Below are 57,290 nucleotides of genomic sequence, written 5' to 3'. Positions count from 1 at the left end.
TGACGTGCATGTTGTTGTCAAGTAGAACGGCTCCATCGGCGATCGTGGTAACCAGGGTTTCTAGCTTGGCCTTTTCAGCAGTCAGTTCTTCAATGTTTTGCTCTTCGTAGCTCTCCAGTCGCTCCGCCATCTCGTTGAAGCTGAGGATCAGTTCTCCTAACTCTCCACCCAATGGCAGGTCGATCCGTTGCCTGAAGTTGCCAGCGGCAATATTTTTCACCCCGACCAGCAGTTCTTTGATCGGCTGGGTAATCATCAAAGCGTTGGAAACGGCACCCAAGATCACCATCACCCAGATCGAAACAAAAACGGCAATCGTCACATCTCGTGTCAGGTGAGAAGAAGTGACAATCGTGGGGTTGGGGTTAATGCCGATCGCCAACACGCCCAAGTACTTGCCGTTGTGATTGAGCGGCACAAACACATCAGTGACTTCACCATCGGGAGTGAGGTGCTGTCTCACCATGGGGTAGTCAATGTTTCTGGCATAGTTGTCAGGCAGCTTCATCTGCCGCCGAATAGACAGAGAGTTTTGCACCTCTGACTCAGAGAAGGGAATGCCAAAAAAGATGTTGCCATCCTCATCGGCATAGAGCATGTAGCGCACACTTGAGGTGCTGCTGTAGAAGCGATGGGAAAATCGGGCTAGCTCGGTGCGGTTGTCGTCCCCGATTAGGGGGGACACATTGGCTGCTAGCAGCAGCCCCAGGTCACGCCCAAAGCGGGTATCGTTGAGTCGAGCATCTTGCTGGATCGAGTTGACTGCCCAGAAGGTGAGTCCACTCATAATCAGCGACACGACTAGGGTTGCCGCTGCCATGAGACGAGTCTGAAGCGTAAAATCAGACCACCAGCGGGCAATGATTTCTCTGATCTTGATGAGGAAGGCTAGCAAGGTACAACCATCGAAGCGAGGGGTCGGCAAGACATCTAGAGACTTACCATCATAATCTGTTTGTATTGTTTACGTTCTTTATTAGATTGTTACATGTTCTTAAAGGTAAGGATTGGCGGTGAGGACCCGGTGCCCAATGTCGCGGCGGGTGTACATTGCGTCGAATTCAATGCAGTCAACCGCTCGATAGGCTTTGGCGATCGCCTCTTCCAAGCTGTCCCCTACTGCGGTTACGCCTAAGACGCGTCCTCCATCCGCAACAAGCTGCTGCTGTTTGAGCTTAGTGCCCGCATGGAAAACTACTGCCCCAGACTCTTCTGCGGCTTCAATGCCTGTAACGGGGCTACCTTTTTTGTAGGCATCAGGGTAACCTTCTGCCGCAATCACGACACAGGCAGAAGCTCCAGGCTTCCAGGTCAGGGGTGGAAGCTGAGCAAGACGCTGTTGGGCGCAGGCTAGCATCAGGGTTTCCAGAGGAGTTTCGAGCAGCGGCAAAACAGCTTGTGTTTCAGGATCACCAAAGCGACAGTTAAATTCAATCACTTTGGGGTCGCCTGCTGGCGTAATGATCAGCCCAGCATAGAGAACACCTCGGTAGTCGATCCCACGATGGTTAAGGGTGGCGATCGCCGGTTCTAAAATTTCTCGCTGAATCCGGTTCATCAAAGCAGGTGTGACGATTGGGGTAGGGGCATAAGCTCCCATGCCGCCTGTATTTGCACCCGTATCACCTTCACCAATGCGTTTGTGATCTTGAGCGGGTAGTAAAGCCCGAATCGTTAAACCATCTGTGACGGCCAGGACAGACGCTTCCTGCCCCGTGAGAAATTCCTCAATCACGATGCGCTGACCCGCCTCACCAAACTGTCCGCCAAAGGCTGCCTCAATCGCTTCGACTGCCTCTTGGGTTGTTTCGGCAACGGTCACGCCTTTGCCTGCGGCCAGTCCATCAGCTTTCACGACAATCGGCACAGGTCGAGAAGCGATATAGGCGATCGCACTTCGCACATCTGTGAACACAGCCGACTCAGCCGTTGGAATGCCCGCTTCTCGCATAAGCTCTTTGGCCCAGGCTTTGCTTGACTCAATCTGTGCGCCTGCCTGCGTCGGGCCAAACACTGTTAGCCCTTGCTCTTTTAAGTAGTCCGTGATCCCAGCGGCGAGCGGCACCTCTGGCCCAACTACAATTAGACCAATGTTGTTGACCAGAGCAAAACGCGCGATGCCTTCAAATGCAGTAACTGACATTGCCAGATTACGGCAGCGTTCCATCCGAGCGGTGCCACCATTACCGGGAACACAAAAGATTTCCTGAACCCGTGCAGACTGCAAGAGCTTCCAGGCGAGGGCATGTTCACGCCCTCCATTGCCAACCACCAAAACCTTCACACTATCCCCTGTTGGTATCTAAGTAGTGTCAACGGAATGTCAACAGATTGTTGCTAACAAAACTGTATCGAATTGCATTAAGGTTAGCACCGCTTAACCCATCACTCTGAATACAGTTGAAAACCGCTATAGTAGCGTAGCGCACTTGTGTAAATTCCAAACATGAATGTTTAAACTAATGTGTGATGCGGCTGGATGGTGCGGTAGGTAAGCTATGGTGCGGTGGGTTTCTAACAGGCTTTTTTCGCTGCCAGCAGTTAAATTAAGTCGTTCTCTCAGGAGGGATATGGGGTTGCGTATTGCTCGGCGCAAATTTCAGATAGATTCTCTGAAACGGCTTCCTTACAAATATTTGAGTGCCCTACCGCTGGCGATCGCCCTTCTAGGAGCACTGGAATTCCGTTCTTTTGCTCCCCAAGCTGCGATCGCCCAAGAGGAAGAAAACCAGGAGCAGGAAGAACAAGAGGAAGAAGAACAAGAGGAAGAAGAACAAGAGGAAGAAGAACAAGAGGAAGAAGAACAAGAGGAAGAAGAACAAGAGGAAGAAGAACAAGAGGAAGAACAGTTTCCGCCCAATCCCCTAGAGATTGACGAATCTGATCCCCTGTTTCCCCAACTGATTATCGATCGCCCTCTCAGCCCTCAAGAGCGGCGAGTTTTGGCAACTGCCCTGGACGAATTGCGCGTGCAGGCTGAGCAAGAGCTTGCTGCCGGAAACCCAGCAGGAGCCTTTGAAATCTTGAATCGAGAACTGCGACTGCGGCGGGTCTTGGGAGCCGAGGAAGAAGTAGACTCTCTCAGTCGGGTTGGAGAAATTGCTTGGCGAGAAAACCAGACGACGGAAACTCGGCTAATTACCGAACGCTTGCAACAGATCGAACAAGAAGTACAGGCTGAAACACCACCCGATTTTGATTTGTTGCTCAGAATTGCCCAGGCTTACCAGACAATGCGGGCAATTGACCCAGCCGTAACGCTATATGACCAGATTTTGATCCGGGCTCGGCAGCAGGGCGATGCAGCCACCGAACAAGATACCCTAACAGCACTGGGAGAATTGCACCTTGCCTGGTTTGACTATACTTCGGCAGCAGTAGCTTACCAGGAGCTACTGACCCTTGCTCGCGCCAGAGGCGATCGCCCCCGAGAAGTGGAATATTTGCAGCAGTTGGCTTACATCTACCAGGAAAACAACCAGCCCGAGGAAGCGATCGCTGCCCAGCAAGAGCTAGTCAGTGTTTACCAAGGCCGTCAGGAATATGCGCTGATTCCGCCTTTGAAAATTGCGATCGCCGACAGCTTCCAGGCACTCAACCGCCCTGACCGAGCCGCAACCAACTATCAGGAAGCGTTTGCGGTGGCGCGTTCAGGACAGCAGTATGCCTATGCCAGCGAAGCATTGCAAAAATTAGCCGACCTCTACCGCTCACTCGATCGCCCCGATGATGCGCTGGTGGTTTACCAATTGCTGATTGACGTAGAGCAGCAGTCCTACAACAGTTACGGCATCATGCAGGCTTACGATGAGATTGGTCAGCTTCAACTCGAACGGGGCAATACCAATCAGGCGATCGCTGCCTTCCGACGCGGTTTGGAACTAGCACGACAGCTTAGCTACCGAGAAAGTTACTTTACCCAGCAGATTGAAGCCGCCAGCCAACCGCCTGCCCAAAGCAATCCTGAGCCCGCCCAGCCCAACTAGAGCAATTAATCAGGAAAAAGAGTAGGGACTACGACAGTTCACCCGTACATTTTCGGGAGTAATCCTAGGCAAATTTCTTGTAGAGACAAAATGAATTGCGTCTCTGCAAAGCTTGAAAGATTGCAATCAAAAAGCTGAAAATTACTAAAGTTAAAAACTAAGAGTTTAAACTCATCATTTTTAACTCTTAATTTTGTATTCTTAACTGTTCACCTTCTCTAGGAAACTCGGCAGTATGAGGAGTCAGCTCTAACGTTGAAGCTCCTGGTGTTGTCTGAGTCACACGAGGTGCGCTAACCCCCATCAGCAGATGTAACAAGAAAGTGATTGCTGCGGCTTGAATTAGTTTTGTACTCATGGCCTTCCCCTCCTCAACCTATTGGGGCTATTGTCAAATTTAGCCCTTGAAAGCGCATCCGCACCTCACCCTATTGTTTCCTCCACTAGGGTGAATAAACGGGCGATCTTTCCGTATTTTCAAACTTGACAGCTTTACCAAACTATACGTTCTGTACATGGGCGATCGCTGCTAAAACCGCCCAGTTTTACTAAATCGATATCTTCTTGTGAAATATGTTCGAAGCTACAAACCCTGAAGCTGCATTTCAGATTGTGTAAAGCCGAAATAACTAATTCTGCAGTTCACCAAATTCAAGACAACGGGTCAAGAAGCGAGCCGGAATTTCGGGGTGCGCTCCCCAATGCAGGTGAATGTAAGAAGCATGAAGCTGGTGCGATTGCCACCCTTCTAGATACATCAAGCTGTCGGAATCATACCCTCGAAGCTGATATAAAGGCAATGCTGATTTGGCACTTAAGGCTGAACGATGAAATTCGTGTCCCCAAGTTTCTGATCCTGCTGGCAGTAGGGGGCTGTCGTGCAGCGCGATCGCCCGCCGATAACCGAGAGTTAACCGCCCTGTCATGTTGGCTGTCGCTGACAAGATGCCCACCATTTTCCAAGACTGTCCTGCAAAATCAACAATTTGCTCACACAAATACATCAAGCCGCCACACTCGGCGTAGGTTGGCATTCCAGCTTGAATGGCTTGCCTGACACTTTGCTGAGCAGCTTGATTGTTTGCTAACTCTGCGGCAAATACTTCTGGGAAACCGCCCCCCAGGTAAAGCCCTTGCACCCCTGCTGGCAAACCGGGATCAGTCAGTGGACTCCAGAATATTAGCTCTGCACCCAGTTGCTCTAGCAGGTCAAAATTGTCGGCGTAGTAGAAGCTGAAAGCGCGATCGTAGGCGATCGCGATACGGGCCGGAGGCTGAGGATTGGAGGTTGGAAGCCCTTTTCTCTGAGGAGAAGAATTTAGGGTGAGGGTAATAGGGCTTTGGCTGGAAACTGTGGTGCTTTCCGGAGGTGGGGAATTGCTTTGAGCTTTAAGGAGGGGAAGGAGGCGCGACCAGTCGAAGCAGGTTTCTCCCAAGTTTGCTAAACGTTTGATTAGGCTATCCAGGACTGGCAGTTCGGCAGTAGGAACTAGTCCCAGGTGGCGATCGGGGATGGTGATATCATCGTGGCGACGAAAAACACCAAGAATAGGAAGGTTTAGCGGTTCTAGAGCGGCTTTGAGCAGTTCCAAGTGGCGATCGCTACCGACTCGATTCAACACAACGCCAGCAAATTGAAGCCGGGGATCAAAGGAGCAATATCCCAGGGCGATCGCTGCGGCAGAGCGCGACAAGCGGCTGCAATCGATTACCAACAGCACGGGTAAGTTGAGTAAACGGGCAATGTGAGCAGTACTGGCAGTGTCATCTACTCCCGTTGCACCGTCAAACAGTCCCATCACGCCTTCTACCAGCGCATAATCTACAGTCTGGGTATGGTGAGCAAAACACTGCTGCACATAAGCCTCGGAGGTTAAAACGGGATCTAAGTTCCGACACGCTCGCCCAGTCACGTAGCGGTGAAACATGGGATCAATGTAATCCGGTCCAACCTTAAAAGACTGCACGCTTAACTGTCGTTGCCGTAGAACTGCCAGCAAAGACAGCGTAATCGTTGTTTTACCGACTCCACTGCGTTCTCCAGCGATCGCTAAAGCCATAGATAATTCACTTTGCTAGAGATCAAGCTGTTATGAACTTGCCAAAAAATAACCAGCCCAACCAGGCGATGTAGTGAAGTGCAACAATCACCCAAAACTCAAACTGATAAGACTCCTTGCTACTTTTGTGGTGGAGTCTTCGCTGGGCTACAAATCCTCCCAACCATCCACCTGCTAGTTCACATAAATGTAACGTCTTCTCTGGTGTTCTCCAGCTTCTTCGCTTTGCCCGAGATTTATCGTCAGCGTATAAAGCGAAAGTTAACAGACTCATCATAGGGTAGAGAATGAGTGGAAGCGGATTAGCGGTTGCCCAAGCAAAGTGCAATGACCCGACGAGGGGCAAAATCGACAGCAGCAATGTCTCTAATACGGGAAATGGAGAGAGAGATACATCGCTAGATAAAGCCTTATTTCTCGAAGCGGTCAAAGTTGGCTTACGTCTTGCTCCTAAGATAAAAGCTTTGTGAGCGCGAAATTTACCATCTTCAGCTACAGCATAGTAGTAAATCGTGTCACCTACTTTCGGGCGGCGAGTGGAGTCTTTTATTTCGGAAATGTGCAAGAAAATTTCTTGACTTCCATCAGCCGGTTGAATGAAACCAAAACCTTTAGCATCTTTCCAGGTTATCAGTTGCCCTTTAACAAGAACAGGTTCCATACAACAGCCTCATTTCATGACTATTTCAGAGTCTTCCCAGCTCAAGATCCAGATGACAACAAATTCCAATTATTGTTATAAGTCCTGACCTCAGATATAGAGCCTTTCACCCACCTGGTAGACCCAAAGATACCTCCAGTTTGAGATTCTAAAGCTTATCTATATGAATTTTTCAACGTGAATCAGGTGAAGTATGTTTGGAAATCAAATTAAAACAGCGGCTCTGTTGGGACTGCTGAGCGGACTAATTGTTTTAGTTGCTTATTATTTGGTTGGTGATGAGCAAGGACTGTTTTGGGGGTTGGCGATCGCTGCTTTCACCAGCCTGAGCTCTTGGTATTTTTCTGACCAGGCAGCCCTAGCTTCCTACCAAGCTCAGCCGACGACCCGTGAGCAAGCGCCTGATTTGTACGACATGATTGCTAAGTTGAGCGATCGCGCAGAGATTCCCATGCCAAAGGTGTTTCTGGTGCCAACGGAGTCGCCCAACGCCTTTGCTACAGGACGCGATCCCAATCATGCTGCTGTTGCTGTCACGCAAGGAATTCTTAACTTACTGTCTCCTGAGGAGCTAGAGGGCGTTTTGGCGCACGAGCTAACTCATATTCGCAACCGCGATACCCTCACCCAAGCCGTTGCAGGGACATTGGGAGGTGCGGTCACGTTTGTCGGGCGTATTCTCACCCTCGGCGCATTGTATGGACCCGTGACGCGAGATACCCGTCGAGGCGCAAACCCAATTGGGCTGCTATTCCTGATTGTGCTGGCTCCTCTCTCTGCTGCTCTGATTCAGATGGCTATTTCGCGCACCCGTGAATTTGCCGCAGATTTAGGTTCAGCTCAAATTACCCAAAATCCTACGGCTTTGGCCAGTGCGTTAGAAAAGTTGGAGCAAGTCGGACACCAAATCCCGATGCACGGCAACCCAGCCATGTCGCCTTTGCTGATCGTCAATCCTCTGTCAGCAGAGGGGCTGCAGACGCTATTTCGGACTCATCCTCCCACCGAGGAACGGATTCGCCGTCTGATCGAAATGGCACAGCAAACCCAATCTGCAGGGACACCTGCTACGGTGTAGGAATATTAGTCGCAGGGCTGGCAGGTGGGACAGTAATAATATCGCCGCCCACCTGAAAATTCTTTAACGATCGCTGTTCCACAGATGTAGCAGGGCTCGTCGGCTCGGTTAAACACGTAATGGCGGTATTCGTTGCGCTTTTGCCCCTGAGCTTTGAGTTGGGCGACAAGCTTAAGTCCATTCGTAATCCCGCCTGTTTGATAAGACTGACGGCTGACGGAGAGGACAGCTTCTGCCAGGGCATCAATCTGTTCAGAAGAACAGTCGGTAGGACGGCGAGTAGGATGGATTTTAGCGACAAACAGTACCTCACTGCGAAGGTAGTTGCCCAAGCCACAGAAAAAGCCCTGATCGAGCAATAGAGAAATAAAGCTGCGACGGTAGAAGCGTTTGTCGTGGAGGCGGGCGATCGCCTGCTCAACGGTAGTCGCTTCATCCAGGACATCGAGTCCCAATTTGCTCAGAAACGGATGAATCAGGATCTCAGGCTCGGTCAAAACTTCGATATCAGAAGCACTGTAAAGCAGGGCTGACTTCTTCTCGTTGTGGATGGCAAGCCGAAGTTGGCGGTTTGTCGCGGGATAGGCATGGGCGGCTCTGATTACCCATTTGCCATAAAGCTGATTGTGGCTGTAGATGCTCAGTTGGTTGTCAAAGCCAATTAGCATAGCTTTGCCTTTGGCAGTCACCGATATAACCTTTCGTTCCACTAGCTTTGATTCGTAAGGCTTGAGCCGCTCAAAGGCAAAGAAGATCTCGGTAACGGGGCGATCGCCAATTGCTTTTGCAATCTGGTCAGCCGCCTGCTTGATTTCTGGCCCTTCCGGCATCTACAGCACGCCTTTAGAACTGGGAATGGTATGCGCTCGGCGGGGATCAACCTCGACTGCCATTCGCACCGCCCGTGCAAACGCCTTAAAGGTTGCCTCAATGATGTGATGAGAATTAATCCCATCCAATTGGCGAATGTGTAGCGTCATTTGAGAATGGTTGACGATCGCTACAAAAAATTCGCGCACCAGTTGCGTATCGTAAGTGCCAACTCGCTCTGTAGGGATTTCTAACCCGTAGCTGAGGTGGGGCCGTCCAGAGAAATCTAGCGTAACCTGAACTAGCGCTTCATCAAGGGGAGCGAGGAAATGCCCGAAGCGGACAATGCCTTTGCGATCGCCCAACGCCTTTGCTAAAGCTTGCCCCAGCGTGATTCCCACGTCTTCGTTGGTGTGGTGGTCGTCAATTTCCAGGTCGCCTGTTGCCTGCACATCCAGATCAATCAAACCGTGTGAGGAAATCTGGTGCAGCATGTGATCCAGAAATGGGATTCCCGTTGCTGCCGAGCAGTTTCCCTGTCCATCCAGGTTCAGGCTTACGTGTACGTCCGTCTCACCCGTTTTTCGGCTAACGGAGGCTGTCCGAGCAGGTAACTCTAAATTAAAGGAAGGACGCTTTTTTGAGGAAGTCGCTGCGGGGTCGCGGGTTTGCATGAACCTGAATCCAAATTGCTGGTGAAAAAACTATTTCTATTATCTCTTCAAGATCTTAGGAAATTTCTGGCAGGAAATTTAAACCCTTGGTAGGGGCAGGTTTCGCCAAAGTGTTTGCATCGAAACAACAGAACTGTTGCTAAACCTGCCCCTACAGACATTTTGTTTGCTGGAAATTTCCTTACATCCCCATGATGGCGTAGCCCGAATCGACGTAGAGAACCTGCCCTGTAATGCCGCTAGAGAGGTCACTTGCAAGGAAAGCAGCCGTATTGCCGACTTCGGTTTGGGTGACAGTGCGGCGTAGGGGGGCAATTTCTTCAACGTGGTGAATCATGTCTAGAATTCCACCAACGGCTGAAGAAGCCAGGGTGCGGATTGGGCCAGCAGAGATGGCATTCACGCGAATGTTTTGGGGTCCGAGTTCTGCGGCGAGATAGCGGACATTCATTTCCAGAGCTGCTTTAGCGATTCCCATAACGTTGTAGTTAGGAATGACGCGAACACCGCCCAGATAGGTCAACGTGATGATGCTGCCGCCTTCGGTCATGAGGGGGCTAGCGGCGCGGCTAAGCTGCACCAGTGAGTAGGCGCTAACGTCCATCGCCAGGTTGAATCCATCGCGGCTGGTTTTGCTGAAGCCGCCGGTCAGGTCATCTTTGTTGGCAAAGGCGAGGCAGTGAATCAGAATGTCGAGCTTGCCCCATTTCTCCCCAACGGTTTTAAAGATCGACTCGATCTGCTCATCGTTTTGCACGTCGCAAGGCAAGAACAAGCTGGGTTGGAGCGGCTCTACCAGTTCTGCCACTTTCTTTTCGTACCGTCCCTTTTCGTCGGGCAGGAAGGTCACGCCCAAGTTGGCTCCAGCTTGATGAAGCTGTTGGGCGATTCCCCAGGCGATCGAGCGGTTGTTGGCGATGCCTGTGACGAGAGCGTTTTTGCCAGTCAAGTTCAGCATGAGAATCTGTGAAAAATCTTTATTTAGGCGCAACTAGGAGAATACTGGAAAACTAGGATCTAAGGATAGAGGATTCGTTTTGGTGTGGTCGTTTCACTTTAGGGCGATCGCCTTGTATCGTAGATAACATAAGCCTTTCGAGTCCCTTCATCAAAGCTCAAACCTGGCTTAATTTTGAACAAGTTCAGCGCTACCGACGCAAAGTTATGTGGATTTACTGAGGAACTTTCGATACAGGTTGGCAGATTTTGTATCGTCGTGTACAAAAAACAGTCTCGCAGTTAAGTTTTAGTGTTCTAAAGTCAGAGATCTCTCACAGGAAGCAGGGGATCTATGCATGACCTGATTCAGTCTATACGACAGTGGGTAGGGCGAGGGTATGGTAGTGACGCAAGATAGACCACCGCTAGCGAATGTATTTCGGCAGCTGAGTGGCGGGGCTTTTCCGCCTGTGGTGGAGTCGTTTGATCGAAGTAAGACTATTTTCTTTCCAGGTGATCCCGCTGAGCGCGTCTATTTTTTGCTCAAAGGAGCCGTGAAGCTGTCCAGAGTCTACGAGGCTGGAGAGGAAATTACGGTTGCTCTGCTGCGAGAAAACAGCGTGTTTGGCGTATTGTCTCTAATCACGGGACATCGCTCTGATCGGTTTTACCACGCCGTTGCTTTTACACCTGTTGATTTGCTCTCGGTTCCAATTGAGCAGGTTGAGAAGGCGCTGAAAGATAACCCTGAGCTGTCGATGCTGATGCTCCAGGGACTTTCATCTCGGATTCTGCAAACCGAGATGATGATCGAAACGCTGGCACACCGAGATATGGGTTCTCGGCTGGTGAGTTTCCTGCTGATTCTTTGCCGCGACTTTGGCATGCCCAGCCCGGATGGGATCACGATTGACCTGAAGTTGTCGCATCAGGCGATCGCCGAGGCAATTGGTTCTACCCGCGTGACAGTAACTCGTCTGCTAGGTGACCTGCGGCAAGATAAGATGATATCTATCCACAAAAAGAAAATTACCGTTCATAATCCTGTTGCCCTTAGCCAGCAATTTACTTAAGTCAACGCATCGACTCGTTCACCTCGTTCAGAATGCAGTAGGCTGTATCTGGACTGTTTCTAACCAGCGATGACCGCTCAGTTAGTCCTGATTGCAGCAATTTTAGTACTGGGGGGGGTGATCGCCACGGTGGGCGATCGCCTTGGGATGCGGGTGGGTAAAGCTCGGCTGACCCTGTTTAACCTGCGCCCCCGACAGACTGCAACGATTGTTACCGTTCTCACAGGTAGCGTTATTTCTGCTTCTACTTTTGCGCTCCTGTTTGCCTTAAGTGAGCAGCTTCGTCGCGGTATTTTCGACTATGAAGAAATTCAAGAGAACTTAACTACTGCCCGCCAAGACCTGGAAGAGGTGAGCGAGGAAAAGCAGCAAATTGAGACTCAACGAGATCAGGCGATTGAGCAACAAATGGCTGCCCGGAGGCGACTGCGACAGATTAACCGGGATTTGGAAGCGGCGGTCGCCCGTCAAGCCGGAACTGCTGCCCAACTTAACCAGGCTCAAAACCAACTCAACCAAACTCAGCGCCAACTGGGTCAGATCCGTTCTAGTTTTGAGCAGGCCCGTGCTCAACTGGGTCGGGTCACACAGCAGGCAAATAGCCTCCGGTCAGAAATTCGGGAGCTTCAGGTTGGGCGGCAGCAGTTAATTCGACAGCGGGAAGAAGAATTAGCGCTGCGGGATCAGGCGATCGCCGAACGAGAAGAACTGCTGCGTCAACTCGAAGCTCAAAGAACATTCCTCGTTCGAGAGGTGCAATCTCTTGAGCGAGAGTTTCAAGGCTTACGCCAGGGCAACGTTGCTCTCCTGCGGAATCAAGCTCTTGTGTCTCGTGCCTTTCGCATTGTTGATCCGGCTGTCGCGCCTCAGGTAATTTATCAACTATTGCTAGAGGCTAATCGAGTCGCAGTCCAAGAAATCTTACCTGATGCAGATAACTTAGATCAGCAAGTCATCGATATTACAAATGCTGAGGTTGAGCGTTTAGTCAGTCAAATTCGGGATGGACAGGAATACGTTGTGCGGATTCTTTCGGCAGGCAACTATGTCGTGGGAGAACCGTGTGTTGTAGCTGGAGAATCCTGCATTCAAGTGTTCGCGGCTGCCACCCCCAATCAGGTTGTATTTTTAGATGGAGAAATTGTAGCGTCCGTTTCTGTCAATCCATCCGCTGCCACGGACGAAGAACTGCTTGACCGAATTAGGCTATTGGCAGCGGCCTCCCAGTTTCGGGCCAGGCAGGCAGGCATATTGCTAGACATACCGCAAATTGCAGATGGTCGAACTCAAACTTTGATCAACTTTTTGCGCCAGGTAAAGCAATACAATCAGCCTGTTGAAATCCAGGCGATCGCCTCAGACATCACCTATACTGCGGGTCCAGTTAGGTTAGAGCTAGTTGCAGTTCGAGACGGCCAGGTTTTATTTGGGACAGAGCAATCCTCACCCTTATTCGTTCCACAACAACCCGATTCGCAGTCGCCTAGACCGGAACAGCCTGCCCCTAACCCAAGCAATTCAGACCGGAACAATTCAGATCGGAATAATTAGGAACAGTTCAATTGAATGAATTCTCGCAGGTTTTATTCTTCAAACCGCATGGTATCCCCGTTCTTTGACTCCAGTCAGCCAGCTATTTTGGGTTTTGATCCCGGTCGCCAAAAGTGTGGTGTAGCAGTCATGGGGCTAGACCGCAGCCTCTTCTATTGTGAGGTGATCCCCGCAGAGGAGGCGATCGCCACCATTCAGTCGTTACGCAAACAGTTTCCGATTTCGATGCTAGTGATGGGCGATCAAACCAGCTCTAAAGAGTGGAAGCAAAAGCTCAGTAGCAGTCTGTCAGAACCACTGCGAATCGTCATGGTAGATGAGCGATTTAGCACCCTGGAAGCTCGCGATCGCTACTGGCAGATGTATCCACCAAAAGGTTTGTCTCGCCTTCTACCACAAGGTATTCGTACCCTCCCCCGCCCAATCGACGACATTGTAGCGATTCTCTTAATCGAGCGTTATTTGGGCAGGTTGACGGCTTAGGCGGTTAAATCTCTGCCCGAATCGTAAACGAATAATCTCCACCTGGCTCAAGCTGGTAGTCACATTTTTCTAGGAAGCGACCTAGTGGTTCTTGAATCAGCGCTCTACCTAGAGAAGGCTCAACGGATAGCTCTCCTCGGTTAAAGCGCCACTGAAACTGCCACTGATAATCACTCGCTGTCACCTCACCTTCAATTCTGCCCTGTTGCCAAGACTGGTGAGTGATGCGGACATAGGCAGTCGTTTCAGGTAGACGCTTGGAACTCACAGTTACTTCTATTTCCTACTTGAGCTATTTCCTATTGAATGGAGGATGTTCCTACCGGTTGCGCTTCAGGTTCAAGTACCCATAGCACCAGTCCTTTTGGAATTCTAGTAAGCACAACCGTATTGCCTCTGTCAGTCATGCGTTGAGCTCCTCGCCGAGCCGCTTCCACGGTTGGGAAGAATTTGACAAACACATAAAACTGGTCTTCAAAAATAATGGCGCTGGTTGGTCGTGGCGTGTCAGGCAACAGTACATGACACTTATCAACTACTTTTTGAAACAAGATTGGAGTGGGTTCTGGTGAGCTGGCATGTTGGGATTCTAAACCAAAGTCGTTGAACATAAAGTGCTTTTTCGGCTAATCAAAAACCGGAGAAATTTAGCTCTAGACTTTCCTAGAATCTTTGAGTCACAGCATTTCCAGCCTGAGTATTGACACAGGCTTAGAGTGAATCTAGCGAAGGTCTTAGGATTAAGCTAACAGCCTTAAGGCAGAAATGAGTAAAGTCTTTGGCTTTTAGCAAGTTATGCAAGGCTATTGTCAGCAGCAACAGAGCGACTGTTATAGAGGCTCATCGCTTTGGAAATTCCCTGTTTTAGGCTTAACTCGACAGATGATAAGACCATCTGCAGCACCTCTGACATAATCTGCTCTTCTGCTTTAGAAAATTGCCCTAACACATGAGAAACGGTGTCTTTGTCAGAGGAAGCAAAGTTTTTGGGGCTATCGATGCCAATGCGGAGGCGAGGAAAGTTTTGCGTACCCAAGTGAGCGATCGCTGACTTCATACCCTTTTGCCCACCTGCTGAGCCAGAGAGCCGCAGCCGAATTTTGCCCACTGCTAGATCCATATCATCGTAGATGACCAGCACCGATTCTGGCGGCAGCTTAAACCAATCGGTTGCTGCCCGAATTGACTGCCCTGAAAGATTCATGTAGGTTAGCGGCTTCAGCAATCGAATTTTTTCGCCGTGTGGGCCTCGTCCTTCGCCAAAAACTGCCTGAAACTTACGATTTTCAGACATGCTGATGCCCCACGATCGCGCCAGCAGGTCGATCGCCTCAAAGCCAATGTTGTGCCGAGTTTTATCATATTTTGCTCCCGGATTGCCCAACCCCACAATTAACTGTGGAATCACTAACTCAGGAGCCGCAGAAGTGTCTGTCATTTGAAGTGTCTGTCACTGCTGGCGATCGCCTACTACCCTCCTACCCAATTCCTAATCTCAATCTCTAACTCTGAGTAACCTTCTCATCTGCACTTGCTTCAGCCTCAACCGCTTCAGCTACTTCAACTGCCTCAGCTACTTCAGCCTTAGTTTCAGCTTCAGTTGCGGTGGGTGCTAACGCCTTGCGCGAAGACGGAGTTTCTAGCTTAGCTTCCATCGGCTGACTTACTGTCTTTTCTAGCCGCTCCGCTTCCTTCTTAAACTCGTTTTCAAATTCCTTAGACGCTTCCTGGAAGCCTCGAATCGCTTTGCCTAGACTACGACCGATCTCTGGTAGCTTTTTGGGACCAAAAACCAGCAAGGCAACGACCATAATCAGCGCCATTTCTGGTAGACCAATTCCAAAAACATTCATGCTGCTTCCTCCTAAAACTGCGGGTGGGCGATCGCCCCTCTAACGACAGACTCAACTTTTTAGTATAGGGCGAACAAAAAACCCCGGACGAGCCGGGGCAGGTATTCATCCAATATCCACAACCAAAGGAAAACTTGTAAACTATCTGCTGCGATCTAGCTACAGCAAGCTATTTACCTAGCGTACTCCAGTCTACGTCCAGACCTTCGAGCAGCAAGGAAGAATTGTAAATTTGCAGAATGATCAACAAAAACACGAAAAATAAACCCATAAAGACAGCCATCAGCGGTGTCGTTCCCCAACCGGGAGCAACCTTACCGTATTCAGAGTTTAGAGGCTTGAGGAGATTTCCCAACCGAGTCTGTTGTGCCATGAGTGACCTGCGATAAATCTCAATATTTTAACGATCCGTAATATTATAAGAGAATACTACTCATAATTGATCGCTTATGGAACCCGCAACAGTTTTTAGCATTTCTATTGGTGTTTTCTTGCTAGCCGTTACAGGCTTCTCTATTTATACCTCGTTTGGCCCCCCTTCCAAAGAACTTGGCGATCCATTTGAAGATCACGAAGATTAGAAAGCGCTTAAGTAAGACAAGCGTTTGTAATTAAACGCAAACTTTGCCGTGGTCAAACCTACTGACGGCGTTCAGGTGCAGCTTTCCATCACAGCTGCCCTGTCCTTAGAATCGGCAAAATGGACACGTCAAGTTAGCAAAAGGTTTTCAAACCTTTAATTCTCTTACCCAACGATGCCAGTAGGCTGCGGTTTTAGAAGTCTGTTTCAAAATAGTATCCGGAGACAGAGGGGCTGGCCAGAATGCTAAGGAATAGGAGTCTACTGACTCTTCTTCCTGTAACAAGGTATCAGCTCGCCCGCCACCAGTCATGTTGTGAGCGCAGTAACGCACACGATAGGTTCTTGGCGGTAATGGAATGTTGCATACGCACTCGCCATTCCAGTCAAACAAGCGAACCTCTTCTCTTTCTACGGTGAAGGGAACCTCCACTATTTCTTCCCAGAAGTGATCAATGGGTGGAGGAGAATCAAATATATCGAGAGTGAAGTTAACCCTACCTGTGTGCAGCCCGGTTAGGAGAAAGAGCGATCCTGGTGAAGCAGCACCGCACAGTCCGTTGTTTTGCCCGACAAATGAAGCTTCTAGTCCGCTAAAAATTCTATCTCCGGTCTCAACGTAAGCTTGACCGTAATGGACGTACAATCGTCCTTCAAAAACTCTTGCCATAGATTTCAACAAAGTTGGTGTCACAATTTTAGCCGTGCCACAATTTCAGCAAGATGGGGAGCAAACTGTTGAGCGGCTTCATTGCTGGAGAAAGACCCCGCAGGAGAGCGACTAATTACCCCTGTGACAATTCCATAAAGCGTCGTGCCATCTGTCGCAACATATCCATAGGCGTGATCGATCAAGGCTCCGTTGGCATGGGTGGTGGTGTAGCCGTAGCGCAGTCCAGGTAGGCTACCAACTGTTACTTCCTCCGGTGTTTCAGCTACAAAGCTGGTGGTGCTGTCGTTTAGTGTGCGATCGCGCTCAATTGAATTGTATTGGGACTCAATCCACGCTCTGAGTGCAGCTATGGGTTCCCCTTGAGAGTCAGCGAGCATTGCTTCAAACTCTGAGTTGGGAATGGGTTGGCTAAATAGGATTACTGTGCCGAGGATTTCGCCATTTTCATAAACGCATAGTAAGGTCGGATTTTCACAAGGAGTGACCTGCCAGCCTTCTGGAGCAGAAGTGTCTCCCAAAACGGCAGACCAACTCGAGGTATCGGATGGAGTAGTCACTGTTTCGGGAAGCTGAGATTGGGCGATCGCATCCGTAGGCGTTGTAGAAGGAGCTACCTCTAGTGGCAAAGGCTGAGGTTCCATTTGCAATTCGGTATAGGCAGCAATGCCCAACGCAACGAAGGAAATCGTTGCTAAGGGCAGGAAGAAAGCAAGAATTTTCATCTGGAAAGCTACTTTCCTAATATTCCTAAACAGCACAGAAAGTCTTAGACAAGCGAGCAAATTAAGTGGACTGTCCCTAGAGGTTCTTCATCCAGTCAAAGAGCAATTCCGTCTCCGTTACCAGAAACACTTTAAGAAGAATGAATGACATGCAACCTAGTCGTTTTCGCGTCATTCATACCTTAAAAGGTGATTCGAGTACAAAATTTATCTTCTACTGTAGAGAGAACATTATCCTTAGTAGTTGCAGAAACTGATACGTTACACCGGGATTAATCTACCGCTCTCTTTTAGTAGGCAAAAAGCTTAAAACGTTTGTATAGCCGGCATCGAAGCCATTCAGTTTGCAGAGTGGTTTAATGAAGTGAACAAGAGATCGAAGTAAGGCAAGTCACGATGACCGTTGAGGAAGCACTGGCTATTTTAGATACAGCCTTACAGCAAGAGCGCCTAAACGACGTTCAAGAAATCGTCTTTCGCTGCTGTTGGGAAGGGCAGACCTATGCTGAAATTGCCGATTCAGCGGGGTATGACCCTGGTTATATCAAAGATGTCGGCTCCAAACTATGGCAGCTTCTATCAGAATCTCTGGGCGAAAAAGTCAGCAAGGGCAACCTCCAATCCGTCCTCCGAAGAAACCTCCACCGCCTTCCACCTACCCCAGAACCTACTGATCTCTCTGCCTCTTTATCCTCGACTTCTGCTCCTTCTAGCCCCCAAACCCTAGCCCCTAACCCCCACCCCCTAGCCCGCAGTTCCCAGTTCCTAACCCCTCACTGTGACTGGGGAGAAGCAATCGACGTTTCTACCTTTTATGGTCGAGCAGAAGAGCTAGATACGTTAAAGCAGTGGATTTTGGGCACTCAAACTAGCCAACCTTGTCGCCTAATCGCCATGTTGGGAATGGGCGGCATTGGCAAAACGTCTCTATCAGTGAAGCTGGCACAAGAGATCGTTGAGGGTGCAGGAGTTACAGAGATATCCCCTCATAACCCGTTCGAGTTTGTAATTTGGCGATCGCTCCGAAACGCTCCCTCAATAGAAGATATCCTCGCCGACCTAATCCGTATTCTCTCGAACGATCAGGAAACTGAGGCTAATTTATCCAAAGAACTCAGCGCTAGAATTACTCGGCTGATTCACTATTTCCGCACTCACCGTTGCTTGCTGGTATTGGATAATGCCGAAACAATTTTGCGTGGTGGTGACTATGCCGGATATTACCGCGAAGGCTATGAGGGCTATGGAGACTTGCTGCGGCGAGTGGGAGAAGTGACTCACCAGAGCTGTCTGGTGATCACCAGTCGAGAAAAGCCGAGGGAATTTGTCTCTCTGGAAGGCGATACATTACCCGTGCGATCGCTGAATCTGATTGGCTTACGGGGAACTGACGGACAGGAAATTCTTAAAGCAAAAGGTGAGTTTGTTGGTTCTGAAGCTGAATTAGAAGCACTCACTAATCGCTACGCTGGGAATCCACTGGCGCTAAAGATTGTCGCTACCACGATTCAAGACCTATTTGATGGCAGCATTGCCGAATTTTTGGCACAAGGTACTGCTGTCTTTGATGACATTCGCACCCTGCTAGACCAGCAATTTAGCCGCCTGTCAGACTTAGAGCGGGAAATGATGTATTGGCTGGCGATCGACCGGGAACCTGTTGCTTTCGCCGATTTGCAGGAAGATCTGCTGGTACCTGTCACCAAAACACAGTTAATCGAGGCGATTGGCTCACTGCGGCGGCGATCGCTAATTGAAAAAGCAACCTCTACACCGGGCGATCGCCAGTCCAACAGCTACACGCAACAGCCCGTTGTCATGGAGTATGTGACTGAAAATCTAGTTGAGCAAATTTGCCAGGAAATTCTCACTGAAAAGCTCTCACTGTTTATCACTCACGCGCTGCTCAAAGCTTCAACTAAAGACTACATTCGAGAAAGCCAGATTCGGATTGTTCTAGAGCCGATTATCAATCAACTCACGTCTCGACTGCGGACGAAGCCAGACGTTGAGCAGAAGCTAAATCGAGTTTTGGAAAAGCTGCAAGAATTGGCTGACCAGAGCGGCTATGGTGGCGGCAACTTGATTAACTTATATCGGCAGCTTAAGACCGATTTGACGGACTACGATTTTGCTCAAGTCAAAGTGTGGCACGCCTATTTAGCCGATATGAGCCTGCACCGGGTTGATTTTACCGACGCGGATCTGGCGAAATCCGTATTTGCTCAAACGTTGGGCAGCATTCTGTCAGTTGCCTTTAGCCCCGATGGAACTCTCCTGGCTACCAGCGATGAAGATGGCGAAATTCGGGTTTGGCAGGTGGCAGACGGCAGACAGCTTTATACCTGTCGGGAGCACACCGAGTGGGTCTGGTCGATTACCTTTAGCCCTGATGGAGAGGCGATCGCCAGCAGCAGCAAAGACAAAACCGTGCGGCTGTGGGATTCTGCTACGGGACAGTGTTTTCAGGACTTGCAGGGGCACACAGGTTGGGTCTGGTCCTCCGCTTTCAGTCCTGATGGTCAAACCCTGATCAGCGGCAGTGAAGATCAGACGGTAAAACTGTGGGACGTTAACACAGGCGACTGTCTCAACACCTTTGAGGGACACTTGGGCGGGGTCTGGTCAGTTGCTTTTAGCCCGGATGCCAAACACTTTGCTAGCGGCGGCGTAGATCAAACCGTGCGGCTGTGGGATGTAAAAACAGGGAAATGTCTCCTCTTAGACGGACATACAAACCGCATCCGATCCGTTGTGTTTAGCCCCGATGGTCAGCTTTTGGTCACGGCTGGTGATGACCAGTCGGTGCGGTTTTGGCAGGTTAGCACGGGAGAATGTTTGTACGTTGCGCCCCACGACAGCCGCATCTGGTCGGTGGCATTTAGTCCTGATGGAGAACTGGTGGCGATCGCCAGTGACGACCAAACCATCAAGCTTTGGGAAGCTCACACCCGCCAATTTCTCAGAACCTTTCAAGGACATAGCAGTCGGGTCTGGTCAGTGGCATTTAGTCCTGATAGCCAGACACTTGCTAGTGGCAGCGATGACCAGACCATTCGCCTTTGGGAAGTTCACAGCGGGCAGTGCCTTCGCAGCTTTCAGGGACACAACAACTGGATCTGGTCAGTCGCCTGTAGCCCCGACGGAAATTCCCTTGCCAGCGGCGGCGAGGATCGGGCAGTGCGATTGTGGGATTTGCAAACTGAGAAATGCTTTAAGGAATTGCGGGGACACACTGGACGCATCTGGTCGGTCGCCTTCAGTCCGAATGGGCAGCTTATCGCCAGCGGTAGTGATGACCAAACCATTAAACTGTGGCAGGTGAGAACTGGACGCTGTCGTGCTACGCTGCGTGGACATACCCGCCAAGTGCGCCTGATTGCCTTTAGCCCCGATGGTCAGCTTTTAGCCAGTGCTAGCGGCGATCGCACCGTCAAACTCTGGGAAACTAGTACCGGACAATGCCTTAAAACATTGCGAGGACACACAAGTTGGCTCTTTTCTGTTGCTTTTAGCCCTGATGGTAAGCGTCTAGCAACCGGCAGCGATGACCAAACCGTTCGCCTTTGGGATGTAAATACAGGCGAATGTCTAACCGTGCTGGAGGGACACACCAAGATTGTTCTGTCGGTTGCCTTTAGCCCGAACGGCAACACCGTCGCCAGCAGCAGCGACGACCAAACGATTCGACTGTGGGATGTCAGCACGGGGGAATGCACCCGCACCATTTCTCAGGAAGCGGGTTGGGTGCAAGTTGTCGCCTTTAGCCTTAATTCTGAACCGCTGATTCTCGCTAGCAGTGGTAACGACCAGATGATTAAGCTGTGGGATATTACTCAGACTGAGTGCCTGAATCAGTTGCAGGGGCATAGGAAAGCTGTGAATGCGATCGCCTTCAGTCCCGATGGACAGTATCTTGTCTCCGGCAGCGAAGACGAAACGATCAAACTTTGGCAAGTCAAGACCGGAGACTGTCTTAAAACTCTCAGGGCAGAACGTCCCTACGAAGGCATGAACATCACAGGCACAACTGGACTTACTGCCGCCCAAAGAGCGACTTTAAGAGCATTAGGGGCAGTAGAGTTTTGATTGCTGGTGAGTTGTGTGTAGTGCTAGCTACGAAAGTTAAGACAGGAGGGAGGTTATGTCCATTCTCGATAACCTAACGGCTGAAGGTCGGGCAAGACGAGTTGAGCAAACTGACCCGCCGCGATCGCCCCGCGAAACCCTGCCTACCATGTATGATTTGCCCAGCGAAGATCCAGAGGAGCCTGGTTTGCCCGACGAGTTTCACGACCTGCAACCGCAACTGCTCAGCCGCACTCTACGCCTCAGCCGCTACAGCCGCGAAAACTGCTTCACCGCCTCTGACCTTAACCTCTATTACGATGTCGCCCACCCCCTGTGGCAAAAACGCCCAGATTGGTTTCTGGTGGTCGGTGTGTCTCGTCTATACGAGGGCAAAGACTTGCGCCGCAGCTATGTAGTGTGGCAAGAAGGCAAGTTTCCCTCTGTAATTGTTGAGTTTTTGTCTCCTGGCACCGAGGCAGACGATTTAGGTCGGTTTCATAGTGCTGTTACACCTGCAACCTCACCTGAATTGAACGGAGAGTCCTCCCAAGACATGAAACCTCCCGGCAAGCTAGAGGTATACGAGCAGTATTTACGAGTGCCGCACTACATCGTCTACAGTCGCTACACCAGACAATTGCGTTACTTCAAGCTGGCAGGGGGACAATATCAGGAGCAACCCGTTGGTGAAAGGGCTCCGTTCATCTGGCTAGATGACCTGGAGCTTGGCTTAGGAATTTGGCAAGGTGAGTTTGAGGGTGTGCCAGATTCCTGGTTGCGCTGGTGCGATCGGGAAGGCAACTGGCTACGAACTGACACCGAGCAGGAACAGTTTGAAAAAGAACAAGAACGGCTTGAAAAAGAGCAGGAACGTGCTGCCAGAGAGCAGGAAAGACTTGAAAAAGAACAGGAACGCGCCGCTAAGGAACAAGCTCAGTCTCAATTACTCCAGACTGTCCGCAACCTGCTAGCCACCGGAATGGAACTTGAGCAAGTTATTGCGATCGCAGGATTAACAGAGGAGCAAGTGCGGGCGCTTGATACAACTGATCCTTAAACTCTCAGAGCTTGGTGCAACAGGTCTTGGTGCATTAAGGCTCTGTCTCGAAGGGAGTGGATCTGGTCAGCAGAGAGTGGGTCGCCGTTGGCGTACAGTTCCAGCCAGGTTTGACAGATTTGATTTGGGTCACTGGGAATTTGGTCAAGTGTGCAGCCAGGAAGGTCTAAGTCCTGCATGAGCTGGCTGACTTTAGGGTCATAGCTAATCGCAAAACAGCGACACTCAGCGGCGGCTGCCATGATTAGCCCATGAAAGCGCATGGCGATCGCCATTTCCACTCCCTCAAACACGCCTCGCAACTGCTGCGGATCTTCGAGCGTCAAAATGTGGCAGGGGCCAGGAAGCTGAGGTTGAATTGCCTGGGCGATCGCCAAATCTTGCTCAGGCTGAAACGGAATCAGCAGCAAACAGGTTTGAGTCGCCTTTTGAAAATCAGCCAGAGCACGGGTCAACACTTGGAATCGGGACGGAGTCAACTCTGGATGAGGACGCAACACTACTGCAACTCTAGGAGCAGGCAAATTCCATAAACCCGGAACGGACTTAGGCTCCAGTGCCCAAACCGGATCAGGCGCTAGCGTACAGGGAATCTTCCAGTCCATCAGCAACTTAGCAGAAGCGCGATCGCGCACACTCACTGCCGCACAACCCGTAAAAGCCTTTTCTGCCAAGCAGCGTGTTGAAGCACGATTTAAAGGGCCAATTCCCTGAGCCCAGGCGATCGTCTTAAGTCCCATCCGTCGTGCCAAACCCATCAGTCCCGCATAGTAAACCGGACTGAGGGCACTGGTTGCATCCTGCATCAAACTTCCGCCGCCCCAGATGAAAACATCTGATCGCCTTAAAACTTGAAAGATTGAGGAAGACATGCGATCGCCCGCTGCTACTCCATAGCGTCGTGCCGTTTCAGCCGGATTGCCCGACAGCACAAACGGCTCTATGTGGGCAGGTAGCATTTGCAGCAAAGCCGCTAAAAGTGCCTCATCTCCCCCGTTGCCCTTGCCATAGTAACCGCACAAAACCGCCCGCATTCGCCGTTCCAACCATCCCGAACAACATACCCTTTACAATACCTGATTGAAAGGGTTGATTTTTCGTACTCTGAGCTGACGAACAATCAACTTCCTAAAACAGCCTCTCAACCCTAATATGCACGCTCTCTCTATCCCCACCTGGATTATTCACATCTCAAGTGTGATTGAATGGATCGCCGCAATCTGGCTGATCTGGACGTATGCAGAAGTCACGCAAAATCAGGCGTGGCGGGCTTTGTCATTTGGAATGCTGCCTGCGTTAGTCAGCGCCATGTGTGCCTGCACCTGGCACTTGTTTGACAATGCGCCTGAGCTAGAATGGCTAGTCACTTTGCAAGCCGCCATGACCGTTGTGGGCAACATCACACTCTGCCTTGCTGCCTGGTGGATTTGGCGATTAGCGCTCCGCACAACTCCGCAGGAACCGCCTCTTCAAACAAAAGACAAATAACCTCTAAAGCGACCCCTAGCCCATAACCCCTAATCCCCCACATCCCTCTCATGCCTTCCAAAGAAACCCTCTTCGCCCTCTCCCTCTTTCCTTACCTTGGCTTCCTCTGGTTTTTGACCCGTTCCGGTCAAACGCCTCGCCTTGCCCTAATTGGGTTTTATATGACGCTTGTGTTTGTTGCAGTGACTATTCCTATTGGCATCTATGCTCAAGTTGCCTATGGGGAATCTCTAGCAAATGTGGATTTTTTGCATGGTGGGGCAGAAGTTTTCCTGACACTCTCAAATGTGTTGGTTCTGCTAGGATTTCGGCAAGCAATTCAGCAAAAACAGCAGACTATCGAGAATCAATCCAAAAAAGATTCCGAGAATCAAGCAGAAACAGGTGTTGCTGATTTGGGATGAGTGTAATTTCAGTTTTTAGGAGCTAGCTCTGTGAAATTGGGTCAGTGGCTTGGCTTTCTGTGTTTGGCGATCGCCCTGGTGATTCTCTGGCAAATCCGTCAAATACTACTGCTGGTGTTTACGGCGGTTGTGCTGGCAACTGCACTTAACAGCCTGGTACAGCGATTTCAAAGAGCCGGAATGCGCCGCAGTGCCGCAGTGCCACTGACATTAGGGTTGTTGTTGTTAGTCAACATCCTGTTTATTGTTCTCATTGTGCCGCCCTTCCTCAACCAGTTTTTGCGATTAGTAGAGTTGCTGCCTAGAGCCTTTGCCGAAGTGTTGGAATGGGTAGAATACCTGGTTAATCAGCAACCCACCTGGCTGCCAGAATTGGAGCTACCCACGCCCTCTAACCTGACCCGAGAACTGCAACCGCTATTCAGGAATCTGCTCGAAAACTTCTTTGCATTCTTCTCAAATTCCCTCACGGCAGTACTGCAATTTTTGCTGGTGATCGTTCTGACGATCATGTTTTTGGCAGACCCCACCTCCTATCGTCAGGCTTTCTTGCAGCTTTTTCCATCATTTTATCGACGACGAGCAGACGAAATATTGGTGAAATGCGAAGTTTCGCTAGGCAACTGGTTGGCTGGAATCTTAATCAACTCCCTGTTTATTGCCACACTCAGCGGTGTCGGACTTTGGATACTGCAAATTCAACTGGTGCTGGCTCATGCTCTGCTAGCAGGATTGTTAAACTTCATTCCCAATATTGGCCCAACGCTGAGCGTGGTTTTTCCGCTGACAATCGCTCTGCTCGATGCACCCTGGAAGGCTGTTGCTGTACTCATTCTTTACCTGGTGATTCAGCAAATTGAGAGCTACTGGCTCACTCCTACTGTAATGGCGCAACAAATCTCACTTCTGCCTGCTGGTACCCTGGTTGCTCAAATTTTCTTTGCTAACTTCTTTGGCTTTTTGGGGCTGTTACTAGCTTTACCGCTAACGGTTGTGGCCAAAACCTGGATTGAGGAAGTATTAATTAAAGACGTTTTAGACAAATGGGATAAGAAACCCCAGTGGATATCAGTGGGAGTGACAGAAGGGTTAGCGACCTTGCCGCTTGTAGACCCCGTTGAGAGAGATTTCCCCTTTACAGATTCTTCTGCAAAAGATGCTGCTCCAGGAAATGCTGCCTCTGCGGAAGCCGTTGCATCCCAAGATGGACAGGCGATCGCCCCCAACAATCCTGAAAACGCTCCACCCGAACCTCCCATCTAGTGAGCTTATTGAAGTGCCTGACGCTGTAACTCCAACAGTTCCTGAATGCCTTTTTCGGCTAAGTCCATCATCTGGTTAAGCTGAACGCGAGTAAAGCTACCTTCTTCTGCGGTTCCCTGTAACTCGATCAGGCTCAGATCTTGATTTAAAACAACATTAAAATCAACAGTTGCGGCGACATCTTCGGGGTAGTTGAGGTCTAGGAGAGGAGCCTCTTCAATTAGACCAATGGAAACAGCGGCAATCTGATGATGCAGGGGCGATCGCTCCAATTCTCCCCGTTCTATCAATTTTTGCAACGCATCACTCACCGCTACATAGCCACCCGTAATTGCAGTTGTGCGCGTCCCGGCATCCGCCTGTAACACATCAGCATCCACAATCAGCGTGCGTTCACCCAATGCCTTCATATCAATCGCCGATCGCAGACTGCGCCCGATCAAGCGCTGAATTTCCTGCGTTCGCCCCGACAGTTTCATAAACTCTCGCTCCTGGCGCTGCGGCGTGGCTCCCGGCAGCATTCGATATTCTGCGGTAAGCCATCCCTGCCCCGTTCCTTGTAGGAATTTGGGCACCCCAGGTTGAACCGTTACCGTACACAGCACTTGAGTATCACCACAGTGCGTTAAAACTGAACCAGCCGCAAAGCGAGTAAACTGTCGCTCAAACCGAACTGGACGCAGTTGGTCAGGTTGCCGACCATCAGGACGCTGCCAAACCATTCTGATTGCCTCATATGTGCCTCTTCTCCTCAGAAGGATACAGCGTTTTGGGGATTGGGGTTGAGAGTTAGGCGAAGAGATAGGGTCGTGTAGGGGCATAGCATTCGGGCAATAATGCTTGCTCTATTCCAAAGATTGTCTGCCGAATGCTACGCCCTTAGGGAGTTTTGCTTCTCAAACAACATTCTAATCACATTCAGCAAGTAGCTCTTGATCAGTTGACGACTGTACATCTGTAGTGTTTGATAAAGGGAAAAATCAGGGAGATGACGCTACATTTTGTTTTTTCTATCTGGATTTATTCAGGCAAAAGCCGTATGCTTCTGAGTAACGTATCCTTGTACTAATCCAGTACCAACCAACGCTTTACGACCCGTCAAAACCCGATTCGCTAGAGTGATTTCCTATGGTTTCCCAACTCGAAACCCAAGCTACTGGTTCTAATCGCCATTCCTACACCATTGGGGGATTGATTCAAGTTTTTACATCTCCCTACCGCAGTTTCTTCACAAACGTGATGGCGCAAGCATTAGGCATTGCCGGTCAGGGAAGAACTGTCTTGGTAGTGCAGTTTCTCAAAGGCGGCATTGGACAGGGGCATGAGCATCCGGTAAAGCTGGGGCAAAACCTAGACTGGCTGCGCTGTGATTTGCCTCGCTGCATTGACACCGCTGAGATTGAAGACACTGAAATGCTAGCTTTGCTTGACCTTTGGCGCCACACCCAGAGTGTTGTTGCAGAGGGCAAATACTCGCTGGTGGTGCTGGATGAATTAAGTTTGGCGATCAATTTTGGGCTGATCCCAGAAACGGAAGTTTTAGCGTTTTTGGAAAATCGTCCGTGTCATGTAGACGTAATTTTGACCGGACCAGAAGTGTCTGAATCCATCCGAAATGTAGCTGACCAGATTACCGAGTTAAGGCGAAGCGATCGCCCCTAAACACAATTCAAAGTTGCTCCTAATTATTCTCTATTCCTAAAAAATCATGATTAAGAATGACACCTGGATTGCTCAAATGGCAGCTCAGGGCATGATTGCCCCATTCGAGCCAAGTCTAATTCGAGGCATCAGTTTAGAATCAACGGCAATGCGTCCGGTGATTAGCTATGGGCTTTCTTCCTACGGTTATGACATCCGCTTGTCCCCGACAGAGTTTCGCATTTTCCGCCACATTCCCGGTACGGTTGTCGATCCCAAGCATTTCAATCCCGATAATTTAGAACCCGCTCGACTGCACACTGACTCCAGTGGCGAATTTTTTATTCTACCTGCCCATTCTTACGGGTTAGGAGTGGCGCTAGAACGGCTGCAAATTCCTGACAACATTACGGTCGTTTGCATTGGCAAGAGTACCTATGCGCGCTGTGGCATCATTGCGAACCTAACTCCTGCAGAGGCGGCATGGCGCGGACATTTGACGTTAGAGTTTTCTAACTCCTCTAGTGCAGACTGTCGGATCTATGCGAATGAGGGAATTGTGCAACTCCTATTTTTGGAGGGAGAACCCTGTGAGGTCAGCTACGAGACGCGCCGAGGTAAGTATCAGGATCAGTCGGAAATGGTGACGCTGGCAAGAGTTTAACGACGAAAGTTGAACCAGCTTTCTAACAGGTTTTGTTGGAAGGGGTGGCGATCGCCCCACTTCCTTTCCCATTCCATCGCGGTCTGCTGCACGATCTCTGACCAGGTTGGAGAAATTGTCGGCAGGGTTGCTAGCGCTTTAATGTGCAGGTTTTGGCGAATGGCGAGGGCGATCGCCCCGACAATTTCACTTACGTTTGCGCCAATCAGATGTGCGCCTAAAATTCTGCCATTGCGATGCACAATCAGTTTGCAGAAGCCTGTTGTTGCACCACAAATCTGAGCCTTTGCTAACGTTTTGAAAGTCTGTCGCAGCACGATCACATTCTTATCAAACTGGTCCCCAAACTGTTGAATCACTTGCGCTTCGGTTAGTCCCACTCGTGCCAGTTCGGGGTCAGTGAAGATTGCCCAGGGAATGGTTCGGTAGTCTGTTTTGGTGGAAGGAAAGAAGAGTGCATTTTTGAGGGCGATCGCCGCTTCATACTGTTCTAAATGTGGAAAGGGGTAGCCACCCAACGCTTCACCACAGGCGTAAATGCGGGAATTCGATGTTTGCAGTCTGTTGTTAACTGGAATTCCTTTTGCCGTAAACTTCACCCCAGCAGCTTCTAGATTAAGTGAATCGAGTTGGGGTTGTTGGGTCGCAACTATGATTTCGTCGGCTTCGAGGGCGCGATCGCCTGCCTGCACCCATTTCTTATCATCCAGTTGCTTTACCTGAGTCACCTGAGTTTGACTGAGAATTTGCACGCCTTCTGACTCCAGGTGAACTTGCATCAGGTGGGCAACCTCAGTGTCTTCGTGGGGCAATAAGGTTTTGACGATCAGTGTCACCTGATAGCCAAACCGCACCAGGGTTTGAGCCAACTCCAGTCCGCTGGGTGTGCCACCCAGAATCACAATATGTGCAGGCGATGGCGGAGGGGTAAGCCAAAAAGTCTCTAGAGTACAGGGTTGGGCGGTAGCTAGTCCATCAATTTTGGGGATTGTAGGACGAGAGGCTGTTGCAATCAGATAGGTGCGCGATCGCAGCGATCGCCCATTTACCCCAAACGCTAAGTGTGGACGACGGATAAACTCCCCCGTACCTACAATCACATCTACGCCAGAAGCCGCCAGAATGGGAAGCGATCGCTCTCCTTCGTCCTGCACCTCTGTCACCCACTGCGCCCACTGAAGTGAGGCTGACCACTGCACGGGTGCGTCGAAATTTCCTCCAGGTAGTCCCCACTGTTCAACGTGACGCATCTGCTGAGCAACTCGCCCAACATGGACTAGGGTTTGATGGCGCAGGATTTGATTTCCTAAGAATTCAGGTTCTACTAGGGCGACACGAGCTTTGAGGCGACTTGCAGTTAGGGCAGCATAACGCGCAGCCGCAGTTCCGCCGATGATAACCAGGTTGTAATCGGGAGGCATAGACAAGAGGAAACTGGGGCTAGGGTCTCACAGGTAGGTTGGGTTGAGGGTACGAAACCCAAAGATATAAGTCAACAATAGAAGGTTGTGTTGGGTTCCGCTTTGCTTCACCCAACCTACTTCAGCGCTTTTAACAGTTGTTGGTTTTCGGGTAGCGTGCGGACAGCGACGCGGAAGTAGCGATCGCCCAACTCGGGGAAACTCATACAGTCTCGAATCAGGATGCGGCTTTGCTCTAGCAGTTGTTGCTGAAGCTGCATGACGGAATGGTCGGATTGCACCAGTAAATAATTTGCTGCACCTACAAGCGGAGACAAACCAGTCAGGTCTGAGAGCCCTTGAAAGAGCTGCGATCGCGCTTCTGCCAACCAGTCCCAGGTTTGCTGCTGAAAGGTAGTATCTTGCAAAACGGCAACTGCGGCGGCCGCCGCTAGGGTGTTAACCGACCAGGGATCGCGCCACTGTTGCCAGCGCTGGAGGCGATCGGGGTGGGCGATCGCATAACCAATTCGCAGCCCTGGCAAGCTGTAAAACTTAGTGAGCGATCGCAAAATGACCAGGTTAGGATAATCTGACACCCATTCGATCAGGCTTTGCTGCTGGTCAGGTGGCAGAAAATCCATGAATGCTTCGTCCACAACCACCAGCGCAAACTGTTCTAAATAGGGCAAAATCTCTTTGCTTGAAAATAGCCGACCTGTTGGATTGTGTGGATTGTTTAACAGCAGACCCATTTGGGCTGGCTGAGAGGGCAAATCTAACAAAATTTGAGGTAAAACTTGAGGCTGAAATGACGAAACGACCTTTGCAGAAGCTTCTACGGAAACTTCTACAAAGGTCGTTGCTGATGAGGTATCCAGGTTTAGTGGACAGCGAACAATTTTCGTATTAAAGGCTTTAAGCGATCGGAGGTAATCTCCAAACGCTGGAGTGAGGAGGTAGGTTGCATCCAGTTCTGCTAGCTCGCGGCTTGCCCAGGTGAGCAACTCCGCAGAGCCATTTCCCGGCAAAATCCAATCAGGCGACAGGCGATGAAACTGACTCAACGCCTGTCGCAACTCTTGATAATTGGGGTCGGGATAGTTTCGCAGATCGCCTAAATGATTATGTATGGCGGCGATCGCTGAGTGAGGAGGTCCCAGCGGATTAATACTTGCAGAAAAATCGAGAATCATAGAGGGGGAACAACCTGCCAGCGATGCTGCCCAAGTTAAATTTCCCCCATGTCGAGGTCGCACTGAAGATACCTGCACGGATATTTTTGCACGGACATGGTTGCGAGAAGCCCTCGCAGGAACGGTTCTATTTTGGGGGAGCGACCTTCTCTTTAAACAGCTTGCCAGCAGAAAAAGCAGGCACTTTCGTCGCTGGAATTTCCATCGCCTCGCCTGTTTTGGGATTGCGACCCTCACGGGCTTTGCGTTCACGTGGTTCAAATGAACCAAAACCAACCAGCGTTACCTTTTCACCCTTAGAAACCGCTTCCATGATGGAATCGATGGCAGCAGTCAAAACGGCATCGGCTTGTTTTTTGGTTACATTGGCTTTTTCAGCCACGGAATCAACTAATTCGCCCTTGTTCATGGGAATCTCCTTGGAGCTATGAGCTGAGTAGATAAGGTATTCCAGAACTCAAATTGAGATCTAGAGTAGAAAATCGAGTGGAAAGTTGAGGCAAAACCGCTGAAACTCCCGCAGACTCGAATTTTCAATGCTTTATTCTAAGGTCAAGTTGAGCGATATGGAACGGTAAAACCTTTAATTTATATAGATTTGGGCACTTTTTAAGCAATTTCATCCAAAAAATTAGAGACTTAAGGGTAATTAATAAGCTTGAATGAGTCAATTTACTCATTGCAATGGTCATGAGTTGTTCATTTTGGATTAGCAATTCTCCACAATTGAAAAATAACAAACCTCAATAATAAGCACCCTCAACTCATAAAATTCACACCCTGGATAGTAGTTTAGTTTGATAATCTGCACTAACAGTTAAAGGGTTACTTGACATTTAACCTAATGACAGATTTCGGCAAACTGCTCACCCCAAAAATTGATGGCATCATAGAAGACTGGATCAAAGCGGTTTATCAGGATGAGCAGATTGAAACAACCCGTGAGCTAACTCACAAGGCAGTGCGAGATAGTCTTCCTAGAGTGCTGGAAGCAATGGCAACGATGCTATCTCAGTCTGAGGTGAGTGATGTACAAACGCTGGTTGATGCAAGTCTAGAACACGGGGTAGTGAGGGCAGCGCAAGGATTTGAACCGTCAGAAATCGCGCGCGAATATCGACTTTTGCGATCGATTCTATTCTCAACGCTAGAAACAGATTTGTTGCAAGGTTCACCTAAAGAAATGCTGCGGGCAGTACGACTGATTGACATGGTGATTGATGAAGCGATCGCCCGCTGCTTTGATAGCTACACGCAAGGACGACTGCAAGAATTAGAGCAGTTGCAAAATGAGCTTCGGTTAACCAATCAGGAACTGACGCGACTGGTTCGAGCTAGCAAAACGAACTTGTCTCATCTTGCCCACGAGCTAAAAACTCCTCTGACTTCAATCATCGGCTACTCTGATTTGTTTCTGCGTCAACATCGCCAGAACCCTGGATTGCGAGATGCGGTTCCTAATCTAGAAAGTATTGAGCGTGTCCTTACGGGAGGACGGCAGCTTTTGCGTCTGATTAATGATGCGTTAGAAATTTCGCGCTACGAAGCTGGACAAATGCAGCTTCAGGTGACTGAGATTGCGGTGCAGCCTTTAATTCGGTCGGTGGTGGAAATGGTTGAAACCCTGGCTAATGCCAAAAACTTACAGCTACAGGTGGACTGCGATCGCGCTCCCACCCAAGTAGTAACCGATCCACTAAGGCTTCAGCAAATTACCACTAATTTATTGAGTAACGCCATTCGCTACACCGACGCGAAGGGATCGGTGCAGTTAACTTGTGAGATGGTTTCAGACCAGATGTGGGCGATCGCCATTACAGACAGCGGCATTGGGATTAGCCCCGAAGACCAAAAGCGAATTTTCGAGCCCTATTTTCAGGGCAGCTTGGGCGATCGGGAAAAGGTTCCAGATAGTACTGGGTTAGGACTGGCGATCGTTTCCCGATTGGTCAAACTGTTGTCCGGTCAACTTGAAGTTGTCTCTCAGCCAGATGTTGGCTCTACCTTTACAGTTAAATTTCCTTTAGAGTTGCCTTTTAAGAATTGAGGCGATCGCCTATATAAAAAGGGTGATCGCCTCAAAAACGGGATGGACGAAGGGCAATTATCTTTGCCCGTTACAGGAGTTTAGTGAGATTAGATGGGTAAAGCAAAGGGGTGCTTACCCTACTGCTAGCGCACCTTTCTCTTAAATTTGGGTGCTTTGGGGTGAACCACTACCCATGGGCAACACAACACTCTTCGCAAAAGTGATTTTGTCCTCCAGGCTGAGCGGCTTCAGTTGCTCTAGGAAGCTTTGTGGCTGTTCAGGCAGATTGTAGTCAGAAGGCACTTGAATGACGGAACCTTCGTCCATGCCTTGTGCCAGTGCGTACCAGAAAAACAGCTTGGTGCTGGAATCTAGAGCCCCATACTGGCGGCTAAGATCAGTGTCTTTGCGAGAAGCAATGTCCCGCTGAATTTGAAGCTGTTCTTCCTTAGAAGCTTCCTTAACTTGGTTAAACCAGCTTCCGGCAATCGCAGCACCCGTTGAGTTGTCATTGGGCTCTGGCGAAATCTGGTTGCCAATGTCTTTGTAAAGATACCAGAGAAGGGCAAGCTGCTCGTCTACATTAAAACCTTGGAATGCTTGCACAGCTTCCTTCTGGTTGTTCTGGATGTTGGTAAATGTCATAAAAGAGTTACTCAAATTCGTCAAATTCGTCATCGGTGTTTTCACCTGAACAACAACGTAACGAGATTTTAAGAATGGAAAACTCTCCTATGGGCATAGATGGCGAAGCGACCAAAGTTTGAGATCGGCTTAGCTTTGTAGCGGTTTTGTAAGCCTTAACGCAAAGAAAATGAAATTTAAATCTGCTGCTATATAGTGATGTACACTACCGAATTTAAGAGCAGAACGGATTTTGACTGGGTTTAATTTCTCATTTAATTCTCATTCTTAAGAAAGACGCTTTGATTATAGTCTTGGCATTGAATAGGGAAACTATTTTGCTGGCATTGCTCTAACTAGGTAGCCGTTTGCCCTGTAACTGCCAGTAATCAGCGATCGCCCCTGGACTAAAGTCAGATTCCAAATTCTTCAGCCTTGCCGCTATAATCCTGAGAATACAAGCTGAGAAGCGTTCACATAAATTAACAAACTTTGTTACATTTCTTTTATACAAAAGGACGATTAACAAGCGATGGACTCATCACATCAGACTCGGCTCATCAATTTTCTGCGTGAAGACCTGGCAGTTCCTGCTGATGCGATCGCTGTGGGTCTGCGTCACCACGACCAGGGCGTGAGTTTCTTGCCAATGGTTTTGTGGCAGTACGGATTAATCACTCTGGAACAGCTAGATAAGATCTTTGACTGGATGGAGACGGCTTAATTCTTAAGCGGTGTACTCTAAGGAAATTGTCAATCACCTCACCTCGTATATTGCTTCTGAGGGCAACCCTTTGGTCACAGTCCTGTAAGAATGCGTTGGAACTCGTCCTAGGAAGAACCTTCGTGGCGATCGCAGCAAAGCTTACATACGCAGAATTGAAGAGTGGAACTTGCGAAGGTGGGTTTCGTTCGGGTAGTGGTTTTTATCGCCACTCACCTAATCGTGCGTGCGGTGCATTCTGACAAAATGTATCTTCCGGCTTAGAACCTGGATAGCCGGAAATCCGCCCATACGCGTCTAGCCTGCTGCCTAGGCATTCATCTTAGAATGATTGAGTTATGTGAAGTTAGGTGTGATGCAAGTGTTAGAAAACTTGCGATCGCCTTCTTTCCATCCAAGCTCTTTAAGAAAAGAGCATAAAAAGGAGCAACTAGATTTATATGCCCATTAAAAAAGACCAATCTCAGCCTCCTCGTTCTCGCCAAATTGGCAACATTCTCCTGCTGCTGTCAGGGGTATTTTTGCTGGTCAACATCTTTTTCCCTAGCTTGTTTGGCCCGCGCGTTCCCCAAGTACCCTACAGCCTATTCATTCATCAGGTGCAGGATCAGGAAGTTGCTCGCGCTTCGGTGGGGCAAAATGAGATTCGCTATCAGCTGAAAACAGATGCTGATCAGCCCGGACAGGTGTTGTCTACCACACCCATTTTTGACCTAGAGTTGCCTAAGCTGTTAGAGGCAAAAGGCGTTGAATTTGCCGCTACGCCACCCCCTCGAAACAGTTGGTTTACCAGCATTTTAGGTTGGGTAATTCCGCCGCTGATTTTTGTAGGAATCTGGCAATTCTTTCTCAACCGAGGCGGCGGTGGCCCGCAGGGTGCACTCTCGATTGGTAAGAGTAAAGCAAAAGTATATGTAGAAGGTGAGTCTGACAAGATCACGTTTGCGGATGTGGCAGGCGTTGAGGAAGCAAAAACCGAACTGGTTGAAATCGTTGACTTCCTTAAAACACCCAAGCGCTACACCCAAATCGGAGCCCGCATTCCCAAAGGCGTGCTACTCGTTGGACCTCCTGGTACAGGTAAGACGCTGTTAGCCAAAGCGGTTGCCGGAGAGGCAGGCGTTCCTTTCTTCAGTATCTCTGGTTCTGAGTTCGTGGAACTGTTTGTTGGAGTAGGTTCTTCACGGGTGCGTGACCTGTTTGAGCAGGCGAAAAAGCAAGCTCCTTGCATCGTGTTTATTGATGAGTTGGATGCGATTGGTAAGTCTCGTAACTCAGGTGGTTTTTATGGCGGCAATGATGAGCGAGAGCAAACGCTCAACCAGTTGTTGACCGAGATGGATGGCTTTGCGGCAGGCGATGCAACGGTGATCGTGCTAGCAGCTACCAACCGCCCCGAAACGCTTGACCCAGCGCTGCTCCGTCCCGGACGGTTTGACCGCCAAGTATTAGTTGATCGCCCCGACCTATCAGGACGGCAAGAAATTCTCAACATCCATTCTCAAAAAGTGAAATTGGGACCGGATATTGATTTGAAAGCGATCGCCACTCGTACTCCCGGTTTTGCTGGAGCCGACCTAGCCAACCTGGTAAACGAAGCGGCTCTATTAGCAGCCCGTCGCGGCAGTGAAACCGTTGCTCAAGAAGACTTTGCTGAAGCGATCGAGCGAGTTGTTGCGGGTCTAGAGAAGAAGAGCCGCGTGCTCAACGAAAAAGAGAAGAAGATCGTGGCTTATCACGAAGTGGGTCACGCCCTCGTCGGCGCACTCATGCCCGGAAGCGGTCGGGTTGAAAAGATCTCGATTGTGCCACGCGGCATGGCTGCTCTGGGTTATACCCTGCAACTGCCGACCGAAGACCGCTTCTTAATGGATGAGGCAGAGTTGCGTGGACAAATTGCCACCATGCTGGGCGGACGCTCGGCGGAAGAAACTATCTTTGGCAGCATCACCACAGGTGCATCGAATGACCTGCAACGCGCTACCGACCTGGCAGAGCGGATGGTGATGACCTACGGCATGAGTAAGGTGTTAGGGCCACTTGCCTATGAGCGTCAGCAGGGAATGTTTTTGGATAACGGTGCGCCGAATCCTCGTCGCGCAATGAGTGAGCAAACCGCCGAAGCGATTGACCGTGAGGTGAAGGAAATTGTGGAGAATGCTCACCAGCACGCACTCGATGTTTTGAATCAGAATCGGGAACTGTTGGAGGCGATCACCTCCAAGCTGCTCGACACTGAAGTGATTGAGGGTACGGAGCTACATGAATTGTTAGCTCAAGTGAAGTCACCGACTCCAATTCAAGAAGCGATTCACGTGTAGAAATAAGCGATGTCTTGGTAGGGGCGAACGGCCGTTCGCCCTTACGGAAGATTAAAATCTTATCCAAAATCCTCTGATTTAATCTCGGTTAGATGATTGGATATGAACCTTAGAAAGGGGTGCATCGCGCCCCTTTTTTATTGCTCTATGAGATAAGGCAGAAATAAAGCCCGTTCTTCTGGCTGAAGCCTTCTAGGTCGCATGGTTTGGCGATCGACAAATAATCCTTTTTGCTGTCCTTCAGCCGCTAATGTTTGGTGTTGATTAAAGAAGTAAATCTGCATCACCGCAGAAGCATTTCGCAGTTCAGAAAGCCACAGCTCAACGTGGACGCGATCGCCTAATAGCAATGGTGACTTATAGGTAATATTTGTCTGCACCAACACTGGTGCAAATCCTTGCTGAAAGATGGTGTGAAGGGGCATTCCGATCGCTTCTAGCAGCTTTGTTCGCCCAATTTCCATCCACTGGGTGTAAACCGTGTTGTTCACATGACCTAAAAAATCAATGTGAAAGGAGTACACGTCTAGCTCAAAGGTAATTTTCTGCATTGAACGAAGCGCTGTATTGGGTAGTACAGAATGAATTTGGGCAGACTGAAGTTCGTAAACCTAGCCAGGGGAATCTATCTATGGCAACAAATTAGATTAGCGCAACGTTAACTCAAGCCGACCGGGATGCCGCATTAGCAGCGATTACCACTTTAAAGGAGAAGCTGCCGTTTTTGGTTGATTTGACAGCGGAGGAGCGTAAAGCTCTCTCCAAGATGGGCGATAAGAGCCGAGCGTTTGTCAGCAAGGCATTGGAGGTCGCAACCCAGAATCCAGACTTTTTGCCCAGGTCATTTAACCTGGAGGAGATGCGAAAAGATGTGCAGCTGTTTGAGGCGATGTATGCGATTGTGATGGCAGTAACGCAGCTTCAGGAATTGCTGGATGATACGTATACAACGGTGGGCAGTGAAGCCTATTCAGCCGCATTGCAGGTGTATAACTACGCCAAAGCCAGTGGGCAGGGGGCAGGGCTAGAGACAGTAGTGGATGAAATGGGACAACGCTTTGCCCGCAAAGCAAAAAAGACCAAGCCGCAATCTACAAGCGTGTGATAAAAAGTTTGAGTGTCGCGTAGGAGCGGGCTTACGGATATCTTTGTAGAGTTGGCGATCGCCCCTCTAAACCCGCCCGTACAGTCTGAAAGTTATCCAATTCAACTCTGACCCGAAACGTTCCTATTTGCGGTAGGAACGTTTTTGTTTTAAGAGCCATTCATCTCGTTTGAAGTGAGACGATTCTCGTTTGAAACAGGAACATTCTCATTTGAAACAGCAATCATCCTGTTTCAAATGAGAATGGTTCAACTTAAAGTCGGAACGTTCCTGTTTCAAATAAGACTGTTCCTGCTTGAAGTGAAAATGATCGCACTTAAAACAGAACTGATGCGGTTGGAAGGGGGATCTATTGCAATCCGTCTTGGTTGAGAGGGCTGTAAAATCAACTTAAACAGCACCGTAGGTTGGGTGAAGCAGAGCGCAACCCGACGCTTGATTAGGGCTTGTTGAGTTACGCGTTCGCTTCACCCAACCTACTAACCTGCAAAGGCAAATGCTGGAGTCTTTCGCACAAATACCAGAGATTAGCGGAAAAAGTTACTTTGCCAGAGTAGAAAAGAGATAGCAACCCGCCCATTTGCATATTTTTTGCCAAAAATCCAAGTTTTTGCAGAAGCAGCTTGATGCTAGAGATCAACAAAATCCTGCCTCACCCCAGACCTTAATCCCTCTATGCCTGCCCCATGAAGGATTTCTTTGTTAGCTATAACCGTCACGATCGCGCCTGGGCAGAATGGATTGCCTGGATGCTAGAAGAAGCCGGATACACGACGGTGATTCAGGCATGGGATTTTCGCGCAGGCGGAAACTTTGTGCTGGATATGCAAAAGGCAGCATCAGAAGCGCAACGCACGATTGCCGTCTTATCAGAAACCTATTTAGCATCTGAATTTACCCAGCCAGAATGGGCAGCGGCGTTTGCCCAAGACCCAACCGGGAAGGAGCGCAAACTGATTCCGGTGCGGGTAAAGGAGTGTCAGCTTTCAGGATTATTACGCCCCATTGTCTATATCGATCTGGTGGATGTGGCTGAGGCAGAGGCGCAGGATGTGTTGCTGCGATCGCTATCTCAAGACCGCGCCAAACCCGATCAAAAGCCGCGTTTTCCAAGGAGTGCGGCATCAGGGGGCAATTCCTTCGGAACTGCTTCGCACCGCCCAAAACCCGTGTTTCCGCCCAACATTCCGTCTAATCTGCCACTGACAAGCGCCATCTTTGTCGGTCGGGATGACGAGCTAGAGCGGCTGCACACTCAACTGCAAACGAAAGCGTTAACCGTCATTTCTGCTGTCTCCGGTATGGGTGGGATTGGCAAGACCGAACTCGCCGCCCAATATGCCCTGCAACAGCGAGACATGGGCACCTATCCGGGCGGAATTTGCTGGCTGAGGGCACGGGAAGACCTGAGTACTCAAATCGTGCTGTTTACGCGATCGCAGCTAGGGCTAACGATTTCAGAAGATCTGGAATTAGCGGAACAGGTGTCTCTGTGCTGGCGCAACTGGCAGCCCGGAGAGACGCTAGTTGTGTTTGATGATGTGCAGCAGTATCAGGATATTGCCTCCGTGTTGCCGCCTCAGCGATCGCAGTTTCGAGTTTTGCTGACGACGCGGTTAACGCTGCAATCACCCGTGCAAAATTTTGAGATTAAGGTGCTGTCAGAGGAGAAGGCGATCGAATTGTTGCGGGCGTTTGCCACACAAGGCAGAGCAGGCAACGATCCTCGGTTTTCTGAAGCGAACGCAGACCTAGAGAAGCAGCTTTGTCAGTGGTTGGGCTGTTTGCCGTTGGGCTTAGAGCTAGTTGGGCGATATCTGGCGCGAAAACCCGATACGTCACTGGAAACCCTGTGGCAACGCTTGCAGGATAAACGGCTGGAGGCGAAGGCACTCAAAGATGCCGCCCCAGAAATGACCGCACCGCTAGGTGTAACCGCTGCCTTTGAGTTGAGTTGGGAGGTTTTAGACGAGCCAGCCCGCCGGTTAGCCGCATTGCTCAGTCTGTTTGCCCTGGCAGAAATTCCCTGGACATTAGTGGAAGCGTGTTACCCAGAGGAAGATGTGGAGGATATAGAAGATTTGCGAGATGAGTCGCTGCTCAACCTGCATTTGCTGGAACGAATCGGAGAAGGCACCTATCAACTGCACCAACTGCTGCGCGAGTTTTTTGCGGCAAAGCGAGAGCAACGGGCAGAAATGGTAGAGATGAAGCAATGGTTTCGCTTAGTAGTGTTGGAGGCAGTAAAAAGAAGTACTGAAACGCCAGAGCGATCGCTCCTTGCCGAAACTACGATGTTACTTCCTCATCTCCAAGCTGTCGTCCAGCTTAGCGAAACGTCAGAGCAAGCCATTGATGTCGCAATTGATCTCGCATGGCTGGCAAACCTCTACTATTCGCAGGGACGTTATGAGGAGGCAGAACCACTCTATCTGCGGGCACTGGAAATCTCAAAGGAACAGTTAGGAGAAAACCACCCTGATGTGTCCAACAGGCTCAACAATTTGGCAAGTCTCTACCATTCGCAGGGACGTTATGAGGAAGCAAAACCGCTCTTGCTGCGGGCACTGGAAATCTCAAAAGAACAGTTGGGAGAAAACCATCCTGACATCGCAATCTGGCTCAACAATCTGGCAGGACTCCACCGCTCACAAGGACGTTATGAGGAAGCAGAACCGCTCTTGCTGCGGGCACTGGAAATCTCAAAAGAACAGTTGGGAGAAAACCATCCTGACATCGCAATCTGGCTCAACAATCTGGCAGAACTTTACCGCTCGCAGGGACGTTACGGAGAGGCAGAACTGCTCTATCAGCAGGCATTGGCGATCTCAGAAGAGCAGTTGGGAAGAAACCACCTTCAATTTGCTGCTAGCCTCCACAACCTAGCAAATCTCTATTGTTTGCAGGGACGTTATAAGGAAGCAGAACCGCTCTTGCTGCGGGCACTGGAAATCTCAAAAGAACAGTTGGGGGAAAACCATCCCGATATTGCAACCAAGCTCCACAATTTGGCAAGTCTCTACCGTTCGCAGGAACGTTATGGGGAGGCAGAACCGCTCTTGCTGCGGGCACTAGAAATCTCAGAAGAGCGGTTGGGAGAAAACCATCCCGATATTGCAACCAGTGTCAACAACCTGGCATTACTCTACGACTCGCAAGGACGTTATGAGGAGACAGAACCGCTCTATCTGCGGGCGCTGGCAATCTCAAAGGAACAGTTGGGAGAAAACCATCCCGATATCGCAACATGGCTCCACAATCTGGCAGGGCTCTATGAATTGCAGAGACTTTATGAGAAAGCGGAACCGCTCTATCAGCAGGCGCTGACGATCTCAGAGGAGCAGTTGGGAGAAAACCATCCTCAGTTTGCTGCTAGCCTCAACAATCTGGCAAACCTCTACCGTTCACAGGGACGCTATGAGGAAGCAGAACCCCTACACTTAAGATGCTTGGCGATTCAGAGACAAGCTTTGGGAGAAAACCATCCTCAATTCGCTGGTAGCCTCAACAATCTGGCAAACCTCTACCGTTGGCAGGGACGCTGTGGGGAGGCAGAACCGCTCTTTCTGCGCGCACTCGCAGTTTTATTCAATCACTTAGGAACCGACCATCCCAACAGTCAACAGGTCTGGCAAAATTTCCAGGCTTTCCTATGGCAGGTAATTCGGGCAGAGCAAACTGCACAACTCTCCGACCATCCGGTGACACAAGACCTGCTGCGGCAGATGCAGATGGAGAATGATAATGCCTGAAATTAGCCGCTTCTTCGGCATCATCATTGCTATGTACTACAACGACCATCCACCGCCCCATTTTCATGTACGGTATGGTCGACAAAAAGCCATCATTGAGATCCAATTCCTCTCAATTCTGGAAGGGAAACTTTCCCCAAGAGTACTGGGACTCGTGATCGAGTGGGCATCCTCCCATCAAATCGAATTGCTGCAAAACTGGGAATTAGCCAGACAACAAGAACCGTTAGAATCGATTCAACCGTTGGAGTAAGGTCATGCTCAAAGACATCGTAGCAGTCAAGCCGCTAGCCGATTATCAACTCTGGCTACGCTTTGAGGACGGTGCTGAGGGGGTGGTCAATATCAGCCAGTTGATTCAGTTCTCCGGCATCTTTGCTCCCCTACAAGATTTGGCAACTTTTGCTCAAGTTCAAATTCATCCGGAACTAGGTACGATCGTTTGGCAAAACGGCGCTGACCTTGATCCAGATGTGTTGTATGCCATTGTCACCAAAAGCCCAATTTCAACTTACTCCAGAGCAACTACATAACAGCATTTCGGGTAAGAGGTGTTAAGAGCTTATCCAAACTTCAGGGCACAGGAAAGTTTGCCAGATCTAACGTTGCCGCAACCTTCCTGAACGCAAGATATTAACCGCTAACCAAAGCCCCAGAAAACTTGCAGCGCCAAACAGAACATTACTAATCCAGGACAAGCTACTGCCCTCAGCAGAAATAGTTGCAGCCCCCATAATCAGTGAGCCAACCAGAATGCTGAATGACAAGCGGTTAGCGGAGTCATCCATTGTTAATCGCAGACCGTCCAAATCCTTTAACGTTAGATTCCACTTCAACGTTTCGGATGTCACGCGATCGAGCAACTGTTCTACCTGACGGGGCGATTGAAGTGAGAGACTTTTTATGTCAAGTGCAGTTCTCAATAAGGTTTGCAGCGGTTCGTCGCCAATTAGCTGCCTGCGAAATAGGTCTGTCATCAGTGGCTTGATCTGGTCAAGCAAGTTGATTTCGGGGTCAAATGTTCGTGCCACACCTTCCAGGTTTGCTAGTGCTTTTGCATATAGTCCCAAGTTGCTGGGCAGCTTGATTTTGTTGACGCGAGCAACCTGGAGGACTTCGTAAAAGACCTGGCTAAAGTTGAGTTCTGCAATGTTGCGGTTGTAGTACTTTCGCAGCAGGCGATCGTAGTCATTTTCTAGCCGAGCCAGGTTTACGCCCCGGCTTGATTCTGCCAGTTGTAGCGTCAGTTGAACGCATCGCTGAGAATCCAGGTCAACGATCGCCAACAGCATTTCAGTCAAAATTCGCTGCGTGTTGGGGTCGAGTCGTCCAATCATGCCGCAGTCGAGCAGGGCAACCCGACCGTCATCGAGATAAAACAGATTGCCCGGATGCGGATCGGCGTGAAAGAAGCCGTCAATGTAAATCTGCTGGAAAAAGGCGCGAAATAAGATCGTTGTGGTGGTACGACGATTGGAGACGGTGTTTCCGTTTTGGGGCTCATCTGGCACTTTAGCGGTGAGCAGCGGAACGCCATCTAGCCATTTCATCACCAGCAGATTTTCAGTGGTCAAATCCCAGTAAATCTCAGGAATAACCAGTTGTGTGGGGTCAAACCAACTGCTCTTGGCCATGTTGCGGCGCAACTGATCCGTGTAGCTTGCTTCTTTGAAGAAATCTAGCTCGTCACGCAGGGCAGTCGTAAATTCTTCTGCCAGAGCTTTGATGTCATAGTCTTGTCCCAGTGAAGAACGGGAAGCCAGATCTGCCAAACTTCTGATCAAGGCAATGTCTTGATCAATGATCAGGTCAATGCCAGGACGCTGAACTTTGATGGCAGCTTCACGTCCATCTGCTAGCGTAACCCGGTGCACCTGAGCAATAGAGCCTGCGGCGACCGCCTGCTGGTCAATCTTCGCAAAAGTGACTTCTAAAGGCTCTCGTAGCTCTCGCCTCAGCACGACCTCAATCTCTGACCAGGGAACGGGTGGAACGTCACTTTGCAGCGTGGATAGAGCGTTGATATAGTCGGCAGGTAAGACATCAGGACGAGTACTCAACAACTGCCCCAGCTTGACGAAAACTGGCCCCAAGTCAATCAAAATATTGCGGAGAACAGCGGGAGTCGGTAAGTTTGGCGCATCGGCTTTACTACCGGTGAGCAGCCGTCGCGCATAGTCCCAACCGTTGCGGAAGACAACTTCAAGAATTTCTCGTTGTCGAGAGCTTGTTTGAGTCAAGCCTGAAAACATTCTGCCTCCTGCCCTGCGATTGGCTGGCTGATAATGAGATGCCTACATTCGCATGATAGTAAATGCAACTGGCAATCAGGGGTTGTTAAAACCAACACCCCTTGATTTTGTAGCGGTTTGAGGCGATCGCTGCCAACACTCTAGAGGGAGAGATTAGAGGGTTAAGGGTTACTGGTCAATGGTTAATAGGTATTGGGGATGAGTTTTTAAGCGTGAAGGGTAGCGCGGCTGAGCCGCACTACCCTTCACGCACGAGGTCTAGTGACTAATCAAAATCAAAGCAAATCGCTCAGTTTTGGATTTTCCTTCAGCGCTTTGAGGACTTGTTTAATCTCCTGGGTGCGGTGCTTGTCCACAATTAGGGTTGCTTTGCCATCACGGACGATTACCACATCCTTGAGTCCAATAGTGACAACCACTTCATCGTCATCGGCAGAGTAAACCAGTGAGTCTTCTGTATCGAGTCCAATGTGTTGAGCTAGCTCGACATTGAGTTTGTCTCCCTTAAACAAGCGTTCGATCGCATTCCAGTCGCCCAGGTCATCCCAGCCAAAGGCTACGGGCAGGACACACGCCTTACGGGTTTTTTCCATCATGGCGTAGTCAATGCTTTTCTTCGGTAAGTCGGGGTAGATGGAGGGGCCGTGTTTTTCTAGCGGTTCAATGATTTCAGGGGCGTGGGTGTGCAGTTCTGCCAGGGCTACCCCTGCCCGGAAGATAAACATGCCGCTGTTCCAGCTAAAGTGTCCGCTCGTGATAAAGGACTCCGCCGTAGCGCGATCGGGTTTTTCGGTAAAGCGATCGACTTTATAGGCCGGAAAACCACCAAAAGAGCCAATAGTTTCTCCCTGTTCGATATAGCCGTAGCCCGTAGAAGGGTAGGTAGGGGTGATGCCCAGGGTGGCGATCGCCTCCTGACTGCTAGCTAACTCGGTTGCAGCCCGGAGGGTTTGTTGAAACGCTGCTACATCTGCAATCCAGGGGTCAGCAGGGAAGAAGCCAACAACCGTTTCTTCACCATAGCGACGAGCAACTTCTAAGGTTGCCCAGGCTACTGCCGGAGCCGTATCGCGTCCCTCAACCTCGACTAGCAGATTTTCTGCTGGCAAATCAGGAAGCTGTTGTTGAACACCTTCAGCTAGATGACCCGAGGTAATCACCCAAAGGTGGTCCCAACCCTCTGCCAAATTGAGCAGGCGGGCTGCGGTTGCCTGAAGCAAACTCTGTCCGCTGCCATCTAAACTCAAAAACTGCTTGGGACGGTGCAGCCGACTCAGGGGCCAAAAGCGCTCTCCCTTACCACCAGCCAAAATCACAGGTATCATAGCCTTCTCGCTTTGTTTTAGTTTGCCTTGAGGTTTCTTAGATAGTCTGCACGGGTCTACATTGCTAGTCCGTAAAATCTACCCAGAAAATCTACTGAAATAGTTTTTTACGCCGTAAATGCTATGTGCAAAACATTAATCAGTTGATGGCATCGCTTACACTGAAATGTCAAGATTCCTAGATTTTGCCCGACTTTTCTTAAGATTGTTTTGGTTTATGATTTCGCAAAACTAGGTTCGCAAATGCTCGTTGGGCTTGCCATTAGGCAAATTGACCGCGTAGAATTCGCCAAGTGCCTCATGGGTGCGGGTTAGGAATTACATCTGCAGGTAGGGGGGTGGCGATCGCGCTCCAACCTACCATAAAGACGGATACATTACGAATTCCTTAAGGTCGGTAGTATACGCATAGCTACAGTACAAATGAGGTCAAGGTGAGAGACGGAGTGGACGGTTTACAAAATCAGTCTGATCAGTATAAAACGCAACAATCCAGTCCTGTTCAAGTGTCTGAAGAGCCTAGCGACTCTAGCCACATACCTAGCGCTTCAACAGCCACAGCTACAGCTTCCGTTGCTGCTATCACACCTGCTCAGTTGTCCGATCAAGCTCGCCTGGTTAGAGTGCCGGAGCGATCGCCATCTAAGCCCAACCCATTGCGCTGGTTAGGTTGGGGTGCTGCTCTAGTAACGACTGGAGTAGTCTCTGGAGTACTAGGTGTCGCTCTGTCCTGGCTTACTCCCTTGCCTCCTACGCTCGCTTCTGATACAGACCCACAGCTTTCGCTCAGCGATCTGTGGAGCAAAGGGTTTCGCTACAACATTACTCGCCCGGTCAACATTCTGGTCATGGGCATCGACCGAGTACCTGATGTTCCTCCTGATTCACCTGAGGTGCTCAACGGTCGCAGCGATACGATGCTGCTGGTGCAAGTTGATCCCGAAGACAACTCGATTAACGTTCTTTCCATTCCCAGAGATACTCAAGTTGAAATTCCGGGCGTTGGGTTAACTAAAATCAACCACGCCAACATGTTGGGCGGCGATAGTCTGGCAGCCCGTGTCGTCAGCCGTAACCTCAATGGGGTGCCGATTGATCGCTACGTCCGGGTTAGCACCGAAGCCTTTCGAGAATTAGTAGACCTGCTGGGCGGCGTAGAGGTGTTTGTGCCTCAACGGATGTCTTACACAGACGAAACCCAGAAGCTTTACATTGACCTGGAGCAAGGCTGGCAAAACTTGAATGGCGATCAGGCAGAGCAATTTGCTCGCTTTCGGGCAGATGGCAACGGAGATATTGGTCGGGTACAGCGGCAACAGCAGTTAATTCGGGCACTGCGCGATCGCATTACTAGTCCAGCCGTGATTCCTAAGCTGCCAGAAGCGATTCAGCTCGTCCAAAAGTATGTCGACACCAACCTTTCCCTAGAAGAAATGCTGGCTTTGGCAAACTTTGGCGTCAGCCTGGAGCAAGACAGTTTCAGAATGGTCATGTTGCCGGGTCGCTTCAGCACCGCTGATGAATTCGTTGCTAGCTATTGGATTACCGATTCTGATGCGGTCGATCAGGTCATGCAGGAATATTTTCAGGTTCCTTCAATCACCAGTTCTGAAGAGCGTCGCGCCCTCAACCACCTGTATATTGCCGTCCAAAATGCCTCAGGAGAGCCTCAGTTAGGTAATCAGGTTGCAAGCTACCTGCAAGAGCAGGGTTTTGACAATGTCTACGTGATTCAAGATTGGCCCGATCGCCAGATGCAAACAGACATTATTGTGCAGCGAGGCGATATGCAGGGTGCAGCCTTGCTAGAAAATGTACTAGGACTAGGTCGGGTCGTCTCTGCCTCAACAGGAGACTTACAATCAGACCTAACCATTCGTGTAGGAGAAGATTGGGCTGATCGAATTGATGGGTAAGGAGGTTAGAAGGATGAAGGCGATTTTGACTCGCTGCGTTGGTTTAATTCTAGTTCTGGGTCTGGCTTGTTTGTGGATTTTGCTCAGCGCAACGCCAGCGCTAGCAGCTATCGACACAGTCAACTACAACAACGCTAACCTGCAGAATCAGGATTTCTCAGGCACAGACCTGGTTGGCAAAGCCTTCGTCGCTGCCGAAATGCGGGGCATCAACTTTGAGAATGCAGACTTAACCAACGCAATTCTCACCAAAGCCGTGATGCTGAATGCGAACCTGCGAGGCGCAAACCTAACTGGAGCCTTAGTTGATCGGGTGTTTCTAGTAGGTGCAGACCTGACGAATGCCATTTTGCAAGAAGCAACGCTCTCTCGCACCAGCTTTGAGGACGTAACCGTTACCGGAGTCGACTTCACCGACGCAATTCTCGATCGCTATGAAATCAGTCAACTGTGCGATCGCGCCTCCGGTACCAATCCCACAACTGGTGTCTCAACCCGAGATAGCTTAGGCTGCCGATAAAAAATTGCTAACGGACACGCAAGTGATCTAAACGGTCACTCCAATCCATCTACCGCAAATTCCCAGACTCCAAGAGACACCACCGATGCGAAGCGCGCCTTGCACCCCATCTCCAATCCCTTCGGAGGGGTTTTGGGGGAAGCGGGCGTCCCCCAATGGGGGGTTTTGGGAACCCCCCAAGGCTCGCCTCCCAGAATCAGAAGCCACAAAACCAATCCCTGACTTCAGAGATCCTTGATAGACTATAAAAGTTCTAACGTAACTCAATCTTATGCAAAAGCGTTCTGCCTTTGACACCAGCCACCTGATGCGCCGCGCTGAAGATCTGATTGGCGCTGCCTCAAACCGCTATCGGATCACCGTTCAGGTTGCCAGTCGAGCACAGCGCCGCCGCTTTGAAGAATTCGATAGCCTGGACGATCCCAAAATGAAGCCCGTGATTCGCGCCATCATCGAAATGTCAGACGAGCTAACTCAGCCCGAAATCATTGGTGAGTAGGTCACTTTGAGATCAGACCTAGATTAAGCGATCGCAACTGTACTAGCCAAATTGCAAAAAACCGTATCTTCCGGTACTGCTATTCCTGAATCAGAGTGGAGACATTCAGTCATGGAATAGCAGATCAATGAAACGCATCCAGGGAATTCGTTCTGTTGAGCCAAAAAACAGTTCGGATGTGGGATTAATTTACGGTTTTTTGGGAGTGCTGGGATTTAGCCTGACACTCCCCGCTACCCGCGTTGCAGTGCTGGATCTAGACCCCATTTGGGTTGGCTTAGGGCGAGGTTTTGTCGCTGCAATTTTAGCAGCGATCGCCCTCCACTTCACCCGTCAAAAATTTCCCACTCCTCACCAGTGGCGCAGCTTGGTTATTGTTGCTCTGGGAGTCGTTTTAGGGTTTCCGCTATTGTCTGCCTGGGCAATGCAACGCTTACCCGCAGCTCACGGTGCAGTCGTATTGGGGCTGTTGCCCCTGGTAACAGCGATCGCCGGAGTGATTCGAGCGGGCGATCGCCCCAGCCGCCAATTCTGGATTGCTAGCAGCATTGGCAGCCTCACCGTGATCGGATTTGGTATCTTCTCAGGAGCAGGGCACCTCCAGCCTGCAGATTTAGCCCTGTTCATGGCAGTTGTTGCTGCTGCCTTTGGCTATGCAGAAGGAGGAAAATTAGCCAAAACGCTGGGCGGTTGGCAGGTGATCAGTTGGGCACTCGTGCTAGCGGCTCCGGTGGAAATCTTACCAATGATCGTGAGTACTTCACAACATGGGCTGACCGCTTCTCCTGTAGCATGGTTAGGCTTTGCCTACGTCAGCGTCGTGAGTCAATTTGTTGCCTTCTTTGCCTGGTATCACGGCTTAGCCAAAGGTGGAGTCGCCAGAGTCGGACAAATCCAACTGCTCCAGCCCTTTTTGACCCTGGTAGCATCCTTTTTCTTGTTAGGTGAAACCATTACACCCGTTACTATTGGTGCTGCCTGTTTGGTAGTCGCCAGCGTTGCGATTGGGAGGCGATCGCCCATCAAACGGGTCACTTGTGAACAAATTACGTCACAATGAGTGGAACCTTGCCCGAATGTAGCCTCAATCATGACTTCTCCTGACCTGCGACAGTATGCCCCTGCGACTCAACGCAACCGAGAGCCAATTCTAAATGTGTTGCAGCAAGTCTTACCCCCCCAGGGCACAGTCCTAGAAATCTCTAGCGGTACGGGAGAACACGCTATATTCTTTGCTCCTCATCTGCATCCTCGCAAGTGGCTACCCTCTGACCCTAATCCTTCAGCACGAGCCAGCATTGCTGCATGGCGACAACATTGCCCCACTGATAATGTGTATCCACCGATCGCCCTTGATGCGCGTGATCCGGTTTGGAGTGTGGAGCAGGATGAATTGCTAGAACCTTTACAGGGGTTTGAGAAGGGTGAGATTGGGGCGATCGCCAACATTAATATGATTCACATCGCTCCTTGGTCAGCCTGCTTGGGCTTAATGGCAGGAGCAGCGCGAATCCTGCCTCCAGATGGTGTCTTGTATCTCTACGGCCCTTACAAACAAAACGGTAAACATACAGCCCCCAGTAATGAAGCATTTGATCAAAGCCTTCGTGCCCAAAACCCAGAATGGGGTGTGCGAGATCTGGACGAAGTGATAACCGTTGCCCAAACCCAAAACCTCTCACTGCTCAAAGTCGTCCCCATGCCTGCCAACAACCTATCCGTTATCTTTAAACGTGATGAGTAGTGTTTAACCGACCTTAAATTTCGGCACTCACGATGAAAACACAAGCCGATCCAATCAGTTTTGAAGCGTTTCTGGAGTGGTATCCAGAAGACGGTAAGCGGTATGAGTTAATTGAGGGAGTAGTCGTAGAAGTGTTACCAACAGGTAAGCACGAACTCATTGCAGGATTTCTTGCTGAGGAACTCACGTTAGAAATCCGCCGACAAAATTTGCCTTACACCATTCCTAGAAGTTGCCTACTAAAGCCCGATCGCCCCGATTCTGGATATCAACCTGATGTTGTGGTTTTGGATAAAACAGCCCTGGTTGATGAACCACTCTGGCAAAAAACATCCACCATCCAATTTGGGAAAACAGTTCCATTAGTGATTGAAGTTGTGAGTACAAACTGGCGAGATGACTATAGACACAAACTGGTGGAATATGAAGTGATGGGCATTGCGGAATACTAGATTGTAGATTTCCGCGCTCTAGGAGCCATTCGCCATATTGGTAAGCCTAAACAACCGACTGTTACTGTATGTCAACTGATTGAAGGTGAATACCAGATTTCAATCGTTGCAGGACAACGATTGAAATCTGGTGCTTTTCCTAACCTAGAGTTGTCAACTGATGCAATCTTTCAAGCAGCAGAATTGTAGCTGTGAAGCTTAAGATTAGCGATCGCTTGAGAAAGCGGTAGGTTGTCGTACGTCAGGCAAGAACCTATTGATGTTTAAATCATGCTGTACGAAAAGGTGTCTCTGGCTTGGGTATCTTAAAATCCATAACATCCGCAGGATTTCACCTTCTTCTAGATAAAAATGTCACAGCCTACCTCCATCAGACAACAGAACGGAATTTTTGAAGATCGGGCATTTACTCGACCGGCGGAGGGGGAGGTGCTGTCTTGCTCGATTTTAGTGGTGGGTGGCTCGACAGCAGCATATTCGGCAGCACTGGTTGCAGCGCGTGCTGATTTGCAGGTGTATTTGGTGCAACCGACGAAGATAGTCGGCGGACAATTTACCACTCAGGCATTGCCTGCGTCGGATGATGGTGACTTGTTGCGGCATCGGGCAACAGCGACCAGTGTAGACGGCGAACGGTTTGCAATTTCTAAGCTGCAGCGGCGGTTTCGGGTAAAACAGCGATCGCTTCAACCCGTCAAAGGCAAGAGCGTTGCCAATCCGGGAGGGGGTTGGGTGAGTCCGCTGTGTACGACTCCGGTGGTGGCGGCGACAGCAATGAATCAGGCGATCGCCCCCTACATTGCTCAGGGTAATCTTAAGCTAATTCCCCTGGCTGAACCGATAGAAGTTTTATTTGAGCAAACGCCAGGGCAGCGGCGACGGGTGACGGGTGTAGTGTTTGAAGATCTGCGGGATGGTCGCACCTTCACCGTTAAAGGGCAAGTCGTGATTGAAGCGACCGACTTAGGCGACCTGCTAGAACTGGGTAACATCGAATCGCGGATTGGACAGGAAGCCCGCAGCGAAACAGGCGAACAGCGTCTTCCAGAACATCCCCTGCCACGATGTCAGCAGTCGTTTACTTTTGGTGTCGTGGTTGAGCGAACGGCTCCGGGCAGAGGTGTTCCGATTGGTTCCCCTACGGGCTATGGGGCACAGCGCTGGCTCAATGCTCAGGAGTTTCGCGGCAAATTCTGGGCAAAAAGTGGCGGCAATTGGGAACCCAGACCGCGTGACTTTTTTCATAGCTTTGGCATTTTTCGCTATCGCCGCCTTTTGCGAATGGCGGAAGATGAAAAAACGGTTAGCCCTGGAGATGTCACCGTCCTTAACTGGGGACAGCACAAGGATGGGCACGATGGACCGATGTGCTGCGGCAACGACTATCGGGTTGGGGTATTGGTAGGGGTGAGCCGCGCCGATCGCAAGCTACATCTTCAGCAAGCTCGCGATCGCGCCCGCGCCTACGTTCATTTCCTTCAGACCAATGGTGTAAAAGATTTGAAGCCGCGAGGTGATTTAACCTGGACGCCAGATGGTATTGCCCTAGAGCCTTACATTCGAGAGGCGCGACGGGGTATTGCGCTTACCACCATTCGCCACGAAGATGTCGGCGAACCCTTTTTCCCTGGAGAAGCCCGTGCCAAATGTTTCAGCGATAGCGTCGGCATCGGTCAATATCACTACCTCGACCTGCACGGCAATGAAGAAATTGGTCACGTCAGCCTTCCGGGCAAAAATGTCTATGCGCTGCCGTTTTCCCTAGCCGCTGGGGCATTAGTGCCGATTAATGTAGATGGGCTAATTCTCTCTGCCAAAAGCATTGGCACAACTCACATCACTAATGCGGCTTATCGAATGCACCCGGTGGAGTGGGCGATCGGAGAAGCCAGTGGGCACCTGGCGGCATTGTCGATTTGGACGAATGCCCAGCCTCGCGATATTGTCACGAATGAAGCGCCCACGCGCAAGCTTCAGGGATTACTCACTCGCAATGGTATTCCGATTTTCTGGTTTGATGATGTGGCGCATGATGACCCCGATTTTGAGGCAATTCAACTGCTTGCAGTGGCAGGAATTGTGCGAAGTGAGAACAAAGATAACTTACATTTTTGTCCCGAAAGAACGGTGAGTCGAGCGGTCGTTGCAGCCGCACTGGTGAAGCTACTGGGGCTTGAGAAAGTATCTCCTGCTGCAGCCAGTTTTATCGACTTGCCAACTGACCATTGGTCCTATAGCAGTGTCGAAACCTTGGTATCTAAGCAAATTGTCTCTGGTGTGGGCAACAGGCGGTTTGCTCCAGATCAGGCGATTACGCGACAGCAACTCTTTTTCTTGGTGAGTAAGGCAATGCCAGCAGTGGGCGATCGCGCCTTTTCCGCAACGCCAAAAGATCGTCAACTTTTGCGTCGACGCGAACTATCTAGAGTATTGTATGGAGTACTCCGCGCAAAGCTAGGAATCTAGCTGCGCCATACCTGAGACTAATGGCTATGCAGCAACCGCGATCGCCCCGCTGGGTCGTCCCGACCACTGCCCAAAAAATTTGGCATCAGTTCTGGCGAGATTGCCGCAAGTTACCGACTGTTGTGTGGCGACGCTGGTTTGGCACGCTTGCTTTGGGGTTTGGGGTAACCGCTCTGCTAACCGCGATAATTACCCTGGTCGCAAAATCGCAGCAGGCGACGGGAATGCAAGCCTGGGATGAGCAAATGCTGCTAGCGATCGCCGAGCAAGCCCCGCTTTCCTTTGCTCAAGGAATTACCTGGGAATCACCTGGCAGTTTGATCGGAATGCTCCCCGTAGTGGTGACCTTTGTGGCGATCGCTGCCTCTCGATCTCGCCCTCTCACTGCCGCTACCATGACGGTTGCCTATGTCCTTCAGTTTGCCCTTGCTTGGTTGGGTTGGGGATTGTGGAATCGCGAACGACCTGACCTGATTGCAGGTGGAATTGCTGCCCCTGGCTTACACTCCTTTCCCTCGGGACATGCTCTAGTCGTCTGCACAGTCTACGGGCTGATTGCCTTTCTTTGGATACGAGCCTCTCGCAGTTTATTTGAACGAATTGTGGCGATCGCCATTTTCCTGGTTGGTGTTGGGCTAATCACGGTTTCCCGTTTAGTTTTAGGAGCGCATTGGCCCACCGATATTTTTGCTGGAGTGGTGATTGGGGGAGCTTGGGCATTGACTCTGGCGATCGCTCTCAGCCGTGCCGAAGCCGCATCTCGGTAAATATAGCTATAGCCATAGGAAAAGATGGAAATGCACCGCTGCGAAGTGGTGCTCATTGCCATTTATAAGCCTTAATTCATTGAGTAACCACGCACAACCAAATTACCTGTGTAGGTCTGTCATTGCAAAACATGGTCTTGGTGATCCCGTATACCTGCTCTCAGAGAGTACCCACAAGGGTACTCTCTGAGAGCAGTCGTAGCCTCTAGGATAAAGAGCAACTCACCTACACCCATTTCTTGTACATCTAACGCAGTTTTGTAAGCGCCATCTGCAACATCGCGCTTACCTGTCACATGCCCAGGGAACAGGTTGTGAGTTCTTCATAGTTGAAAGAGCAAATTTCAGAACACAAAATCATCATTGATAGAGGAATTATCTATGCCACGCCTACCTCACGGAGCAGTAATTAGTCTAGAGGCGTATCGAAGCGCCCTTGATGCTCTTGCTAATTGTAGTAAGGACGTGCCGCTTGTTTTCGCTGCGGGACAGCCAGTCGATTTACAAGATTTTGATTTCCTGTTCCCAGAGTTACACAAAGATCCTGCTAACTTGCTGCCTGAATCACGCGAAACTCGTGACAGCTTGATTCGGCTGGGGCAGACCATGCGCGATACTAGTCCTGATCCTGGTGCGGGCAATTCTGAAATTCCTGCTGCTTATACCTATTTTGGTCAATTCGTAGACCATGACATTACGCTTGAAGCCGTTTCAGCCGAGCTTCCCAAGCTGATTAGCCCAGACCTAGCTCCACTTCCACTGTCCGAAATCCGTGACAGAATCCGGAATGGGCGCACCGCAACACTAGATTTGGATAGCGTGTATGGACTACCAGCTCCTCGCGATCCAAACAATCCAGAGAAGATGCAGCTCGGAAATGTAAGTGCAATCTCCAATGGGAGCAAACCCACACTGCGACCAGAAGGGAAAGGGGATGATAATGATCTTCCGCGTGAACCGCGTTCTCCAGATATTATGCGTGATCGCGCCGCTCTTATCGGTGACCCGCGTAACGATGAGAATACGATCATTGCTCAGTTGCATGTCGCTCTTCTGAAAGCACATAACGCGCTAGTAGATCAGGGCAAAACCTTCAACGAGGCGCTAACAACCCTGCGCCAACATTATCAGTACATTGTCATTCACGATTTCCTCAAACGGATTGCTGACCCACAAATCGTGGATTATATTCTCCAAAACGGCAATCAGGTTTACGACACACGAGGTAAGCGCTTCTTCCTGCCCCTAGAATTTAGTGTTGCGGCCTACCGTTTCGGTCACAGCATGATCCGCAAAGACTATAACTTCAACCTCAACTTCAACCGGAGTGAAGAAGAAGGAACAACCCCAGCCACTCTTGGTTTGTTGTTTACATTCACGGCTTTGAGCGGTCAACTTGGCTTTGGAACAGATCCGGAAGCTGGCACTGACACACTGCCTGAAAACTGGATTATTGAGTGGGAGAAGTTCGTCGATGTTGGTCAACCCTTTGAGAAGGCTCGCCTCATCGATACCAAACTCGTTGAACCACTCTTTGAGTTAAGAGATGTACTAGGAAGACCAGATGGCAGTACAGGGGAAAATCCGGAGCCGGGAGATGGCGCACGTTTGGCTGTACGGAACTTGCTGCGTGGCTACTTGCTGCGGTTGCCAACTGGTCAAGCCGTTGCTCGCGCCCTACAACAGAAGCTTAAGGGGCGTGACATTCCGGTTTTGACTTCAGACCAGCTCATTGAGGGAGCAGGTAGTGAGGAGCAAGCCCAGGTTCTTCGTGAGACTGGATTTCTGGAGCGTACGCCACTTTGGTTCTACATTCTGGCTGAGGCATCTGTTCTTGGAAAGGGACAGCATCTTGGTCCAGTCGGCAGCACTATTGTTGCTGAAGTCTTGATTGGACTAGTGCGTCGTAGTGAGGATTCTATCCTGAGCTACCCAGGTTGGACACCGTCCTTATCTGGCAGTGATGGTAAATTTACGCTGACAGATTTGCTGAAGGTGGCTGGTGTTCTTTCAAGCAGTAGCCCTGTTGCAGTAGGTGTCTGATCCTGAAGAATTTGCCAAGCTAGTAGCAATTGCTTAAACAGCAAGTAGTTTTTGAGAGCGGTCAGCAGAACCGCTCTCAAAAACTATTGGTTCTAATCTAACTGGTTGTGTCGCCAAAACCTCTGAGAGCTAAATGAACTGTCTTGCTTGTGTTACTTTATGTACTATTTAGAACGAGAGAATTTCTCTAGTTCTTATTCCCCTCAAACTAAAATCGACATTGCCCCATCAGAAAGCTTTGCTGCTTCCACCTTGAGGTAGTCCAGGAAAGTGCTGGCGACAACTGAAAGCTGTTTGCCTGAGAGGGAGACGGCGTACCAGTTGCGGTGAATCGGGAAGCCCTGCACATCTAAAACAGTGAGTTCACTATTGGGGATTTCGGGGGTGAGGGTGTGGCGAGAGAGGACGGATAAGCCTAAGCCTCCGGCGATCGCCTGTTTAATCGCCTCATTACTGCCCAACTCTAGCCGTACCCTGACGGATATTCCTTCCTGATCAAACAGCTTTTGCACCGAGCGGCGAGTGCCTGAACCTGGCTCTCGCATAATGAAAGGCTCTCCAACCAACTCTGATATAGGAATATTCTTCTTGCCTGCAAGTGGATGAGTGCTGGGGGCAACTACGACTAGTGGGTTATCCATAAATGGATAAGCTTCAATATCCATGTGTTCAGGCAATTGGCTCATGATGTAGAGGTCATCCTGGTTATCTGATAACCGCTCGATCACCTGCTCATGATTGGTCACAATTAGCGAAACGTCAATGCCAGGGTAGATTTGACAGAATGGGCCAAGCAATCGAGGGACAAAGTACTTGGCGGTGGTGATCACTGCTAACCGTAGCTGTCCCTGTTTCATGCCTTTCATATCTGCGACTCGCATTTCAAGTTGGTCGAGCCGACTAAAAATATCCTGGCAGGTAGAAAACAATTCGCGTCCCGCATCTGTCAGGTAAAGCTTCTTGCCCACTTGCTCAAATAGGGGTAACCCTACGGCTTTGGTCAACTGTTTTACCTGCATAGAAACCGTTGGCTGAGTCAGAAATAACTCTTCCGCAGCTCGGGTAAAGCTGCCGTGACGAGCCGTTGCTTCAAACACTTTGAGTTGATGTAGGGTGGCGTGGATCACCTGAAAGCTCCTGCGTCAATTTCTGCCTGGGCAGGTTTATGGATAAAAGTCTATCACAGGCGCTCGAACTAGTGATTTTTATCTATGGATTTTTCGCACAATATTTCTTTGCCCGCAATGTGGCCGGGTGGCTAGAAGCTATACAGCATAAGGGTTTCTCTCTTCCTGCAAGGTGTTATCATAGATAAAAATCTATGCAAAAGATAAGAACTAGTGATTTTTATCTATGGATTTTAAGAGTACTATTGGGATTAACAGCAAATATACAAGTTCCCTTCCATAGCGCTGTACGGTTACGGTAAGTTACTAGCTCAGAAAGCACCTGGTTCCCACTCCCGCAGGCAGTTGGTTTTTCTGAAGTTTTGCTAGTACTTTCGCCGCAATTGTGCAGCGCTTTTCTTTTGTTTATTAAAAGTCCTACATTGAATGAAGTCCCCATTCACGCTTCAAAACCAGGGTTAATTTCTAGTGCCAAAACATCCTTACCGCTATCCCCCTTTCCCTCTCTAGGAAGTGGTTTCTCATCAATGAGATCGTTATGGTTTGAAGGTGAGATTCCAAAGCGGAATCCGCAGTTGAACGAGGAAAGAGGTATGCGGACTCAAACAGAGCGGCGATCGCTAGGTCCAAAGCTGCACGATATTGGAGTAACTTTTCGGTGGACAGGATGGGCTACGTTTTGGCTGCAAATTGGATTAGCTATTGTTTCATCGCTCATTCTAGTTTTTGCTGTTACTGGACAAAACTTTAGCGACGAGAATACTCCAGGCATTGGGGTTGGTATCTTCTGGGCGGTTTGTGGCGTTTTAGTGCTGCTATTCGCCATCTTTCTCTCATTTCGATACACCCGCACAGGTAAACTGTTGCTTGATTCCGATCAAGCAAATCCTCATAGAGCGGACGTAATTAAAGTGCTGCGGCTGTCTCTGCTAGTGAGCTTGATTGGAATGCTGCTGACGATTTTAGGAGGTGGTGCGACTCTGGGCGTGCTGTTGGGTAAGGTATTGGCTCAACCTCAAGGAATCGCGGTTTATGACCCACAAAAGATTATTCGTGCTTTGGATATTCTGGTGGCCATGGCGAATATGACAGGCATTACGGCTCATTTCGCGGGAGCGATCGCCTCTCTCTGGCTGCTAGAGCGGGTCAAACAATAACCTCCACCAGTTTGGGGTTACAAAAAAGGGTAGGACTTAGTCCTACCCTTTTTTGTAACTAATTTAAAGCCACATATTGGAACTTGTCCCGCGTACGCGGGACAAGTTCCAATATGTGGCTTTTTGTACAAGTGGTATGA

General features: G+C 49.9%; 55 protein-coding genes and 1 pseudogene (1 of these 56 running past the window's edge). 30 read left to right on the top strand and 26 right to left on the bottom strand.

From position 1 onward, the window contains the following. Positions 1–895, bottom strand: partial view of a two-component system sensor histidine kinase NblS gene (gene nblS / locus H6G00_RS06845; RefSeq protein WP_190796175.1) — the 5' end (the start) only. Its footprint begins 1,076 nt before the window's first position; the window shows 895 of its 1,971 coding nt (coding positions 1–895); the start codon lies at positions 893–895; its stop codon lies off the left edge, out of view. A gap of 99 nt (positions 896–994) precedes the next feature. Then, on the bottom strand, positions 995–2,284 hold the full coding sequence (gene purD / locus H6G00_RS06840; protein ID WP_190796166.1) for a phosphoribosylamine--glycine ligase: 1,290 nt from the start codon (positions 2,282–2,284) through the stop codon (positions 995–997). Between the two features lie 286 nt (positions 2,285–2,570). Between purD and H6G00_RS06835 the strand changes: the two genes are divergently transcribed. Continuing rightward, positions 2,571–3,986, top strand: coding sequence for a tetratricopeptide repeat protein (locus H6G00_RS06835; RefSeq protein ID WP_190796165.1), 1,416 nt, complete (start codon positions 2,571–2,573; stop codon positions 3,984–3,986). 187 nt (positions 3,987–4,173) lie between these two features. On the opposite strand, the gene H6G00_RS06830 is transcribed toward H6G00_RS06835, so the two are convergent. From H6G00_RS06830 to H6G00_RS06820, 3 genes are all read right to left on the bottom strand, one after another. Then, a complete protein-coding gene (locus H6G00_RS06830; RefSeq protein WP_190646697.1) occupies positions 4,174–4,344 on the bottom strand; it encodes a hypothetical protein in 171 nt (56 codons plus the stop codon). A 271-nt stretch (positions 4,345–4,615) separates the two neighbouring features. Continuing rightward, positions 4,616–6,046, bottom strand: a complete 1,431-nt coding sequence (locus tag H6G00_RS06825; RefSeq protein ID WP_190796164.1) for a cobyrinate a,c-diamide synthase — start codon at positions 6,044–6,046, stop codon at positions 4,616–4,618. A 22-nt stretch (positions 6,047–6,068) separates the two neighbouring features. Next, complete coding sequence (locus H6G00_RS06820; protein WP_190796163.1) at positions 6,069–6,707, bottom strand: cold shock and DUF1294 domain-containing protein; 639 nt, start codon at positions 6,705–6,707, stop codon at positions 6,069–6,071. A gap of 193 nt (positions 6,708–6,900) precedes the next feature. Here H6G00_RS06820 and H6G00_RS06815 point away from each other — a divergent pair, with 193 nt between their 5' ends. Continuing rightward, positions 6,901–7,785 (top strand): M48 family metalloprotease, encoded by an 885-nt coding sequence (locus H6G00_RS06815; RefSeq protein WP_190796162.1) that lies wholly within the window; start codon positions 6,901–6,903, stop codon positions 7,783–7,785. A 5-nt stretch (positions 7,786–7,790) separates the two neighbouring features. Here H6G00_RS06815 and nei read toward each other — a convergent pair whose 3' ends face one another. From nei to fabI, 3 genes are all read right to left on the bottom strand, one after another. Beyond that, positions 7,791–8,615: an endonuclease VIII gene (gene nei / locus H6G00_RS06810; protein WP_190796161.1), complete on the bottom strand. Its 825-nt coding sequence runs from the start codon at positions 8,613–8,615 to the stop codon at positions 7,791–7,793. Further along, positions 8,616–9,269, bottom strand: a complete 654-nt coding sequence (gene hisB / locus H6G00_RS06805) for an imidazoleglycerol-phosphate dehydratase HisB (protein ID WP_190796160.1) — start codon at positions 9,267–9,269, stop codon at positions 8,616–8,618. Positions 9,270–9,450: 181 nt separating this feature from the next. Beyond that, a complete protein-coding gene (gene fabI / locus H6G00_RS06800) occupies positions 9,451–10,227 on the bottom strand; it encodes an enoyl-ACP reductase FabI (RefSeq protein WP_190796159.1) in 777 nt (258 codons plus the stop codon). A gap of 379 nt (positions 10,228–10,606) precedes the next feature. Between fabI and ntcA the strand changes: the two genes are divergently transcribed. From ntcA to H6G00_RS06785, 3 genes are all read left to right on the top strand, one after another. Further along, positions 10,607–11,281, top strand: a complete 675-nt coding sequence (gene ntcA, locus H6G00_RS06795) for a global nitrogen regulator NtcA (RefSeq protein WP_190646690.1) — start codon at positions 10,607–10,609, stop codon at positions 11,279–11,281. Between the two features lie 69 nt (positions 11,282–11,350). Next, a complete protein-coding gene (locus H6G00_RS06790) occupies positions 11,351–12,832 on the top strand; it encodes a DUF3084 domain-containing protein (protein ID WP_190796158.1) in 1,482 nt (493 codons plus the stop codon). 48 nt (positions 12,833–12,880) lie between these two features. Then, a complete protein-coding gene (locus H6G00_RS06785; RefSeq protein ID WP_190796157.1) occupies positions 12,881–13,315 on the top strand; it encodes a pre-16S rRNA-processing nuclease YqgF in 435 nt (144 codons plus the stop codon). 4 nt (positions 13,316–13,319) lie between these two features. Here the strand turns inward: H6G00_RS06785 and H6G00_RS06780 are convergent, their stop codons facing one another. The 5 genes from H6G00_RS06780 to psbH form a co-directional block, all read right to left on the bottom strand. Beyond that, complete coding sequence (locus tag H6G00_RS06780; protein WP_190646687.1) at positions 13,320–13,583, bottom strand: DUF3146 family protein; 264 nt, start codon at positions 13,581–13,583, stop codon at positions 13,320–13,322. Positions 13,584–13,614: 31 nt separating this feature from the next. After that, the gene (locus H6G00_RS06775; protein WP_190646686.1) at positions 13,615–13,926 is read right to left on the bottom strand and encodes a hypothetical protein; all 312 of its coding nucleotides are present in this window, start codon (positions 13,924–13,926) and stop codon (positions 13,615–13,617) included. 182 nt (positions 13,927–14,108) lie between these two features. Then, complete coding sequence (gene pth / locus H6G00_RS06770) at positions 14,109–14,753, bottom strand: aminoacyl-tRNA hydrolase (RefSeq protein ID WP_190796156.1); 645 nt, start codon at positions 14,751–14,753, stop codon at positions 14,109–14,111. Between the two features lie 64 nt (positions 14,754–14,817). Then, a complete protein-coding gene (locus H6G00_RS06765; protein ID WP_190796155.1) occupies positions 14,818–15,168 on the bottom strand; it encodes a TatA/E family twin arginine-targeting protein translocase in 351 nt (116 codons plus the stop codon). A 169-nt stretch (positions 15,169–15,337) separates the two neighbouring features. Further along, positions 15,338–15,541, bottom strand: a complete 204-nt coding sequence (psbH, locus tag H6G00_RS06760; RefSeq protein WP_190646683.1) for a photosystem II reaction center protein PsbH — start codon at positions 15,539–15,541, stop codon at positions 15,338–15,340. 76 nt (positions 15,542–15,617) lie between these two features. On the opposite strand from psbH, the gene psbN reads away from it, so the two are divergent. Further along, a complete protein-coding gene (gene psbN / locus H6G00_RS06755) occupies positions 15,618–15,749 on the top strand; it encodes a photosystem II reaction center protein PsbN (protein ID WP_190646682.1) in 132 nt (43 codons plus the stop codon). Between the two features lie 147 nt (positions 15,750–15,896). On the opposite strand, the gene H6G00_RS06750 is transcribed toward psbN, so the two are convergent. Both H6G00_RS06750 and H6G00_RS06745 read right to left on the bottom strand, forming a co-directional pair. Beyond that, on the bottom strand, positions 15,897–16,418 hold the full coding sequence (locus tag H6G00_RS06750; RefSeq protein WP_190796154.1) for a hypothetical protein: 522 nt from the start codon (positions 16,416–16,418) through the stop codon (positions 15,897–15,899). A gap of 20 nt (positions 16,419–16,438) precedes the next feature. Further along, entirely contained in the window at positions 16,439–17,143 is a 705-nt protein-coding gene (locus tag H6G00_RS06745) for a hypothetical protein (RefSeq protein ID WP_190796153.1), read from the bottom strand. Between the two features lie 396 nt (positions 17,144–17,539). On the opposite strand from H6G00_RS06745, the gene H6G00_RS06740 reads away from it, so the two are divergent. Next, entirely contained in the window at positions 17,540–21,232 is a 3,693-nt protein-coding gene (locus tag H6G00_RS06740; RefSeq protein WP_190796152.1) for an AAA family ATPase, read from the top strand. 55 nt (positions 21,233–21,287) lie between these two features. Further along, a complete protein-coding gene (locus H6G00_RS06735; protein WP_199318353.1) occupies positions 21,288–22,271 on the top strand; it encodes a Uma2 family endonuclease in 984 nt (327 codons plus the stop codon). Here H6G00_RS06735 and csaB read toward each other — a convergent pair. Further along, positions 22,268–23,305: a polysaccharide pyruvyl transferase CsaB gene (csaB, locus tag H6G00_RS06730; protein ID WP_190796151.1), complete on the bottom strand. Its 1,038-nt coding sequence runs from the start codon at positions 23,303–23,305 to the stop codon at positions 22,268–22,270. The two genes, H6G00_RS06735 and csaB, sit on opposite strands and share 4 nt — an antisense overlap. 118 nt (positions 23,306–23,423) lie before the next feature. Between csaB and H6G00_RS06725 the strand changes: the two genes are divergently transcribed. The 3 genes from H6G00_RS06725 to H6G00_RS06715 are packed head-to-tail and all read left to right on the top strand — an operon-like array spanning position 23,424 to position 25,426. Beyond that, the gene (locus tag H6G00_RS06725) at positions 23,424–23,759 is read left to right on the top strand and encodes a DUF2499 domain-containing protein (RefSeq protein ID WP_190796150.1); all 336 of its coding nucleotides are present in this window, start codon (positions 23,424–23,426) and stop codon (positions 23,757–23,759) included. A 50-nt stretch (positions 23,760–23,809) separates the two neighbouring features. After that, a complete protein-coding gene (locus H6G00_RS06720) occupies positions 23,810–24,163 on the top strand; it encodes a DUF3593 domain-containing protein (protein WP_190796149.1) in 354 nt (117 codons plus the stop codon). A gap of 30 nt (positions 24,164–24,193) precedes the next feature. Further along, entirely contained in the window at positions 24,194–25,426 is a 1,233-nt protein-coding gene (locus tag H6G00_RS06715; RefSeq protein ID WP_190796148.1) for an AI-2E family transporter, read from the top strand. A 5-nt stretch (positions 25,427–25,431) separates the two neighbouring features. Here H6G00_RS06715 and rph read toward each other — a convergent pair whose 3' ends face one another. Beyond that, positions 25,432–26,148, bottom strand: a complete 717-nt coding sequence (rph, locus tag H6G00_RS06710; protein WP_190796147.1) for a ribonuclease PH — start codon at positions 26,146–26,148, stop codon at positions 25,432–25,434. A 406-nt stretch (positions 26,149–26,554) separates the two neighbouring features. Between rph and H6G00_RS06705 the strand changes: the two genes are divergently transcribed. Both H6G00_RS06705 and dcd read left to right on the top strand, forming a co-directional pair. Further along, positions 26,555–27,088: a P-loop NTPase family protein gene (locus tag H6G00_RS06705; RefSeq protein ID WP_190646673.1), complete on the top strand. Its 534-nt coding sequence runs from the start codon at positions 26,555–26,557 to the stop codon at positions 27,086–27,088. Positions 27,089–27,134: 46 nt separating this feature from the next. Continuing rightward, positions 27,135–27,731 (top strand): dCTP deaminase, encoded by a 597-nt coding sequence (dcd, locus tag H6G00_RS06700; RefSeq protein WP_190796146.1) that lies wholly within the window; start codon positions 27,135–27,137, stop codon positions 27,729–27,731. On the opposite strand, the gene H6G00_RS06695 is transcribed toward dcd, so the two are convergent. The 3 genes from H6G00_RS06695 to H6G00_RS06685 all read right to left on the bottom strand — a co-directional run bounded on the left by H6G00_RS06695 (position 27,728) and on the right by H6G00_RS06685 (position 30,736). Continuing rightward, positions 27,728–29,152 (bottom strand): NAD(P)/FAD-dependent oxidoreductase, encoded by a 1,425-nt coding sequence (locus tag H6G00_RS06695; protein WP_190796145.1) that lies wholly within the window; start codon positions 29,150–29,152, stop codon positions 27,728–27,730. The genes dcd and H6G00_RS06695 overlap by 4 nt on opposite strands. A gap of 116 nt (positions 29,153–29,268) precedes the next feature. Then, positions 29,269–30,390, bottom strand: coding sequence for a threonine-phosphate decarboxylase CobD (gene cobD / locus H6G00_RS06690; RefSeq protein WP_190796144.1), 1,122 nt, complete (start codon positions 30,388–30,390; stop codon positions 29,269–29,271). A gap of 64 nt (positions 30,391–30,454) precedes the next feature. After that, the gene (locus H6G00_RS06685) at positions 30,455–30,736 is read right to left on the bottom strand and encodes an HU family DNA-binding protein (RefSeq protein WP_190646669.1); all 282 of its coding nucleotides are present in this window, start codon (positions 30,734–30,736) and stop codon (positions 30,455–30,457) included. A 435-nt stretch (positions 30,737–31,171) separates the two neighbouring features. Here H6G00_RS06685 and H6G00_RS06680 point away from each other — a divergent pair, with 435 nt between their 5' ends. Further along, positions 31,172–32,374, top strand: a complete 1,203-nt coding sequence (locus H6G00_RS06680) for a HAMP domain-containing sensor histidine kinase (protein ID WP_190796143.1) — start codon at positions 31,172–31,174, stop codon at positions 32,372–32,374. Between the two features lie 141 nt (positions 32,375–32,515). On the opposite strand, the gene H6G00_RS06675 is transcribed toward H6G00_RS06680, so the two are convergent. Then, complete coding sequence (locus H6G00_RS06675; RefSeq protein WP_190796142.1) at positions 32,516–33,001, bottom strand: orange carotenoid protein N-terminal domain-containing protein; 486 nt, start codon at positions 32,999–33,001, stop codon at positions 32,516–32,518. Between the two features lie 511 nt (positions 33,002–33,512). Here H6G00_RS06675 and H6G00_RS06670 point away from each other — a divergent pair. After that, complete coding sequence (locus tag H6G00_RS06670) at positions 33,513–33,704, top strand: DUF2949 domain-containing protein (protein WP_190679668.1); 192 nt, start codon at positions 33,513–33,515, stop codon at positions 33,702–33,704. Positions 33,705–34,144: 440 nt separating this feature from the next. Next, on the top strand, positions 34,145–36,025 hold the full coding sequence (gene ftsH4, locus H6G00_RS06665; protein WP_190796141.1) for an ATP-dependent zinc metalloprotease FtsH4: 1,881 nt from the start codon (positions 34,145–34,147) through the stop codon (positions 36,023–36,025). A 137-nt stretch (positions 36,026–36,162) separates the two neighbouring features. On the opposite strand, the gene H6G00_RS06660 is transcribed toward ftsH4, so the two are convergent. Next, a complete protein-coding gene (locus H6G00_RS06660) occupies positions 36,163–36,576 on the bottom strand; it encodes a thioesterase family protein (RefSeq protein ID WP_190796140.1) in 414 nt (137 codons plus the stop codon). Between the two features lie 95 nt (positions 36,577–36,671). Between H6G00_RS06660 and H6G00_RS06655 the strand changes: the two genes are divergently transcribed. Further along, positions 36,672–37,130 (top strand): hypothetical protein, encoded by a 459-nt coding sequence (locus tag H6G00_RS06655; RefSeq protein ID WP_347278153.1) that lies wholly within the window; start codon positions 36,672–36,674, stop codon positions 37,128–37,130. Between the two features lie 31 nt (positions 37,131–37,161). On the opposite strand, the gene H6G00_RS36045 is transcribed toward H6G00_RS06655, so the two are convergent. Continuing rightward, positions 37,162–37,290 (bottom strand): hypothetical protein, encoded by a 129-nt coding sequence (locus H6G00_RS36045; protein WP_277881856.1) that lies wholly within the window; start codon positions 37,288–37,290, stop codon positions 37,162–37,164. Between the two features lie 526 nt (positions 37,291–37,816). Here H6G00_RS36045 and H6G00_RS06650 point away from each other — a divergent pair. Genes H6G00_RS06650 through H6G00_RS06640 form a run of 3 tightly spaced genes read left to right on the top strand, consistent with a single transcriptional unit; the run spans position 37,817 to position 41,415 of the window. After that, entirely contained in the window at positions 37,817–40,882 is a 3,066-nt protein-coding gene (locus H6G00_RS06650) for a tetratricopeptide repeat protein (RefSeq protein ID WP_190796139.1), read from the top strand. Beyond that, positions 40,875–41,135 carry a DUF4160 domain-containing protein gene (locus H6G00_RS06645; protein WP_190796138.1) on the top strand — a complete coding sequence of 87 codons (261 nt, stop codon included), beginning with the start codon at positions 40,875–40,877 and terminating at the stop codon, positions 41,133–41,135. The genes H6G00_RS06650 and H6G00_RS06645 overlap by 8 nt, the downstream gene beginning before the upstream one ends. 4 nt (positions 41,136–41,139) lie before the next feature. Next, a complete protein-coding gene (locus tag H6G00_RS06640) occupies positions 41,140–41,415 on the top strand; it encodes a DUF2442 domain-containing protein (protein ID WP_190796137.1) in 276 nt (91 codons plus the stop codon). 66 nt (positions 41,416–41,481) lie between these two features. On the opposite strand, the gene H6G00_RS06635 is transcribed toward H6G00_RS06640, so the two are convergent. Then, positions 41,482–43,134: an AarF/ABC1/UbiB kinase family protein gene (locus H6G00_RS06635; protein ID WP_190796136.1), complete on the bottom strand. Its 1,653-nt coding sequence runs from the start codon at positions 43,132–43,134 to the stop codon at positions 41,482–41,484. Between the two features lie 275 nt (positions 43,135–43,409). Then, positions 43,410–44,459: a mannose-1-phosphate guanylyltransferase gene (locus H6G00_RS06630; RefSeq protein ID WP_190796135.1), complete on the bottom strand. Its 1,050-nt coding sequence runs from the start codon at positions 44,457–44,459 to the stop codon at positions 43,410–43,412. A 434-nt stretch (positions 44,460–44,893) separates the two neighbouring features. On the opposite strand from H6G00_RS06630, the gene H6G00_RS06625 reads away from it, so the two are divergent. From H6G00_RS06625 to H6G00_RS06585, 9 genes and pseudogenes are all read left to right on the top strand, one after another. Further along, positions 44,894–46,375: an LCP family protein gene (locus tag H6G00_RS06625; protein WP_347278152.1), complete on the top strand. Its 1,482-nt coding sequence runs from the start codon at positions 44,894–44,896 to the stop codon at positions 46,373–46,375. A 13-nt stretch (positions 46,376–46,388) separates the two neighbouring features. Beyond that, positions 46,389–46,895: a pentapeptide repeat-containing protein gene (locus tag H6G00_RS06620; RefSeq protein ID WP_190796134.1), complete on the top strand. Its 507-nt coding sequence runs from the start codon at positions 46,389–46,391 to the stop codon at positions 46,893–46,895. A 271-nt stretch (positions 46,896–47,166) separates the two neighbouring features. Beyond that, positions 47,167–47,394 carry a DNA-directed RNA polymerase subunit omega gene (locus H6G00_RS06615; protein WP_190680513.1) on the top strand — a complete coding sequence of 76 codons (228 nt, stop codon included), beginning with the start codon at positions 47,167–47,169 and terminating at the stop codon, positions 47,392–47,394. 127 nt (positions 47,395–47,521) lie between these two features. Continuing rightward, positions 47,522–48,454 (top strand): DMT family transporter, encoded by a 933-nt coding sequence (locus tag H6G00_RS06610; RefSeq protein WP_190796133.1) that lies wholly within the window; start codon positions 47,522–47,524, stop codon positions 48,452–48,454. 30 nt (positions 48,455–48,484) lie between these two features. Next, complete coding sequence (locus H6G00_RS06605) at positions 48,485–49,138, top strand: DUF938 domain-containing protein (protein WP_190796132.1); 654 nt, start codon at positions 48,485–48,487, stop codon at positions 49,136–49,138. A 32-nt stretch (positions 49,139–49,170) separates the two neighbouring features. Next, positions 49,171–49,779, top strand: a pseudogene (locus tag H6G00_RS06600) (Uma2 family endonuclease). A gap of 162 nt (positions 49,780–49,941) precedes the next feature. Continuing rightward, complete coding sequence (locus H6G00_RS06595) at positions 49,942–52,056, top strand: FAD-dependent oxidoreductase (protein ID WP_190796131.1); 2,115 nt, start codon at positions 49,942–49,944, stop codon at positions 52,054–52,056. Between the two features lie 20 nt (positions 52,057–52,076). Then, positions 52,077–52,823: a phosphatase PAP2 family protein gene (locus H6G00_RS06590; protein WP_242042163.1), complete on the top strand. Its 747-nt coding sequence runs from the start codon at positions 52,077–52,079 to the stop codon at positions 52,821–52,823. 381 nt (positions 52,824–53,204) lie between these two features. Then, on the top strand, positions 53,205–54,866 hold the full coding sequence (locus tag H6G00_RS06585; RefSeq protein WP_190796130.1) for a heme peroxidase family protein: 1,662 nt from the start codon (positions 53,205–53,207) through the stop codon (positions 54,864–54,866). Between the two features lie 203 nt (positions 54,867–55,069). On the opposite strand, the gene H6G00_RS06580 is transcribed toward H6G00_RS06585, so the two are convergent. Next, complete coding sequence (locus H6G00_RS06580; protein WP_190646650.1) at positions 55,070–55,993, bottom strand: LysR substrate-binding domain-containing protein; 924 nt, start codon at positions 55,991–55,993, stop codon at positions 55,070–55,072. A 593-nt stretch (positions 55,994–56,586) separates the two neighbouring features. On the opposite strand from H6G00_RS06580, the gene H6G00_RS06575 reads away from it, so the two are divergent. Continuing rightward, positions 56,587–57,150, top strand: coding sequence for a DUF3611 family protein (locus H6G00_RS06575; RefSeq protein ID WP_190646649.1), 564 nt, complete (start codon positions 56,587–56,589; stop codon positions 57,148–57,150). Positions 57,151–57,290: the final 140 nt, after the last annotated feature.

This window comes from Leptolyngbya sp. FACHB-541, from assembly GCF_014695875.1.
GTDB lineage: Bacteria > Cyanobacteriota > Cyanobacteriia > Elainellales > Elainellaceae > JAAUTN01.
This window is presented reverse-complemented; position numbering and strand designations above follow the sequence as displayed.

Coding starts and splice junctions, on each gene's coding strand:
- H6G00_RS06835 (WP_190796165.1), top strand. CDS start 2,571: ATGGGGTTGCGTATTGCTCGGCGCAAATTTCAGATAGATTCTCTGAAA.
- H6G00_RS06830 (WP_190646697.1), bottom strand. CDS start 4,344: ATGAGTACAAAACTAATTCAAGCCGCAGCAATCACTTTCTTGTTACAT.
- H6G00_RS06825 (WP_190796164.1), bottom strand. CDS start 6,046: ATGGCTTTAGCGATCGCTGGAGAACGCAGTGGAGTCGGTAAAACAACG.
- H6G00_RS06820 (WP_190796163.1), bottom strand. CDS start 6,707: ATGGAACCTGTTCTTGTTAAAGGGCAACTGATAACCTGGAAAGATGCT.
- H6G00_RS06815 (WP_190796162.1), top strand. CDS start 6,901: ATGTTTGGAAATCAAATTAAAACAGCGGCTCTGTTGGGACTGCTGAGC.
- nei (WP_190796161.1), bottom strand. CDS start 8,615: ATGCCGGAAGGGCCAGAAATCAAGCAGGCGGCTGACCAGATTGCAAAA.
- hisB (WP_190796160.1), bottom strand. CDS start 9,269: ATGCAAACCCGCGACCCCGCAGCGACTTCCTCAAAAAAGCGTCCTTCC.
- fabI (WP_190796159.1), bottom strand. CDS start 10,227: ATGCTGAACTTGACTGGCAAAAACGCTCTCGTCACAGGCATCGCCAAC.
- ntcA (WP_190646690.1), top strand. CDS start 10,607: ATGGTAGTGACGCAAGATAGACCACCGCTAGCGAATGTATTTCGGCAG.
- H6G00_RS06790 (WP_190796158.1), top strand. CDS start 11,351: ATGACCGCTCAGTTAGTCCTGATTGCAGCAATTTTAGTACTGGGGGGG.
- H6G00_RS06785 (WP_190796157.1), top strand. CDS start 12,881: ATGGTATCCCCGTTCTTTGACTCCAGTCAGCCAGCTATTTTGGGTTTT.
- H6G00_RS06775 (WP_190646686.1), bottom strand. CDS start 13,926: ATGTTCAACGACTTTGGTTTAGAATCCCAACATGCCAGCTCACCAGAA.
- pth (WP_190796156.1), bottom strand. CDS start 14,753: ATGACAGACACTTCTGCGGCTCCTGAGTTAGTGATTCCACAGTTAATT.
- H6G00_RS06765 (WP_190796155.1), bottom strand. CDS start 15,168: ATGAATGTTTTTGGAATTGGTCTACCAGAAATGGCGCTGATTATGGTC.
- psbH (WP_190646683.1), bottom strand. CDS start 15,541: ATGGCACAACAGACTCGGTTGGGAAATCTCCTCAAGCCTCTAAACTCT.
- psbN (WP_190646682.1), top strand. CDS start 15,618: ATGGAACCCGCAACAGTTTTTAGCATTTCTATTGGTGTTTTCTTGCTA.
- H6G00_RS06750 (WP_190796154.1), bottom strand. CDS start 16,418: ATGGCAAGAGTTTTTGAAGGACGATTGTACGTCCATTACGGTCAAGCT.
- H6G00_RS06745 (WP_190796153.1), bottom strand. CDS start 17,143: ATGAAAATTCTTGCTTTCTTCCTGCCCTTAGCAACGATTTCCTTCGTT.
- H6G00_RS06740 (WP_190796152.1), top strand. CDS start 17,540: ATGACCGTTGAGGAAGCACTGGCTATTTTAGATACAGCCTTACAGCAA.
- H6G00_RS06735 (WP_199318353.1), top strand. CDS start 21,288: ATGTCCATTCTCGATAACCTAACGGCTGAAGGTCGGGCAAGACGAGTT.
- csaB (WP_190796151.1), bottom strand. CDS start 23,305: ATGCGGGCGGTTTTGTGCGGTTACTATGGCAAGGGCAACGGGGGAGAT.
- H6G00_RS06725 (WP_190796150.1), top strand. CDS start 23,424: ATGCACGCTCTCTCTATCCCCACCTGGATTATTCACATCTCAAGTGTG.
- H6G00_RS06720 (WP_190796149.1), top strand. CDS start 23,810: ATGCCTTCCAAAGAAACCCTCTTCGCCCTCTCCCTCTTTCCTTACCTT.
- rph (WP_190796147.1), bottom strand. CDS start 26,148: ATGGTTTGGCAGCGTCCTGATGGTCGGCAACCTGACCAACTGCGTCCA.
- H6G00_RS06705 (WP_190646673.1), top strand. CDS start 26,555: ATGGTTTCCCAACTCGAAACCCAAGCTACTGGTTCTAATCGCCATTCC.
- dcd (WP_190796146.1), top strand. CDS start 27,135: ATGATTAAGAATGACACCTGGATTGCTCAAATGGCAGCTCAGGGCATG.
- H6G00_RS06695 (WP_190796145.1), bottom strand. CDS start 29,152: ATGCCTCCCGATTACAACCTGGTTATCATCGGCGGAACTGCGGCTGCG.
- H6G00_RS06685 (WP_190646669.1), bottom strand. CDS start 30,736: ATGAACAAGGGCGAATTAGTTGATTCCGTGGCTGAAAAAGCCAATGTA.
- H6G00_RS06680 (WP_190796143.1), top strand. CDS start 31,172: ATGACAGATTTCGGCAAACTGCTCACCCCAAAAATTGATGGCATCATA.
- H6G00_RS06675 (WP_190796142.1), bottom strand. CDS start 33,001: ATGACATTTACCAACATCCAGAACAACCAGAAGGAAGCTGTGCAAGCA.
- H6G00_RS06670 (WP_190679668.1), top strand. CDS start 33,513: ATGGACTCATCACATCAGACTCGGCTCATCAATTTTCTGCGTGAAGAC.
- ftsH4 (WP_190796141.1), top strand. CDS start 34,145: ATGCCCATTAAAAAAGACCAATCTCAGCCTCCTCGTTCTCGCCAAATT.
- H6G00_RS06660 (WP_190796140.1), bottom strand. CDS start 36,576: ATGCAGAAAATTACCTTTGAGCTAGACGTGTACTCCTTTCACATTGAT.
- H6G00_RS36045 (WP_277881856.1), bottom strand. CDS start 37,290: ATGGCTCTTAAAACAAAAACGTTCCTACCGCAAATAGGAACGTTTCGG.
- H6G00_RS06650 (WP_190796139.1), top strand. CDS start 37,817: ATGAAGGATTTCTTTGTTAGCTATAACCGTCACGATCGCGCCTGGGCA.
- H6G00_RS06645 (WP_190796138.1), top strand. CDS start 40,875: ATGCCTGAAATTAGCCGCTTCTTCGGCATCATCATTGCTATGTACTAC.
- H6G00_RS06640 (WP_190796137.1), top strand. CDS start 41,140: ATGCTCAAAGACATCGTAGCAGTCAAGCCGCTAGCCGATTATCAACTC.
- H6G00_RS06635 (WP_190796136.1), bottom strand. CDS start 43,134: ATGTTTTCAGGCTTGACTCAAACAAGCTCTCGACAACGAGAAATTCTT.
- H6G00_RS06630 (WP_190796135.1), bottom strand. CDS start 44,459: ATGATACCTGTGATTTTGGCTGGTGGTAAGGGAGAGCGCTTTTGGCCC.
- H6G00_RS06620 (WP_190796134.1), top strand. CDS start 46,389: ATGAAGGCGATTTTGACTCGCTGCGTTGGTTTAATTCTAGTTCTGGGT.
- H6G00_RS06615 (WP_190680513.1), top strand. CDS start 47,167: ATGCAAAAGCGTTCTGCCTTTGACACCAGCCACCTGATGCGCCGCGCT.
- H6G00_RS06610 (WP_190796133.1), top strand. CDS start 47,522: ATGAAACGCATCCAGGGAATTCGTTCTGTTGAGCCAAAAAACAGTTCG.
- H6G00_RS06605 (WP_190796132.1), top strand. CDS start 48,485: ATGACTTCTCCTGACCTGCGACAGTATGCCCCTGCGACTCAACGCAAC.
- H6G00_RS06595 (WP_190796131.1), top strand. CDS start 49,942: ATGTCACAGCCTACCTCCATCAGACAACAGAACGGAATTTTTGAAGAT.
- H6G00_RS06590 (WP_242042163.1), top strand. CDS start 52,077: ATGGCTATGCAGCAACCGCGATCGCCCCGCTGGGTCGTCCCGACCACT.
- H6G00_RS06585 (WP_190796130.1), top strand. CDS start 53,205: ATGCCACGCCTACCTCACGGAGCAGTAATTAGTCTAGAGGCGTATCGA.
- H6G00_RS06575 (WP_190646649.1), top strand. CDS start 56,587: ATGCGGACTCAAACAGAGCGGCGATCGCTAGGTCCAAAGCTGCACGAT.